Here is a 57,671-nt window from a genome sequence, read left to right on the forward strand (position 1 = left end):
CTCAATTACCTCCTGCTCCCATCACAACTCTCATTGTTTAGGACTGCAAAAGTAGAAAAACTTCTATAACACACCAAACTTTATTGCTCCTTTTTTAACATAATATACCTAACTAACTGAATACACGCGAGAAAAATTTAATATTATGTTCACATTGAAAAGATTCACCTTCTTTATATATACGCTACATATCATTGTATACGCTTTAAAAACCGGGGTTTTGTTGTAAACTTTAGTCTAAAACTGTTCTTTCTAATAACTCAGATGCCATTTTTTAGCTCTAACACATCCTTTATATATAGAAGAAAAAGAAAAATCCGGCTTTACGCCGGATCTTATATACTATATAGATGTATTAGTAGTGGTGAACGATATATTCATTCTCGAATGTACCATCATCATAAAACTTTAAGATTGCATACCCAGGAGGTGTTTCCTGATAATAAAAAGGTTTAGCAGATCGCTTATCTCCTTCCCCCCACCAGAATCCGGACATCGCACCATTACAGAAATAGTACACATCATTGTACCAAGCTCTATCCAAAAGATGCTGATGCCCACTAAGGCATCCTTTTACTTTATCTTTATGTTTATAGAAAAGGTCTTTTAATGCTACATGATCTTTGTGCTGTCCTCCTTCAAAGGTTCCGGTAACCGTAAGTATTGGATAGTGTGACATAATAAGTGCATATTCTCCCTGAGGAATATTCTCCAATTCCTGTTTCAACCAGTTCATTTGTTCTGGATCCAATGTCACACCAGAATTATTACCATCTAACATAATAAAATGCCATTTCCCTTTTCTAGCGCTATAATAGCGATTAGGCATTTTAAGTCTTTTAGCTGCATAAGGCACGCCATACATTTCATCTGATTTGCCGCCGGCCCACCAGATATCATGATTTCCTACACAACTGTACATATCATAATCTGCAATTTCTTTGATACAGGTATCCCAGGCATTCCACTGATCATAGACCTCCTGACGAGTAGAATTATCTCTGTCAACAGCCATAATAGAATCTCCGGTATTAAGGAAGAAATCCACTTTCTTTGTTTTCACTTCTTTCAGGCATTTCACAAAGCGTTCCATAACCTTAGGATCAGCCGGCAAGTGTACATCTGTTATATGAGCTACTGTCAGCAAAAGTTTCTTTTTCAGATTTACATCTTTGTCTTTCTGAGTTGCCGCTAAAAGATTGGTAGCTGTTCCACCTAACATAAGAGCTGAAGCTGCTAGCGGAACTTTTGCCAAAAACTTTCTTCTTTTCATGGTTTATTGTTATGTTTCTGTAAAATTAATATTTGTATTTCAGATTTTATATTATCTACCACCCCGGAGATTGTTTAAGCTTAGGATTAAGAATCAATTGACTTGCCGGTATCGGAAGATAGTAATATTTAGGGTCAATAAATGTTCTTGGCAGTCGTCTGTCTTTTTCAAACATAATATTACCTGAAGTACCTCCTGAAAGATAGAAAACACCATCGGAAATATAAAATTTGGTCAGTTTAGCTCTGATATCCGCAGGAATATTACTCAATGGATCTTCTTTCCCAGGAGCTTCAAGAATCGCAATATCCGGTTTACCATCACCCGTTACATCCATTGCTCCAAGTGCCGGAGTATAAATACCTTTAGAAGCTTGTCCCAATAATGCTCCGGACTTCCAACGGAATAAATCATCCAATCGTTTGTCTTCACAAGCCAATTCTACACGACGCTCGCGTCTGATTTCTAAAAGAACGCCTCTGTTTCCTCCATTAATATTAGGATATTGTTTTACAAGATAGTTATCAGGTGTTGCATTGGCTGCCAGCATAGAAAGATCTGGCATCTTCACTCTTCTACGCAAAAGATTCACAGTATTGTCGAGATCTCCCTGCGTTAAAATTCCTAATTCTGCTTTTGCTTCTGCATTAACTAATAATACCTCAGCAAACCTATATATAGGAAGGTCTGTATAATTCAGTTCCCATCCTCCTCTTAATGAGGGATCTCTCGGATAGAATTTAATTTGAAGATATCCACCAAAAGCAGGCTGGAGCATATAAGGATCACCATTCGGAATTGTTGCATACCCCGGAGGCATAATCGTTTCTGCCATACGTGGATCACGGTTGGCAAATACTTCAGTAAATGTTTTCTTATCATAATCTGTAACTGAAGTAAAAGGCGTTCCGTCATTCATCAGGAATTCATCTGCAAGGCTTCCACTCAGCGCCCATTGCCATCCCAATACTGTATGAGTATTATTACTTACTCCCTGATCTTTATTATTTTTTTGCAAGAAAATAACTTCCTTGTTACCAGCAAGACTATTACTGGCAAACAATGCCCGGAAATCTTCAGCTCCTTTTCCTGTATTATAGATACTGAATCCACCATTACTGATAATATCCTGAGAGGCAGTTACAGCACGGTTAAGAAATTTAGCAGCCGTATTCTGCAAACCTAACTCATCATGATATTTTCTAAATGTACCTTCATACAATGCAACTCTGGACAACAATGTAAGCGCAGCCCATTTCGTAATCATGGTATTATTTGTTTTTGCCGGCAATACATTAGCAGATGCATATTCCAGGTCACCCATCACAGAATCCATCACCAAGACTCTCGGATCTTTAGGCTTATATAATGCATCATCTGTATCCCCTAGTACATTAGAATACCATGGAACATCTCCATACTTTTTCACCATATTGAAATAGAAATTGGCTCTGAAAAATTTAGCAACTCCTTTGTAATGTCTTATCAATGATTGATCGCCTTTCGCTTTTACAGAATTTTCAATCATATAGTTAATAGACCGAAGCTGTTTCCACTCCCATCCGTCTATATTCGCCGGTGTAATAGACCCTCTTAAAAGATTATCTGTATTACTGGCGCCGGTATAAACTGATATATTGTCTGAAAACACATCGGTATACGGTGCTGAAATATAACTGTAAAAACCATTGGTATAGGTCTCTAAATCCTGAGGATTATTAAAAAAGTTTTCTTTTGTAATGTCTGTTATCGGATCTTTTTGCAGAAAATCGCTTTCACAGGACATTAAGGATAAGCTCGCTAGTATAGCTAAAACTCCTGTAGATATATAGGTGTTTAGTTTCATTTTTATATGCTTAAGAAATTATAGATATTAAAAGTTTAAGTTCATACCAAATGAGTATGTTCTCTGAAAAGGATAAGCTGCTGTTTGCCCAAGAGTCTCAGGATCAAGTTTTACTTTTAGTCGTGACCATTCGAATATATTTTCTGCACTGAAATAGAAGCGAATCTTATTGAAATGCATTTTAGAAGTATCTTTCAGCGGCAGGGAGTAACCTAAAGTCACATTCTTTACACGAACATAGGAAGCGTCCTGCATATAACGTTTATTTGGAATGCCCAGCTGCTGCATGTTATCTTCTGCCGTATAAGCTCTTACTGCAGGGAAGTATCCGTTAGGATTATCCGGTGTCCAATGATCAAGATTTTGCTGTGTTACGTTAGTCCACGGCTGTGCATAAACACCCCAAAAGTAAATTGTTCCTGCGCCAGGATACCAGTCTCTTTTCCCAACCCCTTGTAAGAAGATTCGCAAATCTATTCCTTTCCATTCTCCGGATAAATCTAAACTAAATGGAAAACGAGCGGATGTATTCCCAACTACATATAAATCTCCAGGATTATTTACTGTCTTATCGCCCATGTCTACTTTACCATCACCATTACGATCTCTGAATTTTGGATCTCCCGGATAGAATCTGTAAGATTGATCATCAGTACCCATTGCAGTCTGATTAGGATGATTTTTAATATCTGCCTCATCTTTAAAGAAGCCCTCTATCTCAGCTCCCCAAATTTCACCGATTTCCTGACCTTCATAATAACGGGCGAAGAATTTTGAAGGATTATCAAATCTTGTAATATAGGATCGACTGTCTGCTAATGTAAATGCCACATTATAACGGAAAGGAGAACCTGCCAATTTAAACTGATCATTCCAGCCTAATCTAAGTTCCCAGCCTTTAGTCTTAAGGTCTCCAGCATTTACATTAGGCTCAAGTGTTCCAAAAACATTGGGCAGAATTTTCCCCCCAACTAACATGTCTTTGGTATAACGCGTATATTTATCAAAATTAAGTTGTAACCTGTTATTGAAGAATGCCAGATCAGCACCGAAGTTTACCGTTGAGATTCTTTCCCATGTAAAATTATCGGAAACTGCACCCGGAGCATATACAGCAGTTGGACGGCCATCTCCCAGAATTTGTCCCACAGTGCCTTTTCCTAAAGTTGGGATATATGGATAAGCATTCGTATCCTGCAACTTATCTCTTACATCTTGGTTCCCCAAAGCTCCATAAGATCCTCTGAATTTTAGCAAGTTAAGACCAATTGTATTTTTCACTCCTGCAAAGAAGTTCTCATCCGACACTACCCAGCCTGCGGATGCCGATGGAAAAAAGCCCCAACGGTGACCTTTCGGGAATCTGGAAGAACCATCATAACGACCATTTAATTCCAACAGGTATTTATTCTTAAAGTTATAAGCTGCTCTATAATAAAATCCTTGTAATGCCCATTCTATAATCCTTTCGGTTTCTTCCATCATTCCTGTACTCAATCCAATAGAAGGCAATGAAGGAGATATTATATTATTCCTCTTTGCCATAAAGTAAGAATACTTGTTATATTCCTGATTAAACCCACCTAATAGTTGAATGTAATGATCTCCAAAATTCTTATGGAAATCGGTATATACATTATATACATAGTATTTACCTGACACATTTTCATTTTTAGCCCACGATGCTGTAGAGCCTGTGTAAGATATCGGCTGTATTGGTCCGGTTTTATAGGCTACAGGAATATCATAAGAACGGGTTAAAGATGATGTATTTTTAAAAGATGCTTCCGCTTTTAAGTCCCATATCTTCTTAATAAGAGATGCATTAGCTGTAAAAGAGATTAAGGATTGCCTGAATTCATTCTTAGAGCGTCCGCCATCCTGCAATCTTCCCAAGATACTGGCTCCGTCCTTTGTCCAGGTACCATCTGGGTTTTTAGGTACACTTAGAGATGGTGTACGGTTTACATTCCAAAAGAAAAGGTCATCTATAAATACCGGAGAATCATAATCCGAAAAAGTCAAAGCTGTATTTGTAGATAAATCTAACCATGGATTGATATTAAGATCTACCTTACCTCTCATGTTATATCTGTTATAGATATCATTACCATATCGAAGCATTCCATCCTGGCGGTAGTATTCCCCTGAAAGTAAATAACCAACTTTATCCAACTTTCTGGATATACTGATGTTATTGGTAAAAGTAGGTGCTGTATCGTTATATGCTTCTTTCAGCCAGTTAGTCGATCCGTAGTAGGCCCATGAATTAGGGTCTGAAGGACTCAGAATTACACGGGGAAGATTTGGATTATTGGCAATCTGCCTGGCATATTCTCTTTCATTTTCCGGAAAGAGGTTATATAAGGGAGTTGCTGCGTCATGCTTATACTGCATAACAGTCAGAGGATCCGTTACAAGTTCAGGCAACCTGCCTACCGTTCTGTATGCCGTATTGGTATTTACAGATACATTCAGCTGACTTCCTTTAGCACTTTTAGTAGTAATCAATACTACACCAAAAGAGCCTCTCGCTCCATATATTGCAGCTGATGCTGCATCCTTGAGTACGGAAACACTTTCTATATCCGCTGGATTTAGTCTCGCAAGATCCTGGCCGCTGTAAGGAACATTATCTACCAAAATTAAGGGGTCTCCTCCATTTACACTGGTGAACCCCCTTACATTAAAGCCAGCAGCAGTAGTTGCTCTACCATTGTCTATGGTAATATTGAGGTTAGGAATAAGTCCTTGCAAACCTGCACCGATATTGGTGATAGGCCTGTTTTCCAGCTTCTTTGCTGAAACCATATCTACGGCACCGGTAAGGTTAACTTTTTTCTGTTTTCCAAAACCGACAACAACTACCTCATCTATATCTTTAGATCTGGATAATGTGTCCGTTTTTTTGGAATTTTCTTTCTTTAAAGGTATTTGCTGGGCTATAGCAGTGTAGGAAGTACACAGGAAAAACGCAATAGCGACCTTCAAAGAGCCTTGGGCAATAATCGAGCTTCTTCTCATGGTTTAAGTTTAATTATTAGAATTATTGTTTATTAAATTTTTATATAAATAAGCACTACTAACAGCAATATACCTTCGGCAAATGAAGACGCAATTAAGTCACTTTCCAAGCAATTTTGTAATACAATATTGACATACTTTAGTATTAAATTGCCCTCCTCACAGCTCCCTGAAAAACCCTCTTTTTCCGTTTACTTTTTCTGGTTTTATTTGTACAGTAATTCACAGAAAACAATCAAAATTTATATCTTTAAAGCCCCAATATTTTTTGGAGAGCTGAAATATGGAAGATTACATTATTACTGTTGGAAAGAGAATCAAACAAATACGAAAGGATAAAAAGCTTACAATTAATGACATTGCACAAAGAGCTGATGTAAGCAACGGTCTTATTTCCCGCGTGGAAAATGGACGTACGATTCCCTCCCTGCCCGTATTATTTTCTCTGATTTCCGCTCTGGAAACAGATATTGCCCTATTCTTCAAAGATCTTCCTGTGCAATCCAAAAACCCTTTCCTTGTCTTTAGGAAAGAAGAAATGACGCTGATTGAAAAGGAAGAGAATGCTGAAGGTTTTATATATCAGCATATATTCAGTAAGCAATTCCCTTTTGTAGGCTTCGAATGTGTACTATTAGAAGTACATCCAAATTCAAAAAGAGAACAGGTGGTTACCGATGCATTTGAATTTAAGTTTATAATCTCGGGAGAGTGTACTTATATCATTGGTGAAGAAGAAGTTCTGCTGAAACAGGGCGATTCTATATTTTTTGACGGAAGAATTCCGCATGTCCCTGTAAACAGAGGAAACCTCTCCTCCACTATGCTCGTTGTTTATTTCTATATTAACCCGGAATAATATGATCCAGATCCGCCAGCGAATCCAGAATATAATCCGGATTGGCAGCCTGTAACTGCTCTCGGGTCTGTGCTCCGCTTAATACACCTATTGTAATTCCGCAACCGGCATTTTTCCCTTCTTCTATATCAATTTCGGAGTCCCCTGCCTTTAACACAGACTGACTATCATCTATGGTTAAATTTTTCATCGCTTTATAGATCATATCCGGATGCGGACGACCATTCAGTACATCGTCTGCAGTAATCACAGTGTCTATATCACGTCCATTTTCCCAGCCTACCTGCTGAAGAAGTTTATTAGCTGTTTTTGAATCGTAGCCAGTATTAAGTGCTACTTTGATTCCTTTGGATCTTAATCTCGCAAACAATTCAGGTACTCCTTTTACAGGTTTTACCTGCACTTCATCATATGCCTGTTCCAGAGCCTTCTGGAAGTGTGTAAATATGATCCCTGCCTGCTGTTCCGTATTTTGTTCCCCCGTACAGTTTTCCAGTACATCTTTTATGGCTTGTTGTTTTTCTTTTCCTGCTCCATATTGTAATACTTCTTCCAGGCTTACATTATATCCATATTCATTTATTGCCTTCTGTACTGTTTTATAGACCAGATTATCTTCGTCTATTGTTGTTCCTGCCATATCAAAAACAACCAGTTTTATTTTCTTCTCCATTCTCTATCGCTTATATTACATTAAAAGTTTATTGATATTTTCTTTGGAATAACCTGCACTTCCAGTCATTCCTTTACCACCGATACCTGTGACAATATGAATTTGTCCGCCAATTGAATGCTCGAACACATCGTGGTTTTTACATTGTGAATAAATTCCGAACCATTGTCTCTGAATTTCATAGGTAGGAAGATCTACTATTTTTCTGGCTTCTGCCAGCATAAAAGCATTGATGTCTTCTTTAATATCATATCCAAGGTCATCCATGTCCTTTACATCTGCATACTCATGAGAATCTCCTATTATGACCGATCCGTCTGCAGCTTGCTTGAAAAGGATATGCACCCCCCATTTCTTCTCAGGTGTATCTTTCTCTTCTCTTGATTTGATCTCATTAAAAGACGGACACTCGTGGAAGCTTTCATATCTGCGGATACTAAGTCCCGTTAATACTGATCCAGGCAAAATATAATCAGATGGCTGCGGTACTGTCTGCAACATTTGCAGTTTGGTAACCTCCAGATCACTTTGTGCAAATAGTTCCGGATATAGTGTTTTGAACTCACTACCATTACAAATGATAACATTGTGTGCTAAAAGCTTATTCCCTAAAGAAGTCAGAACTTCAGCTTTTCCATTTTGTACCGAACAATTAATTACCTGTTGATATGTTAACAGCTTTAATCCTTTCTCTTGTACCAGATAAGCCTGTAACCTATGAATCATAGTGCGAGGCTCTACTGTAATTTCCTCCGGAAAGAACAGTCCGGCTTTTACATAGTCCGTACGAAGTCCCGGATATTTGGACAAACACTCTTCTTTTGTAAGAAGTACCGACGAATAGTCATTGTTTTTATTGATCTGATACAACTCTTCTATCAGAGCCACTTCTTCATCATTGGAGGCAAAATAAGCCGACCCATTCTGACGAATTGTAATATCAAATTTACTTTGTAGCTCTTTGTAAATCTGCAAACTTTCTCTTCCATAGTTTTGCCATTTAGTATCCATTCCGGAAGGAACTACCTGTCCAAAATTACGGGTTGTAGCACTTTGAGGAGCTTTATCTTTCTCCAGAACTGCTACTTTAAGTCCTTTTTCCAAAGCATGATATGCATGGAAGGTTCCCAGAACTCCGCCCCCGATTACTATAAGGTCAAATTCGTTTTCCATTTTTTTTCTTTATGTATATTTTCAGAGTTATTAAATTTACGATTGAGGTAGAAATATGAATACAGTACAGCTAATAAGGCTATTGCTGACAATATATAGGTACCCGAGCAGAAGAAATCTAACCAGGAGATTCCCCCGACGCTAAAGTTTTTGTACAACAGAACCAGCATACTTCCTAAATAACCGAAAGAATCGGCCAGGTAGATAAGGAATCCTGCATTCCCTTTAATTTTAAAAGCGGCTATAAACCGATCAAAAAACAATGCATTGAAAGGTACATAGCATATATATAATCCAAAACCTGTTGCTACCATCCAGATAAAAGCTCCGATATGATGATACTGAAACAGCAAAGTAGAAGCGGCTAATGTTACTATTCCCAGCAATAGCAAATAATGGTAGATATATAATGCTTTAATATTATTCTTGATAAAATAGAGTGCTCCGAAAATAAGAAGTACAATAAGCGAAACAACGATTTCGGATTTACTGTATACACTTACATCCCCTGTATAACCGATACTGTCCCAAAGCTCTCTTGCGAAATTATCCCGGAAGTCTCTAAAAGCTGTAAGCAATGTATAAAACAAAATAAGAAAACTAAAAGGCAGTGCAAACTGGCGAAACACTTTCTTCCTCTCCGTACGGTTCATTGGTACACGTTCAGATTTTTCAGCAATATCCTCTGCTGTAGGAGCCGGAATTTTTTCCAGTAAAAAAATAAAAACCAGCAAGGGTAAAAGGAATAATGCACCTGTTACTACAGGCATCCAAAACTCTGAAACACCCCAGTACTGCATTACCCACATTCCGACAGACTTCACAACACCACTGGAAACTATAAAGCTTGTACAAAGAATAATGCCTAATATTTCGGTTGTTTTTCGACCTTCCAGATAGGAAAATACAATTCCCCAGATCATTCCCAACGGCAAACCATTCAGGAACATAAATACTACATTATACGGAGCCGGAACGATTGCAAAAAGGAACAGTGCCAGCTCTGCCATCAGAATCAATCCCAGAAAATAGAATTTGCGCTTGTTAGGTGTGAGTTCCGATATTACTTTAATTCCGATAAACTTAGAAGTTGCATATCCCAGTACCTGCAGTAGAATAAGGGCGATTTTATAATCTACACCCCAAACCTGCAAATGATCGTAACGGGCAACTGTAAATGGCTTTCGGAAAGCATACATGCAAAAGTATGCTCCGAAAGCGGCTATTGAACTATATAAAAGAAAAGTAAATTGTTTTGTTTTATTCTCCTGTGATGATTTCATGGCTATGATATGTTAGTACATTTCATAAAAATGAAGTCCTCGGTATTATTGCATTTGTGATCCAAAACAATAGCTCTAAAGAAATGGTTATTAGTTTTCATTTTTACTATTTGTAAATTTTACGTACCAAAATTGATTAAATATTTACAAATAATAACTTTTTAAGTATTATAAAATTGTTAATCCAATATTAAATTTTCTTATTTCAGGGAACAGACAATTGCGGAATCACGACACAAAAGAAGTAGCCGGACTTTACTCAGAAATTCATCTTTATTCTTTAAATTTGTCACTCAAGCTGCCTTTTTTAGCCAAAGTACTTTAGCCCTATAAATTTTGAAACACTGTTTATTTTTCTTAATTACAGCTTTTTTTATTGCATCGTGTACTAAAACAACTAGTACCAAGGGCATAACGGCACCACACTCTATCCCAAACGCAGATTATGATAAAGCCTGGAAGTTTATTGACAAAGGCGACGACAAAAACGGTTTTATCTATCTGGACAAAGCAAAAGATACCTATATAAAAGCCGGGGATAGTTTTTCTGCAGGAAAAAGCTTTGTAAACATGGCTATTATTCAGGAGCGGGTAAGCGATAATATGGGAAGTATAGAAACCAGCATTACTGCATTAAAGTTTCTAAGCGAAAAGAACCCAAATCATCACGGCTTCCTTTCCAGTAATTATAATAACATGGGCGTTGCCTCCAATAGTTTAAAAAACTATGCTGATGCTGAGAAATATTACAAGAAGGCTTATCAGTTTTCTCAGGATAAGATCGAAAAGATTATGATTATGAATAATCTGGCAAACTGCTATCATAATCAGAAAAAATATAGAGAAGCTGCTTCGGTATTCAAAAAAATAAAAGACAGCCTTCAAACAAAAGACGATATCTATTATAAAATATCCTCTAACCTAGCTAAAACCTTATGGTATGAAAATACCAAGTACAATCCAACTCCTGTCTATCTGGAAGCTAAAAAATATTATACAAAGGAAAAAGATGACTGGGGGCTGGATGCTTCCTATGCTTATTTATCAGAATATTATCTTCACACCAACAAGGACTCTGCAATGTTTTACTCTAACAAGATGTATGATATTGCAAACAAACTAAAATCCCCTGTTGACAGACTGGAAGCCCTACAGAATATGATTGTACTGGAAAAGGGAGATCAGTCGAAGAAGCATTTTACAGAATATTATAAACTTTCGGACAGTATACAGGAAAGTAATAGTACCTACAAAAATCAGTTTGCGGCCATACGATTTGAAAGTGATAAAAACCGCATAGCGAAGCTAAATCTGGAAAAAGATCTGGTACATAACCAATATAAAATAATTCGTCAGCAGGTTTTCATCTATTCTGTATCGGGTGTACTTATACTTCTGCTGATTACCGGAATACTATGGTACAAACGGAGAAAAGCTAAACTGGAACTCCTGGCTCAGGATAAAATAAAAGAAGAACGGCTTATCCTTTCTAAAAAAGTGCATGATGTGGTTGCCAACGGGCTTTATCAGGTAATGTCCAGAATAGAATACAATGATGATTTTAGTAAGGATGAAATCCTAGATAAACTGGAAATGATGTATCAAAAATCCAGAGATATCTCCCATAATCCTTTATCTTCTTCTGAAAAGAAGTTTAAAGATCGTATCTCTGAATTATGTTTATCTTTCCAAAACAGCTCGCGAAGAATATTTGTGGTAGGAAACGAAGATGCTATATGGAATACTCTGAACACAGATATTAAGGAAGAAGTATTTCTTATACTGCAGGAATTTTTAGTAAATACAAAGAAACACAGCCAAGCCGACAGAGTTGTCATAAAATTCAGTTCTGAAGAAGGAAAATTTCATCTCAGATATTCTGATAACGGAACCGGACTGGATGAAAAAGTTTCTCACAACAATGGATTACAAAGTATACAACAACGCACAACCCATATAAAAGGAATATTACATATATTACCCAATGAAGGAAAAGGATTTCTGGCAGAGATCTCCATACCTTAATGACAACAGATTATGTTTAGAAAAATACTTATTGCCGAAGACCATGAAAGTGCAAACCTTTCTGTACAGAAAACTCTGGAGGACTACCCCGCTTCGGCTACAGATTTTGTATATTATTGTGATGATGCTCTGGACAGAATTGAAAAATCGGTTCAGTTGAAAAATCCCTATGAATTACTCATCACAGATTTGTCTTTTGAAGAAGATCAGAATATACAAAGGATAAAATCGGGGTTTGAACTTATCACCCTGGCTAAAAGTGTTGCACCAGATTTAGCTGTTATTGTATTTTCTGCAGAAAAGAGAGCCGGAATTATAGACTCTCTGTTCAAAGATTATGGCGTAGATGCCTATATTCACAAAGGCAGAACAGATGTAAAAGAACTCAGGCTGGCCATAGATGCCATATACAACGGAAAGAAATACCTCTCAGCGGATTCTCAGCAATCTTTGAAAGAGATTAATGCTTTCGAATTTTCTTCATTCGATGTAAAAGTTATTTCTCTTCTTGCAGAAGGCGTTCTGCAAAAGAATATCCCTATATATCTGCAGCAGGAAAACATCTCTCCAAGCAGCCTTAGCAGTGTAGAAAAACGTCTAAATATATTGAAAGATCAGCTTCAGGTAAACAACAACGAACAGCTTGTTGCTTTCTGTAAAGATCTGGGAATTATATAAAAAACTGCTCCATTACGGTTTCCCGTAAGGCTATACAAAATTTCATTCTTAATTTTGCGGCTGAATACAAATGCAGAAAAGTATAATTCTAAATTCATTTCCTATAGAGCCCGTCATTATTTTTTAATGACGGGCTTTTTTATTATCAGAAATATTCTTTTTTCTGAAAAACAATCTCTTTAAAAAACATAAACAATTTATTATCAGTAACCAACTTATAAAATATTAAATCTGTTTATTCATAAGTATTACAGAGGTTTCCATCTCTATTTTTCCAATTTTAGTTTAATGTAAATTCAATCTAAAAAAACAGATTTAAAAAGTGAAATAATATTAATTTAACCCGATAAACATTACTATTTTCTAAATAAACACCTATTTAAAACAAAAATAAACTATAAAGCATTGCATAATTGTATTTTTTATTTAACTTTAAGAGAATTAAACAATTCAGCACAAAAACACAATTCTGATGAAGTTTTATTTAAAAACAGACAAAAACGATGAAAGAACGATATTCATCACCGGGAATTTTAACAACTGGAATCCACGGGACAAAAACTATAGCCTCCAAAAGACTAAAGACGGATACTTTATAGAAATCAGCGATGATAAATTGCCTTCCGAAGTAGAATATAAATTTACCAAAGGAGGCTGGGAAAATGTAGAGATGGATAACGATGGGCATTTCACTTCCAACAGAAAAGTAAAAAAACAAGCGAAAAAGGCTGAAGATATTGTTGAAGACTGGCGTCTGAATTGGGCTCCGTTTAAAGAACAGTATTTTCCAAAGATAGAACTGATCTCCGAAAACTTCTATATACCACAACTGAATAAAACCCGAAAAGTATGGGCTCTTCTTCCTTATGACTATGAAACCTCTCAAAAAAGCTATCCAGTACTCTATCTGCAGGATGCACAAAATTTATTTAATGAGGGAAGTGCTTATGGTAACTGGGAAATAGATAAGAAACTTTCTCTTCTGGCGGAATACGGAATTGGTGATATTATAATTATAGCTGTAGAGCATGGAAGCCAGGACCGTATTCAGGAATATGTATTCGAAGATGAAAACAAATTTGCCGTAAAAGCCGAGGGCAAAAAGTATATCCGTTTTATTACTGACACACTGAAACCATATGTAGACCAAAACTTCCGGACCATGCCAGATAGAGAACATACCGGAATTGGGGGAAGCTCATTAGGTGCACTTATCAGTATCTATGGCGGTTTTTTATATCCTGAAGTCTATTCCAAACTGATGCTGTTCTCACCATCATTATGGTTAAATCCTAATAATAATTTCCCGATGCTTAGTTTCCACCAGCCTTACCACACCAAAGTATATATCTATGGCGGCGAACTGGAAGGATCTGATATGGTAAAACGAATTAATCTGTTTAAAATAGCCATGAAGCGCTGGGAAGAAAGTAAGTCTATAGAATTTGATATCAGAACCAGCATACACCCGGAAGGGAAACATCAGGAATTCTACTGGTCTCAGGAATTTCCAAGAGCATTAGAATGGTTATTCTTCGATAAGCTGGAAAACCCTAAAGAAAGAAAGAGAAAATACAATAAAGCGAAACAAAATGTCTGACACTACCCAACATATTTATATTTACTCAGAATCTTCATGGAAAGACAATCTACATCTTTTTCCTGGTTCTTTACATTCATTTTTTTCAGGGAAAAAGAATGAGAGTTTCGTGGTGGCCTCAGATAATGAAACCTCCTTGTTAATAGGTATTGGAGATTCATATACAGGAAACAATCTTACAGATGTTGGTCAGAAGTTTTCTTATGATTACAGGGAAAAGTTATCCGCAAAAACTACATTCTTACATGCTGATATTTTAAGTTCTCAGGAAATCGAAGATCTCTTATTAGGATTTTATCTGGGAACCTATCAGTATCCTTTTCAGGCAACACATCCGCTATGGAATCCTGAATTCCGATGGGCAAATATTGAACAATTTAATGAAAAATATGCCCGAATAAAGGCTATTTGCAAAGGTCAGTTTATTTGTATGGATTGGCTGAACAAACCTGCTAATTTTAAAAAAGCACCACAGCTAAGTAATTTTATACAGGATAAAGCTCAGGAGTACAACTTCAATCTTACTACATATAACCGCAAACAATGCGAAAAGCTTGGACTTGGAGCTTTTCTGGCAGTTAACCAGGGCAGCCATCAAGAAGCAGCTTTCACTATTATAGAATATAAATCTGAAAAAGAAAATGCTCCAACAATAGGTCTGGTAGGCAAATGTGTATTATTTGATACAGGTGGAATCTCTATAAAACCAGCTGCCAATCTGCACTATATGAAAAGCGATATGGGTGGAGCTACTGCCGTTCTGGGCACATTGATAGCCGCTGCAGAAATGCATTTACCCGTCAATATTACAGCTATACTTCCGATTACCGACAACGCTGTTTCCAACAATGCTTACCTCCCGAGTGATGTGATTACTGCCTACAACGGCAAAACAATAGAAGTGATAGATACTGATGCCGAGGGTCGGATGACTCTTGCAGACGGGCTTAGCTATCTTTCAAAAAATTATAAAACCGATTATCTGATCGATCTGGCGACTCTTACAGGAAGTGCTGTACGAATGTTCGGAACAACTTGCGGAGCTCTTTTTTCAAACGATAGAAGTTTGCAGGTACAGCTAGAGGAATCCGGACAGAAAACAGGACAGCGTCTCTGGAGTCTTCCATTATGGGAAGATTGGGAAGACGAGATTAAATCGGATGTAGCCAATTTAAAAAATATTTCACTGAAACCTGTAGGCGATTGTATAGTTGCCGCTACTTTCTTAAAGCATTTTATCAACGACCATCCTAAATGGGCACACCTGGATATCGCTGCCATGTGTTTCGGGAATGTAATCTATGCAAAAGAGAAAGCAGCCACTGGTTATGGTGTAAGACTCCTAATAGACTTTATAGAAAAATTGTAAAAAACTAAAAACACAAGATGAAAACATTCGTTTGCCTTTCCAGCTATTACAAAGGCTATGATTTTATGGATGAATGCAAAAAGCTGGGCAATAAAGTCATCCTGATTACTTCCGAAAGCCTGAAAGAAAAAAACTGGCCCTGGCATGCCATAGACGAGGTATACTACATGCCGGAAACCCAACCTTCAGTCTGGAACTCCGACCATATGATACAGGGATTTGCCTATCTTATGAAAATCCACAATATAGATACCGTTATCGCTTTAGACGATTTCGATGTGGAAAAGGCTGCGCTAATTCGGGAAACCTTCCGTATACAGGGAATGGGACAAACCACTTACCGTTACTTCAGAGATAAACTGGCCATGCGCCAGATGGCAAAGGACAGCGGAATTAATATCCCTCCTTTTGCTCCGGTTTTTAACGATAGTGTTATTGCAAAGTTTATTGAAGAAAACCCTGCACCATGGGTTCTTAAACCGCGCTCCGAAGCGTCTGCAAGTGGTATAAAAAAAATACGTTCAGCAGAAGAACTCTGGAAGGTAATGGAAACACTTGGTGAAGACCGCATTCATTTTTTGTTGGAAGTTTTTAAACCGGGAGATGTTTTCCACGTCGATTGTTTAGTTTATAACAAAGAAATTAAATTTATTTCCTGCTCCAAGTACCTTTCTCCACCTATGGCGGTATCGCATGACGGCGGCATCTTCCGAACCAAGACACTTGCAGAAAATTCAGAAGACTTTAAAGGTCTGGCAGAAATAAATCAACAGGTTCTTTCCAAATTTGGGATTGTACATGGTGCTACTCATTCGGAATTTATTAAAAGTAATGAAGACGGGAAGTTCTACTTTCTGGAAACATCTTCCCGTGTAGGTGGCGCTCATATTCCGGATATGGTGGAAGCTTCAACCAAAGTCAACCTTTGGCGGGAATGGGTGAAAATTGAAACAGATGTCCTCAATAAGAACAAATATGATCTTAGTTACGATAGAAACTATTTTTCAGGGCTCATCATAGCACTGGCAAAAGATAAGCATCCGGACATTACCGATTTCCAAAGAGAAGAATTGATAAAGTCTCTAAATCTGGAACATCACGTCAGCCTTCTGTACAGGTCAGATTCTGCAGAAAAGATAACTGAAGCTCTGGATGATGCTGCGGAAAAAATATATACACATCACCTTAATATCCTTCCGCCACAGGCAAAACCAACATCCTAAACACTAAAAACACAAATATGCCACAGGTAGAATACACAGACTACTATTCCCATATTTTAGGGAGAAAAATAAATATCCAGATAACGGGGCATTTCGGACATCCTATTATTATGTTCCCAACATCACAAGGAAGTCTTACCCAGAATTCAGATTTTCATCTTAACGGATCTATAGATCACTTCACCGACAGTGGAAAAGTAAAGTTATTTAATCTGGAAACATTGGACAAAGAGAACTTCTACAACGATAATATTTCTCCTCAGGAAAGAATATGGCGTTATGAGAACTACGTTCAGTTTCTTATCCGGGAATATATCCCATTTATCCAGAAAACTCATCAGGTACATCGTGTAGCTATTGCAGGTTGTAGCTTTGGTGCCTATCATGCTGCTAATTTTGCATTCCGCTATCCGGATGTAATCTCCCACCTTATAGCGATGTCCGGAGCTTTCTCTATCCGGAACTTCATGGATGGTTTCAGCAATGATACCGTTTATTTCAATTGTCCTGAAGAATTTATGCGGGATGATGCTTCCTGGAAATTCGGGCATATGCATATTGTTCTCAGCACTTCCGATCAGGATGTTTGTCTGGACAAAAATATTCGAATGTCCAACATTCTACGCTCTAAGGGGATTAATCACTGGTACGATGAAGCTAAATGGATTAATCATGACTGGCCGCTGTGGAGGATGGTTTTCCCAAAATTTATAAGTGCTTATTTCTCATAAAAACACGATTAACTAAAATATTAACTACTCAAAAAAATACAATTATGGCAAAAAAAGTTGGAATATTATTTGGAATGGAAGATACCTTCCCTTGGGCATTTATAGATAAGGTAAACGAGCTGGGAAAAGGCGAGATTATTGCTGAACCGGTAAAAATTGATGTTCTGGAGCAGGGAGCTGATTATGGTTATGCTGTAATAATAGACAGAATTTCTCAGGATGTTCCTTTCTACCGTGCCTATCTGAAAAATGCCGCTCTTAATGGCACTTATGTTATCAACAACCCTTTTTGGTGGAGTGCCGACGAGAAATTCTTCAACAATGCACTAATGTCTAAACTGGGAATTCCTTTACCGAAGACCGTTTTGTTACCATCCAATGACAGACCTGCAAACACAAGTGAAACATCGTTCAGGAATCTTACTTTTCCACATAACTGGGAATACATTTTTAATTATGTTGGTTTCCCTGCTTATATGAAACCTCATGATGGCGGTGGCTGGAGAAATGTTTATCGTGTAGAAAGTCCGGAGGACTTGTGGAATAAACTTTCGGAAACGGAACAACTGGTCATGATGGTACAGGAGGAAATTATTTTTGAAGACTACTATCGTGTATACTGTCTGGGGAAAAAATATGTTCATATCATGCCTTATGAGCCAAGAAACCCTCATCATTTAAGGTATGCAGCAAAATCTCAGTATTCCGGAAAACAACTGGAAGATTTGCTGAAGACTATTCATAACTATACCATTAAAATGAATGAAGCTTTAGGATACGACTTCAATACAGTAGAATTTGCTGTAAGAGATGGTATTCCTTATGCTATCGACTTCTGCAACCCTGCACCAGATGCGGATAAAAATTCTGTAGGAGAAGAAAACTTTGCATGGATTGTTGAACACGCAGCTAAGCTGGCTATAGAAAAAGCGAATGAATATGTTCCTGGAAAACCTAATATTTCTTGGGGAACATTTGTAAAAGACTCTGTTAAATAAATCCGCAGCATGCGGGCTTCTCAAACTAAAAATTAAAAACACACAAAATGCACAAATTCACAATAGGTATAGAAGAGGAGTACCAGATTATCGATGCGGAAAGCCGGGATTTGGTTTCACACGTTTCTAAAATTATAGAAAGTGGAAAGGCAATATTGAGTGAAAACCTCAAGCATGAAATGCATGAATCCATGGTAGAAATGGAAACAGGCATTTGCCAGAATGTAGCACAGGCACGTGATGAACTCACGAGTCTGCGACGCCAGCTGGTAAAAATAGCACACGATCAAGGTCTTCGTGTTTCAGGTGGAGGAACTCACCCTTTCTCTCACTGGAAGGACAACATTATTACCAAAGCCGAGCGTTACAACAAAATTGTAAATGATATGGGTGATGTTGCCCGTTCTAACCTGATCTTTGGACTGCACGTCCATATTGGTATTCCGGACAGAGAAGAAGGAATCCGCATTCAGAATGTAATGCGATATTTTTTGCCCCATGTCTATGCGCTTTCTACCAATTCTCCTTTTTGGGTAGGTCGCCTTACAGGTTTTAAATCTTACCGTCAGGAAGTTTTTGCTAAATTCCCAAGAACAGGTATTCCGAGTTATTTCAGCAGTGTTGCAGAGTTTGATGCTTATGTTAACCTGATGATAAAAACCGGTACTATAGACAATGCTAAAAAGATATGGTGGGACCTTCGCGTCCATCCTTTTTATCCGACTATAGAATTCAGGATTTGCGATATGCCTTTTACAATAGATGAGACAACATGTCTGGCCGCGATCATGCAGTCTCTTGTTGCTAAAATCTATAAAATGCACAGACAGAATATCAGTTTCCGTTCTTACCGCAGATTATTGCTGAGTGAAAATAAATGGCGGGCTTCTAAAGATGGTATACATGCAGACCTTATAGACTTTGGTAAAGAAGCCAGCGTTCCTTATGCAATTTTATTGGAAGAATTACTGGAATTTATAGATGATGTTGTTGATGAACTGGGATGTCGCAAAGAAGTGGAATATGCCCGTGAGATTATAAAGATGGGAACCGGTGCCGATAGACAACTAAAGGTTTTTCACGAGACAGGTGACATCAAGAAGGTCGTAGACTATATGATTCGTGAAACCGAAAAATCCGTACTCTAATATCCCAGAACACTGAAAAACAACTTTTTACTTTATTACATTTGTAGAAAATATACAGATTATGAACCACGAAATAAGAATCGCAATACTCGACATGAACAACAATCATCCTAACCAAGGGATGCGAAATATAAAGGATATATCGGAAACTTTCAAAGCCAGTTCCGGATATCAGGTTAGTATTGAGATTTTTGATATTCGTCATCAATACGAAATGCCTAAAATTGAAGACTTTGATATTTTCATTTCCTCCGGTGGTCCAGGAAATCCTCATAAAGAAGGTTTTGTATGGGAAGAGAATTACAATCGTTTCTTAAATACTATATGGAAACACAACAAAGAACATGAATCCAAAAAATACCTGTTCCTTATTTGCCATTCATTCCAGCTAGCCTGCATTTATTGGGATTTGGCAGAAGTTACCCAAAGAAAATCTTATTCTTTCGGAGTTATGCCTATCCATAAGACAGAAGCCGGTGAAAAAGATTTTTTACTGAAAAACCTTCCCGAACCTTTTTATGCAGTAGATTCCAGAGCTTATCAGGTTATCCAGCCTAAAACGGATCATCTGGAGAAGCATGGTATGCAGATTCTGGCATTGGAAAAAGAGCGCCCGTATGTTGATCTGGAAAGAGCTGTAATGGCAATCAGATTTTCAGAAGAGATATTCGGCACCCAATTCCACCCGGAAGCAGATCCGGAAGGATTTTTGGAATCTTTGAAAGTCGAAAAATACAAGAATAGTATTATAGAGGATTACGGATTGGATAAATATCAGGAAACAATAGACCGTATTGACGACGAAGATAAAGTAGTACTCACAAGAAAAGAAATCCTGCCAGTATTTTTGGAGTTTGCTGCACAGCAGATTTCCAAAACTGTTTCTCTGGCCTAAAAACATAAATATGATATGATTCCTAATCTCAGAAAGCAGTTTAATGATGCTTTCTCACCAGAGAAATATCAAAAACTAAAAGATACCTGTCAACAACATTCATCCACAGAAATTGGATTCAGACTTTCAGAAAGTCCAATTTTTGTTGATAAGGTTTTTCAGGAAAAACTATTTAATGCAGCCGAGTCTATTATTCAGCAAATAGATTCTTTTTCTGCTGAGGAACTAAACAAAGCGATTCCTTCTCAATCTTTAGTTCCCGGTGATGATTCCCATTATCATTTTCTGGCAATTGATTTCGGAATTTGCAGAAATGAATCCGGAGAACTGGAACCTCAGCTAATCGAATTACAGGCTTTTCCTTCGCTTTTTGGTTTTCAACGCCAATACGAGGAAGACTTAAGATCCGTATATCCTTTTCTGGATACGTTCAAAAGACGTATCCCGTTGGATGATTACATCGAAAAGTTGAAGAATATTATTATCGGAAATGAGAACCCGGAGAATGTTATTCTATTGGAAATTTTCCCTGAGCAGCAAAAAACAGCTGTAGACTTCGGTGTAACCGAAAGCTTCCTGGGTATAAAAACCATTTGCCTGACCAAGCTTATAAAAGAAGATCGCCAGATTTTCTACGAAGACAACGGCAGAAAGATAAAAATAAACCGTATTTACAATCGGGTAATTTTTGATGAACTTGATAATATTCCGGATCTGAAAACTGATTTTCATTTTACAGATGATGTAGATGTAACCTGGGTAACACATCCTAACTGGTTTTTCAAGGTTTCTAAATTTATCCTTCCAAAGCTGAGCCATGCTTATGTTCCGAAAAGTTATTTTCTGAATGAAGCTCCCGATGACTTAGATTATAGCCAGTATGTATTAAAACCTCTTTTCTCTTTCGCAGGAAGTGGTGTAAACATACATCCCAAGCAGGAAGATATTGACAGTATAAGTGACAAAGAAAATTATATACTACAGAGAAAAGTGAACTATGCTCCAATATTTGAAGATATCAACGGTGAATTTTCTAAAGCAGAAATCCGTCTATTGTTTGGTAAAGCAGAAGGAAGTAACAAATTAGAATTCCTTGTAAATCTTGTAAGAATGACCAAAGCGGAAATGGTGAATGTAAATTTCAATAAGAAAGATGCTATTTGGATTGGCAGTACCATGGCCTTTTTCGAAAGTGATCTTCAAAAATAATTAAATTAAGTGCCTGTTTAAATTTTGATTAAAAAAATATTAGACTTCGACAGGCTCAGCCTGACACTCCTAAAAGGAAGATATATTGGACGAGCAATGTCACTCTGAGTTAAGTCTATAGTGAGCTTGACGAACTATCGAAGAGTATTAACTATAAAATTTAAACAGGCTCTTATATTCATTTAAATAGCTATAAAACCTTATAGGTCTTGAAGACCTATAAGGTTTTTATTTTACAATCAGTGAAAAATAAAAGAGCGCTATCCGAAGACAACGCTCTTTTTTTGAAAAGTTAAAATAATAATATTTGTGATGAAGTTTTTATAAAGCTCTGTCGAGATGCACATAACCACCATCGACATGAATCAATTGCCCTGTTGTATGGCTCGATTTTTCTGATAGCAGAAATACAACCATATTGGCAATCTCCTCAGGTGTAGTCATTCTTTTTTCAAACGGAATTTTATCTGTTATAGATTTCAATTTAGCCTCCGGGTCATCAAAAGTTTTGATCCACTTTTCATATAACGGTGTATAGGCTTCAGCAACAATTACGGCATTTACACGAATGCTATAGGGCAATAACTCCACAGCCCATTCTCTGGTCAATCCACTTCTTCCGCCATTGGATGCTGCATAAGCAGAAGTTCCGCCTTGTCCGGTTTCAGAAGTTTTGCTTCCTATATTTACAATAGATCCTTTGCTTTCTTTCAGTGCAGGAAGTGCATAGTGTGCCAGAAGATAATAATGAACAAGGTTCTTATGTAATGACTGCATAAAAGCCTCGTAACTTCCATTCTCCAACCCTACTCCATCATTAACTCCTGCATTGTTTACCAGTCCATCAATTCTTCCGAACTTTGTAATAATTTCATCTATAGCTTTTCTGCATTCCTCAGGCTGAGTCAATTCTGCAACCACAGCATGAGCTGTCAGGCTTTTCTCGGCCAAATCATCAATAAGTTTCTGATTGTCCTCAGCACTTCTTCCGATGATAACAGGAATTGCTTTTTCCTGAGCCAATACCCGTACAATACCTTCACCAATACCTTTGGCTCCGCCACTTACAATGATAATTTTATTTTCAAGTTGTAAATCCATGTTCTATAAATTATAAAAATCAACAGCATTTCCTCTTAGGATTTGTTGCTGTTCTTCTTTACTAAATCTTTGTATATAGTTTTTTACCAGCTGTATCCATTCTGTATAATTCGTGTTCAGAAGCATTACCGGCCAGTCACTACCAAACATGATTCTGGATGTTCCGAAATGTTCGAAAATTACATCTAAATAAGGCTCCAGCATTTCTTTTGTCCACTTTCCTTTTTCAGCTTCTGTAACCAGTCCTGATAATTTGCAGTATACATTTTCAGATTTTGACAATGCTGCAATATTCTTTTTCCAAAGAGCTATCTCTGGTATTTTTAAATCCGGTTTCCCCATATGATCCAAAACCAGTTTTTGCTCAGGAAGTTTTTCAGCAAAACTAATGGCCTCTCCCATTTGCGAATAATAAACCAGAATATCGTAGGTATGATTATACGCTTTCAGCTTTCTTACATTATCCACAAACTGTGGATAAGTTAAAAAGCCTTCCGGTTCTGCCTGTACAATGTGTCGCCAGCCTTTTAGTTTAGAATATTTTCTATAGGCATGCAACTGCTCTTCGAAATTATCACTAAGGAAATCTATCCAGCCTACAACTCCTAATATTTTAGGATTATTTTCTGCAAGATCCAGCAAAAAACTGGTTTCTGTAAGACTCTGATCTGCCTGTACAGCAACGATTCCCTCAACGCTGTTACTTACCAGCAATTCTTCGATATCGGAGGGCAGAAAGTCTTTGCGGATAACTTCCATACTCTCATCGATCCAGCCATCGCGGACCTCATCATATTGCCAAAAATGAACGTGAGTGTCTATCATTTTCTACAGACTAAATATTTTGTCCATTAACACCCATTTTTCGCCAGGCTTAGATTTGGGTAGTGCCTGCTGATAATCCCACATCAGATTTTCCCATTCCTGAACTTTCGGGTTTCCTGCATCTGCTTCAGTCTTTGCGTCGAAGGAAAAATCGTCTCCAACCTCCATTATCATAAAAAGTCGGTTATCCGTACGGTAGATTTCCATATTCTGTATTCCGGAATTTTTGATGCTTTCCAGAATTTCAGGCCATACCTGCTTGTGGTATTCTTCATATTGACGAATTAACTCGTCGTCGTCTTTAAGATCTAAAGCTAGTGCATATTTTCTCATTAGGAATAAGCTTTTACATTTTGTTTACTTGTTCCCAGTCCTTCTATTCCTAATTCAACTACATCTCCCGGATTCAGATACCATGCTTCAGGTTTCTGTCCCATTCCCACTCCTGCAGGTGTTCCGGTAGAGATTACATCTCCCGGAAGTAAGGTCATAAACTGACTGATATAACTTACGATATAAGCTACATCAAAGATAAAGTTTGAAGTATTACCATCCTGAACCTTTTTGTCATTTACTTTCAGCCAGAGTCTCAGGTTATTAACATCTTTTATTTCATCTTTTGTGGCGATAAAAGGGCCTATTGGTGCAAATGTATCTGCACTTTTTCCTTTTACCCATTGCCCGTTTCTTTCGATCTGGAAAGCTCTTTCGCTGTAATCATTGTGCAAAGCGTAGCCTGCAATATGATCAAATGCATCTTCCATTTCTACATAGCTGGCTTTTTTTCCTATTACAATAGCCAGTTCAACCTCCCAGTCTGTTTTAGTGCTGTTTTTGGGAATTATCAGATCGTCGTTAGGACCAACTAAGGCTGAAGTAGATTTAAAAAACAAAATAGGTTCAGATGGTATAGGCATATTAGTTTCTTCGGCGTGGTCCTTATAGTTAAGTCCTACGCAAACAATTTTTGAAGGTCTTGCCAGTGGTGCACCCAATCTTACATTCTGATCTACTTCGGTAAGTCCGCCGGTAGCAATTTTTTCCTTTAACTCTTCAATAGCATTCCCGGAGAAAAACTTTTCATCATAATCATTCACCAGGTGAGAAACATCGTAGTATTTCTCATCAATAATAACACCTGGTTTTTCCTGTCCTTCTGCTCCGTATCTTATTAGTTTCATTGTCTTTGTTTAAAATTAGTTATTTAATGTTGTAAAACCTCCATCAATAGGGTAATCGCATCCTGTAATAAAAGAAGCTTCGTCACTGCATAAATACAATGCCAGTGCTGCAATTTCTTTTGGATTCGCCATTCTTCCTATTGGTTGAGTTTTGGAAAGGTTCTGAAACATTTCCTCTATTCTGTCAGGATAATTTTTCTGTAAAAATCCGTCTACAAAAGGTGTATGTACTCTTGCCGGAGAAATAGAATTACAACGGATATTATCGTGAATGTAGTCTTTAGCGACACTCATCGTCATCGCTTTTACAGCTCCTTTTGCAGTACTGTAAGCAAATCTGTCCGGAATACCTACCAATGCAGCAATAGATGCAAGATTAAGAATAACCGCATTTCCGGATTCTTTTAATTGTGGAATTGCTGCATGCAAACAGTTGTATACTCCCTTAATATTTACATTTACTATTTTATCGAAATCTTCTTCTGAGGTATTATCTGCTTTACCAACATGGGCAATACCGGCATTATTCACCAATATATTAATGGCTCCTATGTTTGTAAACAAGTCTTTTATCTGCTGATGATTGGATACATCACAAACATGAACATAGGCTTTCCCGCCTTTTGCTTCTATTTCGGATAATGCCTCTGCTCCGTTGGCTTCACTAATCTCCAGGATATGAACTTCTGCTCCCTGCTCGGCAAATAATTCAGAAATAGCTTTTCCTATACCACTTCCTCCTCCTGTAATTACTGCTTTTTTATTTTTTAATGAAAACATTTTATATTTTTTTAAACGCAAAACGCGCAACGTTTTTCTAACTTCTAATTTCGTACTTATAAGCTCACTCCTCTTTTCCAGGGGATAAAATCATCCTGATTGAGTAAAACAGCTTTTGGTGTAATTCTTCCGCTTGCTACTTCTATACAATAATCGAGAATGTCTTCTCCCATTTCTGCAATAGTCTTGCTTCCTTCTATAATTGGTCCTGTATCAATATCTATAATATCAGACATTCTAATTGCCAATGATGTATTGGTTGCTACTTTTATAGTAGGACAAACCGGATTCCCTGTTGGTGTTCCCAGTCCTGTTGTAAATAATATTAAAGTAGCTCCTGAAGCTGCTTTTCCTGTAGTTGCTTCTACATCATTTCCGGGAGTACAAACTAAACTCAGTCCGGGCTTCGTTGCTTTCTCAGTATAATCCAAGACATCAGCTACCGGGGAGAGACCTCCTTTTCTGGCTGCTCCGACAGATTTTATAGCATCAGTAATAAGACCGTCTTTTATATTTCCTGGTGAAGGGTTCATATAAAAACCTGAACCAACTTTATGTGCTAATGTATCATATTCTGTCATCAGTTTGATAAATTTCTCTGCTGTTTCTTTATCCACAGAGCGGTCTATCATTTCCTGTTCGGCTCCGCACAATTCCGGAAACTCTGCCAGTAATACTTTTCCGCCTAATCCTACTAACAAATCGGCAGTATATCCTACAGACGGATTTGCAGAGATTCCGCTGAATCCATCACTTCCGCCACATTTAACACCCAATACCAATTTATCCAGGCCTGCCGGCTTTCTTTCTATTTTATTAATTTCTGTAAGCCCGATAAAGGTATCATGAATCGCTTGTCTAATTAAAGCCTCTTCACTTTGTGTCTTCTGCTGTTCAAATACCAGAAGGGGTTTATCGAAATTATGATTTCTCTCTTTTAAATCCTTCTTAAAGTTATCTACCTGAAGATGCTGACAACCGAGACTAAGCAAAGTAATTCCGGCAACATTCGGATGGTCTGCATAGGATGCTAATAGCTTACTAAGCGTTGCAGAATCCTGTCTGGTTCCGCCACAGCCACCACTATGATTCAGGAATTTTATACCATCTACATTTTTGAAAACACGATTCTTTACTTCCACAACCGGATTTAAAGATATGTTTTCTAAATCTTCACCTTTCTGATAGGCTTCCAGTAAATGATGGGCATAGTCTTTATATTTATCTCCCACAGCATATCCGAGTTCGTTGTGCAAGGCTTCTTTAATAATGTCCAGGTTCCTGTTTTCACAAAAGACCGTAGGAATAAACAACCAATAGTTAGCTGTTCCTACTTCGCCATTGCTGCGGTGATAGCCATCAAACGTTTTATTTTCAAACTTTGATGTATCAGGCGCCTGCCATACATATTCCACATCGCGGTATGCATAAGGCTCTGCAGCATGCTTGGTATTTTCTACATTCATCCTTGTTCCTTTCTTCACATCGAACTGCGTTTTTCCAACCAGAACGCCGTACATCATTACTTCACTTCCCTGCGGAAGATCATGCATGAAGAATTTATGCTTTGCGGGAATTTTCTCTAAAGTCTCATATTCCAGTCCTTCAAAAAGGACTTTCTCACCCTGTTCAATGTCCTGTAGTGCCACTAAGACATTGTCCTTTGGGTTAATTCTCAATATTTTATTTTTCATGATTATGTTCTCTGATTATTAACGAAGTTTTATCAGCAGCAAAGCTACCTGACTATGCTTCGGTTGGTTTCCAGCCATATTTACCAAAGGCAAATACAACAATGAAACATATAAATGGTACGATGTAGCCATACTGTATACTATGGGTAACATCTGAAATATAACCTAATCCTAATGGCAATATTGCCCCTCCTACAATAGACATTACAATAAGAGAAGATGCTATCTTGGTATCTTTACCCAAATCTGCTATTCCCAGTGAAAAAATTGTAGGGAACATTATCGACATAAAGAAAGCTACTCCAATCAGCGCATAAATGGTAATATCACCTTTTCCGAATACTGCTACCAAAGTGAGAAGCATACTCAGAACTGCATAGATCATTAAAAGTTTATTAGGCTTTACATATTTCATAAAGAAGGTTCCGACAAATCTCCCAACCATAAAGGCCAGGCCTGCCAATCCTGAATAAAATGCAGCATTTTTTTCCGTAATTCCTGCTGAAACAACAACAAAACGTATAAAAAAGCTTAGTACACATACCTGCGCTCCCACATAAAAGAATTGTGCAACAACTGCCCAGCGAAGATGTTTGTGTCTCCACGCATGAGAAATTTTAGATTTATCACCATCGTCTTCATGCTTAATATCCGGCAACTTTGTAAAGACAAACAAAAGCATTACAATGACAATAATAACTCCCAGAACCAGATATGGCCCTTTTACACTGGCTGCTTCCTGAGCAATGTAAGCACTAAGCTCATGTGGAGGTAATGCTTTTAGTTGTGCATCAGTCAGAGATTGTTCACTCAGAATATATTTACCTCCAACGATTGGCGCTATAAAAGCTGCGAGTCCGTTGAAAGATTGTGAAAAGTTTAATCTGCGTGTTGCTGTTTCTTCAGGGCCTAAAATAGTTACATAGGGATTAGCTGCTGTTTCCAGAAAGGCCAATCCACAGGCTATTACAAATAATGCTCCTAAAAAGAAAATGTACATCTGGGTATTGGCTGCCGGAATAAAAAGGAAAGCTCCTAATGCAAACAGGCAGAGCCCAAATATGATTCCACTTTTATAGCCATACTTACGCATAACATTTCCGGCAGGTATTGCCATAAGAAAATAGGCAATAAATATAGAAAAATCCACAAGGGAAGATTCTAAATCTGTCAGCTGAAAAGCCTTTCTCAGGTGCGGAATCAGCACCGGATCCAGGTTGTGAACAAAGCCCCAGAAGAAGAAGAGACTCGTAACGAGAATCAGTGGGAAAAGGTAGCCTCTCCTCCTTTCTGATGAAGCTTTTGTTGATTGCTCTGTTGTTATGTTTTGCATGGTCTATAAAGTAAAGGTCTTCGTGGTTATTAGTTTTTCGTTTTTCACTTAAATTTTCATGGTTATTAGTTTGTTAGTTTTTATTTAAGCTTTCATGGTTATTGGTTATTCATTATAAATATGTGGTGGCTGCGTGCACCATGTGCACCAATCACCAGTGATTGTTCTATATCCGCCGTTTTAGACGGTCCTGAAATAAAAGATGAAAATCCACCTTCTATCTCTATTATTTTATATGCATCATGCATCAGAGCTACTATTTTATCGGCCGCTAATATCACAAATAAATGCTGAGTGATAAAAGGTAATGCCCTATATTTCATTTGATTTTCTGTGATCCAGATTGCAGCATTCTCTGCTACTCCTATGCTCCCTTCAATAAGAGCAACTTCTACATTTTCCAGTTCATGCGGATCTGTTATTTCATCGCTGTCACTGTACAAATTTTCTTTTAATGCATTGATATTAGAGATTATTCTTTTATCAGATGCTATATTCTCTTTGAGGTATGTTAAAACCTCGTCTGTATTCTCTACAAATGTAACCTGCGAACCATTATTCCGGGCTGTTTGCACAAAAGACTCCAGAAGGTTTCCGGTTCCCGGTATAAATGATAAGTCTTCAGGCAATTCATTTCCGGCAGGCTTTACTTTTGCAATTCTGGATAAAATTTCTTCTCTACTTCCCATTCTCAACATTCTTTTTATACCATTCTTTAAAGCTTTCCTCTGGCATTTCAGGCATCTCCCGATGCTTATACCATGGATTCATACCACTTTTAAGAAGGAATGGTGTGTAGCGATATCCAAATTTCACTTTCTTTCTAAGCTTCTCATACTTTTTTGCATTGGAAAGTGATCTTGCCATCAGCTTCATAGAAAAGTTTTTCACCGGCTCTCCCAATCCTGAAGCAATAACCTCTTGTCTTAATTCATACAGCTGATTATGCAAATCAATCTGTACCGGACATACATTGGTACATGAACCACATAATGTAGATGCAAAAGGCAAATCCTTGTACTCTTCAATATTTCGTGCCGGGCTTAATACTGAGCCTATCGGCCCTGCAACTGCCGTATGATAGCTATGTCCGCCACTCCGTCTGTATACAGGACATGTATTAAAACAGGCACCGCAACGTATACACTTCAGTGAATTTCGGAATTTCTCTCTGCCTAACTGCTCAGATCGACCGTTATCCACGATTACCAGATGCATTTCCTGTCCTTCTCTTGGCTTTCTGAAATGACTGGAATATGTAGTAATCGGCTGCCCCGTAGCACTTCTTGTAAGAAGACGAAGAAAAACACCCAGATGTTCACGCTTCGGAATTATTTTTTCCAATCCCATACAGCCAATATGCACATTTGCCAGATGCGCCCCCATATCTGCATTTCCTTCATTGGTACATACCACAAACTCTCCGGTTTCTGCAACAGCAAAGTTAACTCCCGTTAAAGCTGCCTGACTTTGCAAAAATTTCTTTCTAAGATCCTGGCGCGCTATTTCCGTTAGCTGCTGCGGATTGGAAAGGCCTTTTGGGGTATTCAGATACTCATGGAAAATCTCACCGATTTCCTCTTTCTTCTTATGAATACACGGCAGCACAATGTGACTTGGTGGTTCTTTAACCAACTGAACAATACGCTCTCCCAGATCGGTATCGGTTACTTCTATTCCGTTTTTCTCCAGATAATCATTCAGGTGACATTCTTCTGTAAGCATAGACTTACTTTTCACCATCTTTTTTACCTGATTTTTCTCCAGAACAGAAAGTACAATAGCATTATGTTCTGCAGCATCTTTAGCCCAGTGTACCTTTATACCGTTTTCTAAAGCATTCTTCTCGAACTCTATTAAATAGGTATCAAGATTGGAAAGCACATTTAATTTTATTTTAGATGCAGTTTCTCTTAGCTTCTCCCAGTCAGGAATAGGTTTACTCTGTCGGTCGCGCTTCTCGCGGACAAACCACAACGTTTTGTTGTGCCAGTCTACACGGTCTTCATCCCGGTTAAATTGTTCTGCTAAAGCGGCGTGATTCTTCATTAATTTACTTGTTAATTATTCAAAATCTCTGCTATGTGCATCACTTTTACAGTACTTTTCTCTCTTTTCAGAATTCCTTCCAGGTGCATAAGGCAAGACATATCACAAGCTGCAATATATTCTGCACCATGTTTTATATGATCGTCTACTCTGTCTTTACCCATTTTGGATGATACTGCCTCTTCAGCAACACAAAATGTTCCGCCAAAACCACAGCACTCATCCTGTTTATCTAATTCTATAAGTTCTATTCCTTTCACCTGATTTAATAATTGTTCAGGTTTTGAAAAATAAGGAGCTGTTAATTCGCTCATACCGGAAAGCTTTAAACCTCTTTGCCCATGACAACTTTGGTGAAAGCCTACTTTATGAGGAAAAGAAACTTCAAGATTTTCAACTTTCAATACATCTGTCAAAAATTCTGTCAGCTCATAAATATTCTCACGAATACGTATTGCTGTATCTTCATTCTCCTTTCCTTCGCCCTTCAGATGTTCTTTAATATGTAAAACACAACTTCCTGAAGGAGCTACAATAGCATCATAATCTTTGAATTGCTGAATAAAATTCCTGTCAGTATCGCATGTAAGATGCTGATAACCTGAATTGGCCATTGGCTGACCACAGCAGGTCTGACCAGTCGGATAACTAACATCTACACCAAGCTTTTTTAATAAAGAATAAGTTGCTATCCCAACTTTAGGATACAATATATCTATATAACATGGCACGAATAATCCAACTTTCATAATAATTCAATAAAGAATCAAATATTTTTTTAAACTTTATTAACACAAATTAAGGTTTTATTTAGAAAATAAAATTTCAGTATTTTATCCAATTATTAAGCTATATTATCCAAAAAGGTTTAATTTTATGTTTTAGATACTGATATAACTAAATAATGAAGCCACAGTTCCTGAAAATCTCCTCGGATACGCTCCATTCCTTCAATGCCAGAAAGGATATAATGCCCGATGTAAATAACAAATGGCACTACCATATGGTATTGGAACTTATCTATTTCCGAAAGGGTTCCGGGACTCAGTATGTAGGCAATAGTATTGAGCGTTTTAAAGAAGGAGATGTTGCTCTTATTGGCAAAAACCTTCCACATTATTGGCTATTTGATGCAAAATACTTTGAAAACCCTAAAAGAAATAAGGTTGAAATTTTTGTAATACATTTTGGAGAACATTTCTGGGGTGAAGATTTTTTAAAGCTACCCGAGAATCAGACATTGAAAAAGACCCTGGCACTTAGTTCCAGAGGGTTCCAAATTAAGGGAGATGCTAAAGAGAAACTTACACAACTCATTCCGGAAATTGTAGAAAGCGACGGAACTCTGAAAATCATACGCCTATTGGAGGCCTTACACAGCATTAGTGAATCTGCTGAATACGAATTTTTAACTTCAGCCAATTTTAAATATCATTTTGATGAAGATGAAAGACATCGGATTCTTGACATTTATAATTACACCTTATCTAACTATACCCAAAAAATAACGTTGGAGGATGTATCTGAAATAGCGAACCTTAGTCCTAACTCATTTTGTAAATTTTTTAAATCCCGTACAGGGAAAACTTATACACAATTTGTTAATGAAATCCGGATTGGTGATGCTTGTCAGAAGCTTATCGAAAACCAAATGTCTGTAAAGGAGGTTTGTTTTGCGAGTGGGTTCAATAATTTCACCAGCTTTCATGAGTGTTTCAAGAACATTACAGGCAAAAGTCCTTTAAAATATCAACAGCTTTACAGAAAATAATATTTTTCGTAACTTCTCTGGCAAAACACAAGTGTTATGCTGAGGATGACTGAGGTTACTGATAGAATAACGCGAAAAGAGTTTCTTGAATTTCCTGTAAGGCTCTATCGGCTAGATAAAAATTTCATCCGAAACATGGACAAAGATGTTGACGACATCTTTAACCCTGTTAAGAATAAGTTTTTTAGCTCCGGAGAAGCTTCCAGATGGCTATGCATTAATGAAAAGCGGGAAACGATTGGTCGTGTAGCTATATTCTATACTAATAAATATAAACAAGATCAGCCAACTGGTGGAATTGGCTTTTTTGATTGTATTAATGATCAAATAACAGCTAATTTCATTTTCGATTTTTGTAGAGAATGGCTACAACAGAAAGGTATGGAGGCTATGGACGGGCCTATTAATTTTGGTGAAAGAGATCAGTTTTGGGGATTACTGACAGAAGGTTTTACAAAACCTCTTTACAGGATGAATTACAATTTCCCTTATTATCAGACACTTTTTGAGAGTTATGGTTTTCAGCCATATTTCCAACAGTTATGTTTTTCCCGAAAAACAACCAGTGAAGTAGACTCCAGCTTTATAAATGCACATACACGTCTTAGTCAAAACCCGGATATTCATGCGGAAAGAATGCAGATAAAACATCTTGATCGTTATGCCGAGGATTTTACACATATTTATAATGCTGCATGGGCGAACCACGGTGAAGGAAAACAACTGGATGTAAAACAGGTAAAAAAAATGTTTCATATTATAAAACCTGTAATCAATGAACATATCTCCTGGTTTGTATATGAAAAAGGGAATCCGGTTGGCATGTGGATAAATCTTCCGGATCTGAATGAATGGTTCCGATACCTGAACGGAAAATTTGGAATATGGGAGAAAATAAAGTTTTTGTTTATCCGGCAATTTGTACCGAATAAAAAAATGATTGGGCTGGTTTTTGGTGTTGTACCCGAATGGCAAAAAAAGGGTATAGATGGTTATATGATATGGGAAGGAACACAGCATCTAAGAAAATATACTCATTTTGAGGAAATAGAAATGCAGTGGATAGGGGATTTTAACCCCAAAATGATTAAAATTGCAGAAAACTTAGATACAAAAATCACAAGAAAACTCACAACTTATCGTTATTTATTCGACAGAAATAAAATATTTAAGAAACATCCAACGTTATAACGAAAATATATTACAATGAACTCAATTTTTATACTTTTGATCGTCTTTATTATTGCCTTTTTAGGCTTTATCGGACTTATTTTCCTTATTGCATTTCTGGCTTCTCAAAGTAGAAAGAAAAAACAGGAAGCTGTACTTGCTACATTACCAGAAGGTGCCAAGCTTAAAGCTATTGTACGTTACAATAAGGGCAAGCAACAAACTAAAATATTAAAAATGAAAGCCTTCCAGGGAAGTGGCGTTCTTTATATTCTGGATAACAAGATTATTTTTCAGGATACCCTGAATCAGAATCCATATAGCTTTGATCTAAAAACAGCAGCAGTTAACTGGGTTGGGATCAATGCAGCTAACGGAGCCCTTAACTGGTTTAAAGTTTCGGACGAGCAGACAGAATACTACTTTAATGTAGAAAGCGGAATGTTTATCTGGCACACATCTTCAGGAAAACCTACAACAGAACAAATTTGCAACAACCTAAAGTCTTTGCAATTAGAGGCTGTTTAGCCATTTCGTATAGAATTACAAAAGCCTTATCAAGATTTCAAAATTTGATAAGGCTTTTTAAAAGGTATAGATACTCAAAAGGCGGACTGTTGTCCGCCTTTTATTTTTATAAAGTATTCTTAGAAAAATTCACTTACAATTTTCTGGATATTATCACTTTTACCCATTGTATAGAAATGTAGTGCAGGAACACCAAAATCTAATAACTCTTTGCATTGCTGAACACACCATTCAATTCCCACCTGCTTTACAGCTTCATTATTCTTGCATTGTGACACAGCATTTACCAAATCTTCAGGAATATCTATTTTGAATACCTGAGGAAGCAGCTGCAAGTGTTTTTTTACAGCAAGAGGTTTTATACCCGGGATAATAGGAACATCTATACCAGCTTCACGGGCTAGTTTTACAAATTCAAAGTATTTCTGATTATCTAAAAACATTTGAGTTACCACATAATCTGCACCCAAGTCTACTTTCTGTTTCAACATTTTCAGATCATATTGCATAGAAGGTGCCTCCAGATGCTTTTCAGGGTAACCTGCTACACCAATGCAGAAACTATTGTTGAGATCGTTACCTGAAATTTCGCCATGCAGAAACTTCCCTTTTCCAAGATCATTAATCTGAGTAACAAGATCTGATGCATAACGGTTTCCGCCTTTAGTTGGCTCAAAATACTTTTCACCTTTCATCGCATCGCCACGTAGTGCCATTATATTATCAATTCCCAGATAAAGACAGTCTACCAGCAGGTATTCTGTTTCTTCTTTAGTAAAGCCACCACATAGTACATGGGGAACAGTATCTACATTATATTTATACTGAATTGAAGCACAAATCCCTAGTGTTCCTGGTCTCATTCTGGAAATTTTACGCTCCATAAGCCCATTGCCTTTTTCAAGGTAAATATATTCTTCCCGGGAGGTAGTTACATCTATAAAAGAGGGTTTAAACTCCATTAACGGGTCTATATTTTTGTACAAATCTCCAATTCCGTGTCCTTTCTGAGGTGGAATAATTTCGTAGGAGAGAAGTGTTTTTCCTTTACTTTGAGCAATATGTTCGGTTACTTTCATAGTTTTTTAATGTAATAATCTAAGGATGTAATTGTTTTAACAATATGTGATTTGGTGAAATTTCTAGGCGAGATTAGGACTCAACCATTTCTTAGCAAGATCATAATCGATGCCTTTACGTTCGGTATAATCCCGAAGCTGGTCTTCTTTTATTTTACCCAGTCCAAAATATTTACTCATAGGGTGGGCAAAATAATAACCACTAACGCTGGCTGCCGGCCACATTGCCAGACTCTCTGTTAGTTTTACACCGATATTTTCTTCAACTTTCAGAACATCCCAGATCATATTTTTTTCCAGGTGATCCGGACAAGCCGGATATCCCGGTGCGGGACGGGTTCCTTTATATTCTTCCTTAATCATCTGTTCGTTGTTCAGATTTTCATCGGAAGCATACCCCCAGTATTCTTTACGTATTTTATAGTGTAAAAATTCAGCATAAGCTTCGGCAAAACGATCGGCTAAGGCTTTTACCATAATGGAATTATAATCGTCGTTTTCTTCGTTATATTTTGCTGCTACTTCGTCTGCTCCAAAACCAGCAGTTACACAGAAGCACCCTACATAATCCTGAATTCCGGTTTCTTTTGGTGCTATAAAATCGGCCAAAGCCAAATATTCCTTTCCTTCGGATTTTTTAGCCTGTTGACGCAGCGTAATAAATTTGCCTATATCTTCACCTTGCTCATTTTGCAGAAAAATATCGTCTTTCACAGCATTAGCCGGGAATAATCCAAAAATAGCTTTAGCAGTTAAGCTTTTATCTTCAATCAGCTTTTTCAGAATTTTCTGAGCATCATGAAAAAGTTCCGTTGCCTGTACCCCCACTACTTCATCTTTCAAAATATCCGGATATCTTCCGTGAAGATCCCAGCTTCTGAAAAATGGTGACCAGTCGATATAATCTAATAAATCTTCCAATGGCTGATCTTCGATAATGGTAATTCCCGGTTTAGCAGGTTTTATGATATCTTCAGACTTAAAATCTATTTTATATTTATTTTCTCTTGCGAATTCTAATGCTACATATTCTTTGTGCTCGCCTCTGTTTAAGAATTTTTCTCTGAAATCTTCATATTCAGTTTTCAGGTCCAGTGTATAAACATTAGATTTTTCTTTGTTCAGCAAACTGGAAACCACATTTACAGCACGGGAAGCATCGTTTACATGTACTACAGCATTAGAATATGACGGATCAATTTTCACTGCGGTATGCGCTTTAGATGTTGTAGCACCACCTATAAGAAGTGGAAAATCCAGATTCTTTCGTTCCAATTCACTGGCAACATGAACCATTTCATCCAAACTCGGTGTAATAAGACCACTAAGACCAATAATGTCTACCTTTTCATCTATAGCTGTCTGAATAATCTTTTCAGCCGGAACCATTACGCCAAGATCTATAATCTCGTAGTTGTTACAACCTAATACCACACTTACAATATTTTTCCCGATATCGTGTACATCTCCTTTTACAGTTGCCATCAATACTTTTCCGGCGGCCGGACGGCCTGTATCTTTTTCAGCTTCAATATAGGGTTGTAAATACGCCACTGCTCTCTTCATTACACGGGCAGATTTCACTACCTGTGGCAGGAACATTTTCCCGCTTCCAAACAAGTCTCCAACAACTCCCATTCCGGTCATCAGATTAATCTCAATAACATCTAACGGGCGCTTGGCCTGTTGACGGGCTTCTTCTATATCTTCTTCAATAAATCGGTCTATACCTTTTACCAAGGCATGAGTAATACGATCCTGAAGCGGTTGCTCTCTCCAGGCCAGGTCTTCAGTTTTTTCTTTTCTGACAGATTTTACTCTTTCGGAAAAATCCAGAAGTCTTTCTGTTGCATCATCCCTGCGATCCAGCATTACATCTTCTATCAGCTCCAGTAGATCTTTTGGAATTTCATCATAAACTTCCAACATTGTTGGATTCACAATTCCCATATTCATTCCTGCTTTAATAGCATGGTAAAGGAATACAGAGTGCATTGCTTCTCTCACTGCATCGTTTCCTCTGAAAGAGAAAGACACATTGGAAACACCCCCACTTACTGATACATAAGGAAGATTGGTTCTTACCCAACGGGTAGCTTCTATAAAATCGATAGCATTCCGTCTGTGCTCATCCATACCAGTAGCTACCGGGAATATATTAAGGTCGAAAATAATGTCCTCCGGCGGAAAGTCTATTTGATTAACAAGAATATCGTATGACCTCTTAGCAATCTCTATACGGCGCTCATAATTATCTGCCTGTCCTACCTCATCAAATGCCATTACAATAACAGCAGCACCGTAACGCTTTATTTTCTTTGCCTGATCGATGAAATTGGCTTCACCTTCCTTCAAGCTTATTGAGTTCACTACAGGTTTTCCCTGAACAACCTGCAAGCCAGCTTCCAGGATTTCCCATTTAGAGCTGTCTACCATAATAGGAATCCTCGCAATATCCGGTTCGGAGGCAATAAGATTCAGGAACTTCACCATAGCATATTTACCATCCAGAAGACCATCGTCCATATTAACATCCAGAACCTGAGCACCCCCTTCTACCTGATGGCGGGCAATATCTAAAGCCTCAGCATATTTTTCTTCTTTGATTAATCTCAGAAATTTTTTAGATCCGGCAACGTTCGTCCTTTCCCCTACGTTTATAAAGTTACTTTCCGGTGTAATCACCAATGGCTCAAGCCCCGATAGCTTTAGATATTTCATTCGTCTACTTTTAATTTACCGCTTTGCGGTATTTTTATTGAACGGAATGCTTTTTACAGACATCTCTCATTCTTAATTAGGAATCCAGTTCCTCGAAGACATGCCTCAGAGGAACGTTATTCGCATTATATTTTAATAATTGATAATGTTTGCCCAATGCTGTGAGTAACGGAAATCTTTTGTAAACAAAACCATTCTCGTGAGCAAAATTTTCTATTTCTTCAGTAATCTCATTATAGTATACATAGCTGTAGTTGGGAAATAAATGATGTGCCACATGGAAATTAAAATTCCCTAATACATGACGGATAAACCAATTGTTATTGCTTAAATCATTTGTTACTTCCAACTGATGTCTCAGCCAGCTAAATGGCAGATTATTATGTTCATCCGGAACCGGGAACTCATTATCCGGCAGCGGATGCAGTGGCAACAATACAAATAATGCAAATACACTTGCTACCAATATTTCCAGAGCCCACGCCCCAAAAGCCAATCCAAAAGATACTTTCAGAAATAAAACCGGAACTGCTATCTGATAGAAAAGGTAAAGTAATTTGTAAAGGATCAGTTTCACTTTTTCTGCTTTAGGAGCTTCTCCATGCGTTTTATAAATAACTCTTTCTCTATCAAAAAAATCCCTGAAGTCTCTAACCAACATCCAGTTGAACAGATAGAACGGATAAGCAAAAATGAAGTATCTGTCCTGATATTTCTGAATTCCCTTTGCTTCCACGTGTGGGAAAATTTTTATTGGTCCGCTCTGTTCCACATCGGTATCCCAACCATCTACATTAGGAAAAGCATGATGGCTTACAATATGCCTTTTCTGCCATATATAGCTATTCGCACCAATAAAGTCGAATAACCTCAGAATCCATTTATTATATTTTTTGGTTTTATATATATTGTTGTGAGCTGCTTCATGAATCAGATTCAGATAGATTAAAACCAGTGTAAAGCCCATTACAACATAACAGGTTATATAAAGCCATGGTTTATTTCCATTAAAAATCGCAAGGAAATAACTGCCAAAATATACAATTGGCAGAAGAATGGCTTTAATCTGGATATACCTATCCCGATTTTCCGGTATTTCCTCTATTCTCTGGTTCACTCGTTTTCTCAGTTCGTTGAATAAATGTATCTCATCAGTATTCTTAGGATAAGCCGGATGTTTCATATGTAATTATTTGTGATGTTCTAACAAATTTACAAAAAATGAAAACTCGGATCTACCCTCTAACTATCTATGTTACTATACTTTAAATTAATAATTATTATTTATAAAATCTACTTTACGACTTTACAGATATCTCTCTAGGCTTATAGTTTTTAGCCAAATCTGCAATAGCTTTAATATGTTCCGGTGTTGTTCCGCAACATCCACCGATAATATTGATTAGCCCTTTGTCAACAAACTCTTTAATCTGTTCTGCCATGTCTTCCGGCGTTTCGTCATATTGCCCGAATGCATTTGGTAAACCTGCATTTGGATAAGCAGAAACTGCAAAATCCGTATTATGTGACAATACTTCCAGATAAGGTGTTAGCTGCTGAGCTCCTAAAGCACAGTTGAAACCAACACTTAGTAAATTAAGATGCGAAACAGAAATAAGGAAAGCTTCAGCAGTTTGCCCTGAAAGGGTTCTTCCCGAGGCATCTGTAATTGTCCCACTCACCATAATTGGTACACGGATATTTCTTTCATCCTGAATCTCATCAATAGCAAAAAGTGCCGCTTTAGCATTCAGGGTATCGAATATAGTTTCTACCAATAAAATATCAGAACCTCCATCCAATAAAGCTTTAGCCTGTTGTTTATAAGCCTCTTTAAGTTCGTCAAAGGTAATAGCACGATATCCTGGATCATTCACATCCGGAGAAAGACTTGCTGTTTTATTAGTAGGACCTATAGCTCCTGCAACAAATCGGGGTTTATCCGGTGTTTTTGCCGTATATTCATCTGCAACTTTTCTGGCAATTCTTGCTGATTCATAGTTAAGCTCTGTTACCAGCTCTTCCATCCCATAATCTGCCATTGCAATTGTAGTTCCGGAGAATGTATTGGTCTCGATGATATCTGCACCAGCTTCAAAATATTGTCTGTGTACATCTTCAATAGCTTGTGGCTGTGTTAAAGAAAGCAAATCATTATTCCCTTTTAAAGGACTTGGCCAGTCTTTGAAGCGATCTCCTCTGAAGTCTTCTTCTTCAAATTTGTGCCGCTGTAGCATTGTCCCCATAGCGCCATCCAGAATAAGGATTCGCGCGTTCAATGCTTTATATAATGCTTCTATGTTACTCATGTTCGTTTATTTTTGCTCTTCGGTTCGTCAGGCTCACTACAAGCTAAGCTTAGAGTGACACTTCTAATACTTAAAATTGTCAGGCTGAGCTGGGTCGAAGCCTTATAAAATTTAAGCAGACTAAGCTTCTAAAGCTTGTTTTAGGTCTGCAATAATATCATTTACATTTTCCAATCCAACAGAACATCTTACTAATCCCGGAGTAATAGCTACTTCCAATCGTTCTTCTTCTGTAAGCTTGCTATGTGTTGTAGATGCCGGATGCACAATAATAGTTCTGGTATCTCCTAAATTTGGTGATAGTGAGCATAGCTTTATGTTATCCATAAATGCTCTTCCTTTTTCCAGTCCTCCTTTTACTTCAAAAGCAATAATATTTCCGCCTAATTTCATTTGCTTTTTAGCAATTTCATGACTAGGATGTGATTTAAGGAAAGGATATTTCACTGTTACTACATTCGGGTGTGATTCTAAAAACTCCGCAACTTTCAGTGCATTTTCACAATGTCTTTCTACGCGGATCGCCAATGTCTCCAAACTTTTGGATAACACCCATGCATTGAATGGAGAAAGTGATGGTCCTGTATTTCTTGCAAAAAGATAAATCTCGCGAACAAGATCTGCTTTTCCGACAACTACCCCTCCTAATACACGTCCTTGTCCGTCGATTAGTTTGGTTGCAGAATGCACGACTAAGTCGGCACCGTATTTTATAGGCTGCTGCAAATAAGGTGTTGCAAAACAGTTATCCACTATAAAGATCAGATTATGTTTTTTAGCAATTTGCCCTAATACTTCCAGATCAAGAATTTCTATAGCCGGGTTTGTTGGCGTTTCTGCATAAAGAATCTTAGTTTCCGGTGTTATATATTTCTCGATATCATTTACCTCATCAGCTTTGAAGTAAGTAGTATTGATATTCCACTTCGGAAAATACTTTGTAAAAAGTGTGTGAGTAGATCCAAATATAGACTGACAGCTCAATACATGGTCACCACTATTTAAAAGAGGAGCCAAAGTACTGTAAACAGCTGCCATCCCTGATGAAAAGGCATAACCAGCCTCACCTCCTTCCAGCTTCACCATTTTATCGGTAAATTCATTCACCGTAGGATTGCTGTAACGGCTATAAATATTCTTTTCTTTTTCTTCAGCGAAAGAAGCTCTCATATCTTCTGCATCCTGAAATATAAAACTGGATGTTAGAAATAACGGAGTTGAATGTTCGTCGTACTGCGTTCTTTCTGTTTGAGTTCTTATCGCCTGAGTTTCAAAATTTTCCATTTTCAAAAAGTTTACCAATATAACAATGTAACAGTCTAACAATCCATATTGTAGTTGAATTTTGGTACATTGCTAAATTGTTATATTGTTACATTATATATAATATTTATTTATTCTCACTTACTCTTAAAATATCACCAAAGACACCTCGTGCAGTTACTTCTGCTCCGGCCCCGGCTCCCATAATTACAATAGGATTCTCACCATAAGATTCTGTATAGATTTCGAAAATAGAATCCGATCCTTTTACCTGACCTAAACTTGCAGATTTTGGTACCGAAACTAATTTCACCTCCAGTTGTCCTTTTTCTTTCTGTAAATCTCCTTTCAGTTCTCCTACATAACGCAATACATGATCTTCCGGAAGAGATTTTTTCAGCTGTTCATATTCAGTATTGAGTTCTTCCAAACGGGAAAGGAACTCATCTTTAGCAATACTCTGAAGATTTTCAGGAATCAGATTCTGAATATTGATATCTGAGAATTCATTTACCAAATCCAGCTCACGAGCCAAGATCAATAATTTTCTTGCAACATCATTTCCGGAAAGGTCTTCACGTGGATCCGGCTCGGTATAACCTTTATCCATTGCTTCTTTTATAATCGTACTAAAGGCATCTTCTCTTACAGAGAAATTATTGAAAATATAACTAAGAGATCCTGAGAATACCCCTTTTACACGGGTAATATTTTCGCCAGAAAGATGCAGAAGTTTAATCGTATCTATCAATGGTAAACCTGCTCCCACATTCGTCTCATACAGGTATTTCTTATTTTTATCTTCCAGTACCTTACGCAGATTTTTATAGCGGTCAATCGGCAGGGTATTGAAAATCTTGTTGGAAGAAACTAAGTCGAATCCATTTTCAGCCAGTAGCTCGTAGTTTTCTACAAACACACTGCTGGCAGTATTGTCTACTGCAATTAAGTTCTCTAAATGATTTTCTTTAGCGTACTTTAATAATGTTTCGATATTTGCAGGAACTGCACTCGTCTGCAATTGTGTTTCCCAGTCTTTTCCAATTCCTTTTTTATCAAGGATCAAATTTTTGGAATTACTGATGGCAAATATTTTAATGTGTGTATTCTTACGGTTTACAATATCATGAGTAGAATTCAGAATCTGATTAATCAACGCGCGCCCTACTGTTCCGTGTCCGATAATAGCCAGATGGATTTGTTTCGGATTTTCGAACAACTCTCCATGAATAATATTCAGAGCTTTGCTTGTATCTTCTTTGCTTATTACGATACTAACATTAGCACCAGAAACCGTATTACTTATTAATAAAGGTTCTACATGGTTTTTGATCAGAGCATTGTACGACTGATTAAAATGAGACATTTTCTGTCCGATAATAGAAATCACACTTAATCCATCAATACTGTGGATACTTTGTACATCTTTGGTATCATAGTCTCTTGCAAACTCCTTACGCAAAGCTTCCAATGCTCTTGGTGCATCTTTCTCATCTACCACTACTCCCATTCCTCTTTCAGAAGATCCCTGAGAGATAATTCCGGCACTAACTCCTGCACGGTGTAATGCACTGAAAAATCTTGCGTCAATTCCTACTTTTCCCAATAATCCTCGTCCTTCGAAAACTACAAGTGATTTGTTTTCCTGCAGCATCAGAGATTTTACAGAAGTATTGTTCTTATCATTGGAAATAAGAGTACCTGTCTGATCTATTCCTTTGAAGGTGTTCAATATCTTAAGCGGAATGTTTTTATCTATAAGAGGCAAGATCGTTTTATCATGAAGAACATTCATTCCGAAGTTTACCATCTCATTTGCTTCCTGGAATGACAGATTTTCTATATGGCGGGCATCTTCTACCAGCTCAGGATTTACAGAGAAAACACCATCTACATGTGTATAGTTTTCTAAGATCTCTGCATTGATAAATTTAGCCACTAAAGCCGCTGAATAGTTACTTCCGTTTCTTCCTAATGTTGTGGTCTCTCCTTCTTCGGTTACACCAATAAATCCTGTTACAACCGGAATAGCTCCGTTGTTATAGAACTCCTCGAACGCAGCTTGTGCGTTTTTTTCAGAGATTTCGTCTTTAGGGATAGCATTACCAAAACGATCATCAGTAATCAAGAAACTACGGGCATCTACAAACTTGGCAGAAAGTCCTTCATTGATAAGAACCTGCACCAACGTTTTAGCCGAAATAACTTCACCAAAGCTTAGTACTTCATCTTTGGTTTTCAAAGAATAATCCTTTAACAACTTAACGCCTGCAAAGAAGTTTTTCAAATTATGAAAATCAGTATCCAAAATATCCTGCTGTTGCGGAATTGCTTTTAACTGATTTTCCTTAAAGTTAATCCAGTCTTCTTCTTCCCACTGTCCGTTTCTGGCATTTTCCAATAGCGCAATCAGCTCATCTGTCGCATTTCCTCTTGCAGAAACTACTACGCAAATATCTTCTTCATTCGCTTTTTTATGCTTGATAATTTCTAATGTCTTTTCCAGACCTAATCCGTTTGCCAGAGATTTTCCTCCAAATTTTAAAACCTTCATGTTACTTCTTAAATATATTGTGTAAGATGTTATTCAATTGTTCGTATTCCATCAGGAAAGCATCGTGCCCATGAACAGAGTTTATGATGAAATGCTTTATGTTATTTTTTATTTTACTCAGTTCAGTATATGTCTGGTGATCTTCCGATGCCGGAAAGAACAGATCACTGTCTACTGAGACGATAAATATATTTGCTTTTATGGCCGCTAATTGTTCGAAAGATGTGCTGTTTACCTCAACGGTTTCAATAGTCGAAAGAAGTTGATTCATCATATTATAGGCAGACAACGTAAATCTTTCATTCAGCCTCTCTCCATGAAAGTTAAGCCAGTCTTCAGACTTTCTAAGTTCCTTATCTTCATGGATTTTATTACCAAATCTTTCGTTTAAAGATTGCGGTGTTCTATAGCAAAGCATCGCGTGAATACGTGCTTTTTGTAAAGGCTTATCAGATTGTGTAAGTAAAAAATCCTGAACCAGACATTGTGCATATAACCAATCTGAGGTTTTCCAATCTGTTGCTACAGGGATAAAATTCTGAGCCAGAGTATTATTCAATCCCAACATTTCCCAACCTATTCCGCCTCCTAATGATCCGCCGATAATAGCATAGAGTTCGTTAATATTCAACACTTCTAATCCTTGCAGGAATAATCGTGCAATATCTTTAGTTACAAAATCTTTAGGATTGTCTATTAGAAAACCATCATATCCGTTACCCGGAATATTAAATGCCAGAATTGTATAAGTGTTGGTATCTACGGGCTTCCCTTCACCAATAGCTTCTTTCCACCAACCCAATTCTCCGGTTACTGCAGAATTTCCGGTTAGTGCATGATTAACTAACACTACAGGAGCCGTATACAAATCTTGTCCGAAAACTTCATAGGTTAACGGAATATCATATACTTTCCCTGATTGGGTAGTAAAGTTTTTAATATTAATGGTTTTAAGATAATCTTTCAATTTTATATTTTTTGATCCTATAAAATTGAAAATGCCCAGAAAAGGCTGAAAGAAATTCAGTAACGTTATCTATCCCATAGTGGTAGAATGTAGCACCTTCTTCGGCAAGCGAAGGGTTGCTAAGGCGTCATAGGGTCTATTCCCTCGGCCTTTCCTGATAACATTTTCAATCGTGTTAAAGAACTAATCTTGGCTGCAAAGATACAAACAATATAGATTTTTGCAAAAAAAAGATAAAAATACTTGTTAATTGCCCATAATAAGTAATGGGCAATAAGTAATTCTAAAAGTATTAATCACCTATTGCCCATTATTATTTCAATACAAAATGTATTTCTATTTTGTTGAAGTTCCGTTTACCAAAACTTCCCATGTAACTTTAATTTGCGGATCAAGCGATTTAGAAACCGAGCAATATTTTTCAAATGAAAGTTCAGCAGCTCTGTTTGCTTTTTTACCATCAATCTCTCCTTCCAGTTTGAATATTACATGAATGTTACGGAAAGGCTTAGCATCCTCTACCTGTACACGTACTCCCTCTACATCAGCTGAAAAAGAGGTAATCTCCTGTCTTTGTTTCTTCAGAATAGAAACCATATCTATACTACTGCATCCTGCCAATGCCATTAGCACCGACTCCATTGGGCTAACTCCCTGTGGATCGTCTTCAGACGTATTATCTAAAATAATTTTATGCCCTCTCTGATTGGTTAATTCAAACAGATAATTATCATCAATTCTGTTCAGTTCTATTTTCATTATTTAAGATTTTTTAAAATTCTTTTTGATGAACAAATTTATACATTTGTTATGGTATTTGGTATCCAAATTTTACATACGATCTGTAAAATTGTATCTCAGGCCTCACCAACAAACACAAATTATAAAAATATGGAACAGAAGCTCCAAAATCAAATTGCTATTATTACAGGTGCCAGCAGTGGTATCGGTAGTGGCATCGCCAAATGTATTGCAGCATCGGGTGCTACAGTTATTATCAATCATTCTTCCCAATCATCTAAGCCCTCTGCTGAAGCAATTTTAAAAGAAATTACTGATGATGGTGGCTCCGGAATAACTTATCAGTGTGATGTAAGTAAGGAAGAAGAAGTTATAAAAATGTTTCAGGATGTTACCACACAATATGGTACCGTGGATATCCTGATCAACAATGCCGGTGTACAGAAAGATGCAAAGTTTACGGAAATGACTCTGCAGCAATGGCAACAGGTTATAGACATCAATCTTACCGGACAGTTTCTTTGTGCCCGTGAAGCCATCAGAGAGTTTTTAAGAAGAGATATAGATCCTGCAAAATCTGTAGCAAGAGGAAAAATAATCCATATCAGTAGTGTTCACGAAATTATTCCCTGGGCCGGGCACGCTAATTATGCAGCCAGCAAAGGTGCTATAAGAATGTTGATGCAAACTCTGGCTCAGGAATATGGAGCTGATAAAATACGGGTAAACAGCATATGTCCCGGAGCGATTCAGACTCCCATTAACACCAATGCATGGAATACTCCGGAAGCATACAATTCACTGATGAACCTGATACCATACAACAGAATCGGGAAACCTGAAGATATTGGAAAACTAGCTGTTTTTCTGGCCAGTGATGACTCCGATTATATCACAGGTGCCAGTATTTTTATAGACGGTGGCATGACCACTTTTGAAAGCTTTTCAACCGGAGGATAACTTTAAGTACAAGTAGGTATTATGAAGTTAGAAAAAGTATTAATAACTTTATAATTAATGACTTGAGACTAACTACTATGATGAACTATAAATAAAAACATGACACAAGAATATAACCGATTAAAAAATCCTGACTGGAAAATATGGGGCCCTTATGTAAGTAACAGGCAATGGGGAACAGTAAGGGAAGATTATAGTGCAAATGGTGATGCATGGAACTATACGGGACATGACTCGGCTGAAGCATTAACATTCCGCTGGGGAGAAGAAGGTATTGCAGGAATAAGTGATCAGGATCAAACTTTATGTTTTGCCTTAGGCTTCTGGAATCACCGGGATAAAATGATAAAAGAACGCTTCTTTGGACTAAGTAACAGCCAGGGAAACCATGGTGAAGATATAAAAGAACTTTTCTATTATCTGGAAAGCAGCCCCACGCACAGCTACATGAAAATGCTTTACAAGTATCCGCAGAATGCCTTCCCTTACGAGGATCTTATAATAACCAACAGGAATAGAGGAAAGGCCGAACGGGAATATGAAATTATAGATACAGGTATTTTTGATAACAATGAATATTTTGACATTACAATAGAATATGCTAAAGCCGATATTCATGATATTCTGATTCAAATCACTGTTGAGAACAAAGGACCTAAGGAATCTCCACTGAGTATTTTTCCGACATTATGGTTTCGGAACACCTGGTGTTGGGGATACGACAATTACAAACCTGAGCTTTCGGTGGATTTTAACGGAATTAAAGTTGATCACCAGGAAATACTGATTAAAAAGTTATTTACAGAAATACCTTGCGAGAGCATGTTTTGTAATAATGAAAGTAATACAGAAAAGCTTTATAAGTGGAATGATTCTGAACCTTTTGCCAAAGACGGAATAAACCAGTATATCCTGACAAACAATGCTGCGACTATTAACCCTGAGAAGAAAGGAACAAAGGCAGCTTTAAAGATTGAAACGTCTTTGCTTCCGGGTGAAAAGAAATCCTGGCGTTTCCGGTTAGGTACCGAACAGGAAAATCCTTTCGCAGATTTTGATCAGATATTCGGAGACAGAGTAACAGAAAATGAAGACTATTATAACCAGCTTCAGAAAGATGTAACGGATGAGGATAAACGCAGAGTTCAGCGGCAAGCCTTTGCCGGATTAATGTGGAACAAGCAGTTCTATCATTACAATGTCTCCAAATGGCTAAAGGGCGATCCTAATGAAATCCATCCACCGGAATCCCGCTACTATATACGGAATGAAGACTGGCAAACTCTAAATAATAAAGATATTATTTCCATGCCTGATAAATGGGAATATCCCTGGTATGCAACCTGGGATTTAGCTTTTCATTGTGTGGGACTAAGTCTTGTAGATTCTTATTTTGCTAAAGAACAGCTTTTACTGCTTACCCGCGAATGGTACATGCACCCCAACGGACAGCTGCCGGCGTATGAATGGAATTTCAGTGATGTAAATCCGCCAGTACATGCATGGGCAACTTTCAGGGTATTTAAAATTGATGAAAAGAAACACGGCAAGCCAGATCTGTACTTTCTGGAATCTGTATTCCAGAAATTGTTATTGAACTTCACCTGGTGGGTTAACCGTAAGGATATGAACGGAAATAACATTTTCGGAGGAGGGTTCCTTGGTCTGGATAATATTGGTGCTTTCGACCGTAACACGGTATTTCCTAATGGAGAACACCTGGAGCAAGCTGATGGTACGAGCTGGATGGCTATGTTTTCTCTGAATATGCTGCGTATTTCACTGGAATTAGCACTATACAATCCTGTATATGAGGATATGGCCACAAAATTCTTTGAGCACTTCCTGTATATCGCGGAAGCAATGAACAGCCTTGGGGATGACAAACAGGGATTGTGGAATGAAGAGGATGGTTTCTTCTATGATGTCTTACAGCTTTCCGACGGAACAAGTTTCGATCTTCGTTTGCGTAGCATTGTAGGACTTATCCCCATGTTTGCAGTAGAAGTAATTGAACACCACTATCTGGAAAAGCTTCCTAATTTTGCCAAAAGAATGGATTGGGTTTTATCTCATAAACCTGAACTGGCAGCATTGGTTTCACACTTCGATGTTGAAGGACAGGGACGCAAACATTTGCTGAGTATTTTACGTGGCCATCGTTTGAAAAAGATCCTGGAAAGAATGGTTGACCCTGAAGAATTTCTGAGTGACTACGGAATCAGGGCACTGTCTAAAGTTTATGAAAAAGAGCCTTTTCAGTTGAATGCGGGCGGAAATGATTACACTGTAAAATATCTGCCTGCAGAAAGCGACAGTGATATGTTTGGTGGTAACAGCAACTGGCGCGGCCCAATCTGGTTTCCGATAAACTTTCTGATTATAGAAAGTCTGCAGCGCTTTCATTTCTACTTTGGGGATGATTATAAAATCGAATACCCTAAAGGAAGCAATGAAATGCATCATCTGAATGAAATTGCGGAGGATGTGAGTAAAAGACTTTGCAAAATTTTTCTTCGTGATGAGAACGGAAGAAGAGCTTTTAATGGTGACTATGAAAAATTACAAAGTGATCCTGAATTCAGGGATTATATTCTTTTTTATGAATATTTCCATGGTGATACCGGGCGTGGCGTAGGTGCATCGCACCAGACTGGCTGGACTGCATTAGTTGCTAAATTACTACAGCCAAGAACCTAACAAATCAACTTATTATAATTATAACTGCAGGTTTTGTATAAAAGCCTGCAGATCTTCTTCTTTTCCCAAACCTATTTTCTGTTTTAGTCTGTATTTAGTCATTCTAACTGTTTTAGGATCTGCTTTCAGAGCACTCGCAATCTGCAGGTTATCCATGTTCAGATAAATATAAGCTGCATATCTAAGATCCTGATTTGTCAGTTTACTTTTAGACACTTCATTCAAACGCTTGAAGAAATTAGGATGAACTTCCTGCACAATGTTTTGTATTGCACTAAAGTTGGTATCAGAAGATTGCTCTTCCTTCAGAATACGATCCAGATTAAAATCTTTTATGTCTTTGGCCTTTTCCTTCAACTCATTGATGAAAGTATTTTTCTGGTTCAGTTGAAGAGACGTTGCCAATGCCTGCTTCTGCAGCTGCTCCTGTTGTATCGCCCACAACTCCTGCTCTGCTTTCATACGGGCTTTTTCTTCCTGCTCAAGCTGTAAAAGAAGTTCTGATTCATTTCTTTCGGCTACCAGCAGGTTTTGTTTATATCTAAGGGTATAAATCAGAAATATTATAGTAGCTATAGAAAGGAGAATAATTCCCAGATAAAGAAATTTCCGTTTATTAAATATTTTATTCTTTTCCTCCAGTTGCTTTATCTGTTGATTCTTCTGTTGTGCCTGATAAAATACGTCCAGTGTTTTGGCCGTATTATGAGACTGTTCCTCACTGTAATGTTTAATCAGATTTTTGGCATCCCGTTCATAAACAAGGGCTTTTTCCGGCTGACCTATCTTTTCATGCAGTCGTGAAAGATTTTCAAGGATCTCCATTTTATCACTCAGAAATATTTCCTTGTCATTCTTTGACAAAGAATAAGCTTTTAAATAATACTCTTTTGCCAGTTCATTTTTTCCCATTGCCTCATATACATAGCCAATATTATTGTAGGCAAATGTTGTAAACTGCTCAAAATTGTCATCGTCTTTATTCAGTGATAGTACCTTATTGTACAATTCCAGGCATTTATTATAATCTACAGGTTTCACAGTATTAACCATTACACCATAATTCAGATAATAAGCAATCAACGACCTTTTCTGGGCAGCTGGTTCTTTTATCAGCAAAGCATATTGGTAAGATTTCTGATAACTTTCCTGTGCAGAAGCAAGAAATTTCTTTTCGTTCGATAACTCATATCTCTTCCGGTAATAATATCCAAGGTTATTATAAGTAGAGTTGATTAATAAATTATTTTTAGATTTTAATGCATATTGATTCGCTTTGGTATAGTCTTCTTCACCATACTTATTGAGCATTTTTTTGGTGGAGTAATTATATTTAAGAAAATACAATGTGGCAAGAATGAAATTCTCATTGGGATATTTGCTAAAAGTAATGATGCTTTCATTAACTGATTTTACAAATAACTCGTCCTTATCTAGCTTCTGATAATATTTAGCATAGCCCTGATCGACATAAGCTTTGTCTATAGGATCCTTCGTTTTTGAAGCTATATCTTGAGCTTTTTCCAAAGCCTCTGTTCTTTTCACCACATCTTTTAGTAAAGCATAGTAGTCTGCCAAATAAACATAACCAATAACTTTTCTGGAGTCATTATCCGATTTTAAGAACTCTGATTCTATAACTTCTTTTGCCTTGGCTTTCTCATTACCATATAAAAGGGTATAAACAAGTTGTTGATTAACATCCTTATCACTTTGGGCAAAATATAAGCAGGACATTAATAATAAAATAACAGATAATACAACTTTATTCATTTTTTGCAAACTCATAAAACCTTTATATACAAAAATACATATATATAAACATATAATAATTAGGTTTTTACAAAAAAATGTAGACATTTTGTATACGTGAAAAAAAAATTATGTAGGCGCATTGTAATGCAGAGAAACGCAACCATTAAAAAAAATAACAGGAAATTTGTAGTCAGAAACATACATGATAAAAAGAAACAAAAACACACTAGTTGAAAGAGAATGGACATTGTTGCCCATTCTTTTTCTTTTTACATACAAGTATTAAGAGAGCAATGTATTTATAAGAATATATAAATAATTAATTCGCATTTAAAGCAACATCTTTTCCATATAAATAAGCCACATATAATATAACAATTAATAGAATTGCAAATTCAATAAGGTTTTTATTGGTGTAACAAAGTGTTCTTTTTTTTGTTTTTCTAATAATCATTTTTCTTAATTTTATGACTATCTTTTTTCTCTTTCAGCTGCAGCTTTATCAGGTTATTTTCCTTTTTCAAAATTAGAATGCAAATACACAAAATAACTAATAAAAAAGCCAGATAAATTTCATATTTATGTTTTTTTAGTATGTGAAGTATTTTTGACTTTAAAACAAATCTACTCTAGTAACTGGAACAGATTTTAATTTTATTAAAGTTATAGAAAGATTTATAAACCGTAAAATCTCCCTACCTTCCATCCGATTCTAAAAAGAATGAATGCAATCAAAGTAATTGCTAAAACAGACATTGCTAAATTATCATTAAAGCTCTTGTCTATTTTATTCAAAAAGGATTGAATGCTAATATTAGGTAACTTAGGATGCAGATTCTTTTTCATATTTTTCTATAATATACGAAATTAAGTATAATTGAAAGCCTAGTTAACCAAATAATAGATAGCTTTACCAATAACTTTACCACTGAAATACACAAAAATTATTAACGTAACCGAAGCAACTATAATTTCCGACTTGATATTCATTTTCATATTTTTAATTTTATTTTTTGTCATTTCTCTTTCCATTTCTTTATATCCCATACAAAGACTTAGCATAAAGCAAAAGATCTCCGCCATTAGTATTTTCCTGCTCTTCGTAAGATAATTCTTTTAATTTTATAATCTTCAATTAATGAGTTAATAAATAAGCAGCTTTACCGACTTCTTTACTTCCATAATAAGTTGCGCTTGTTATCGCAATTATACTTAAAACTACAAGTAATATTCCCCCTTTATGTTTTTTTTCATTTCCTGAGTATTAAACCCAACTAGATTTAAATTTTGTAAATTCATCTTTTCAATTTTTAAAATTTGTATTAATCTTTGTCATATTATAATCCCTGACATTGGTTTTACAGATCTGTTATAAAAACAAATATGACCCTGATTAATATTATGAGCAAATGAAGCTTGTCCTTATTCTTTAAATTTTGACAGATTACATTATAAAAGCACTAAAATGAAAGTAAATGAAATAAGAATCGTAATAAAAAGGATACAGTATTGTCTATGAATATTTAAGACTTAATATAAAATTATAGCATTATCTCTTTCCTGAAAGTTTAAAAACCTGAGGAGATAAAAAAATTAAAAAACAATCATTTTAAATTGAAGAAACGAAATGACGATTATCTCAATCTATAATGTTATAGGCCTTCATTAACCTTAGCGCATTCATGGTTTGGGTGACACCGGATTTTAATTTGTAGTCGGATATAAGCTCACCATTTTTTTCATCCAATTCAAAACAAAGATTGGAAACATTTTCAGGGTAAGTTATATCCATATCTGTGAGTGGCAAATCATGGGTAGCAATAATACAAGTAAAGTCTGTATTAATATCCATTATTTTCTTCAGGAACAAACGAGAACCCTCCAACTTATCTGTAGAATTTGTTCCCTTCAGAATTTCATCGAGAATAATGTAAAGTGGAATCTTTTCTTCCAATGTCTCCACTAAACTTTTTAATCTTTTTATTTCTGCATTAAAATAAGAACTTCCATCCGATAAGGAATCGCTTGTTCTCATACTTGTAAATATATGCATCGGTCTAAAAGAAAACTCTTCGGCTCCGACCGGGCAACCATTCATTGCCAGCACAAGATTTACACCTATAGTTCGGAGAAAAGTACTTTTACCTGTCATGTTAGCCCCTGTAACGATACAGATATTCTTAGTATTTCCAATAATAAAATCATTACCGATTGCTTTTCCGGAGTCCAATAATGGGTGAACTATATCTTTACATTGTAATGAATCTATATCTTCCCTACAAACCGGATAATTGTATTGAGGATTTTTATAAGCAAAAATGCCAAAAGATATTAATGCTTCATACTCAGCAAATGCCTCAAACCAGTTATCAATATGCTCGTTAAGCATATTCATTAATTTCGCCAGCTCTACTGTATATCTAAGATTCCATAGAAACAAAAGATTGGCAATTGATCCAAACAATGGTGTATGTCCGTTATCCAGATTTCTTTTTATACCGGATAATTTGTTAATACATGAAGAAGCCAACGGATGAGTAAGCTTTGCCTGAAGGTTTTTATTTAATGCTGTATCGAAAGCTTCTTTCTCTATTAACTGAAAAATTTCTGAAAACCTGCTATATTGTCCTGATCTTAGATTGACAACACTATAAGCTTTTTTAAGTTGTTTACTGTATTTACTATTAACAACAAGCAAGCTAATAATAGAAAAGGCTAAAAATACCCCCAGAAAAACAGGTGAAAAATCCTTCAAAATAGCCAATATCAGTAATAAAATATTAATTACCGGAATCACTATCAGTATTGTACTAACAAGCTTCCATGGAAAATCTACAGATAGTTTGTTTGTCAACAGACTTTTATCTTGTAATTCAAGCGACTTTGCATTTGCCAGAAAGCGTATGTTCCATTCCGGCTTCTGAGATAACTCTTTAATAGCATCCTGCCTTTCTTCAATTTCTTTGCATTGTGTAAGTGGATTAGACAGGTAATCTCTCAGTGTATCTGCTCCCAGACAGGTTGATGTCTTATCTATTTTAGTAAACAGGGAACGTTCACCGAAAATATCCAAATCTTTATTATAGGAGTGATAATTGTTTATATCAGATCCTTCAATTTGGGCATTCTTTGAAAACTCTTCAGTAATCTGATTACAAACTTCAATAACTCTTTTACTATAATTTATTTTTTGCTGATAGTGAGATGATATAAATAGTAGTACTAAAAAAAGTATAAATGACAGGCCAGTTAAAAACAGATACAAAGCTTCCTTATCCTGAAAATACTTAATTACCGAAAAAACAGAGGCAAGAAATGTCAGAACCCTAAATACACTAATTAAATTTTTGATCTTTTCAGAGGATTTTATATTAGCCTGCTCTTGCTCGATTGAGTACTCTATTTCTTTCATAAATCTATTTCATCATTAATAAATAAAACATGCTTCCATGGAAAGGAAACAAATAATGGATATCTAAATTAATATAGCTAGAGTATTCCCCTGGCTTTAATTTCCAGATATTTGTTGATAACTTCTATACTTAGGTTTTCAGGAAGTGTATAGACAGAATAAATACCATATTTCTGAAGCTCCTGACGAATCAGCTTTTTCTCGTACTCGAATTTTTCTGCTATAATCTGGTCATAAACATCCTGAGTTTTCTGTGCATTTTTATGATCCATCATTTTCATTACCTCAGCATTCTTAAAGAATACAACCACCAATAAATGGCTTTTAGCAATTCCCCTGAGATATGGAAGCTGGCGTTTCAGCGCATCCAGTGTCTCAAAATTGGTAAAGAGAAGTATCAAGCTTCGTTGCGTTACTTTTCTTTTCAGATCAGTATAAAGCCGGCTGAAATCAGATTCGTAAAAATTGGTATTAATATTATACAGAGCTTCGGCAATTTTCTTTATCTGCCCTGCTTTCAGTTCAGCAGCAACAGTATTCTCCATTTTTTTGGAGAAAGTCATTACACCAGCACGGTCTTGTTTTTTAAGGATAATATGAGCTAAAGCCATAGATGCATTAATAGAATAATCCAGCAATGACAACCCATTAAACGGCATTTTCATCGTCCGCCCTTTATCTATAAGCATATATACCCTTTGTGCTCTTTCTTCCTGGTACTGATTGATCATCAGTCTATTTTGCTTTCCAGTTGCTTTCCAGTTAATACTACGGATATCGTCACCGGTTACATACTCACGGATTTGTTCAAATTCCATAGTATGCCCAATTTTACGGATCTTTTTTATTCCTCCTAACAAAAACTCATTCTGCATAGCCATGAGCTCATATTTTCTGAGGTGAATAAATGATGGATAACTTGGTACCATTTGTCCATCCTGAGTTTTATACCTTTTTGCAACGAGTCCTAATGGAGAACGGACATATATATTAAGATTTCCGAATAGGTATTCTCCCCTCTCTTTTGGTACAAGAGGATATTCAAACAGAGTATTCCCGTAAGGTTTTATATCCTTATGAATCTCGAAATTACGAAGCTGAAACTGAAATGGTATTTCATCGATAACCTTTACTTTTATAGTAAACGGATAGTTGTTCCGAAGGTCAATTTTAGTAAGGTTTTCATCTCCATTCGATAATTTTTCAGGGAGAATTCTGTTACTTTTCACTCCATTTTTCTCTCTGAATAGAATAAAAGTATCAATACAGGTCATTAACACCAATAACAATAATCCTGCATGTGCTACCCACATTACAAATGGGAAGAAAAATGCAAAAACATATACCACTGCTATAATACCAAGCAGCAGAAAAAAAAGATTATTGATATATAATTTTTTCATAAAATTTATTGAGAGTTTACAGTACACAGATAATAGCTATTTACTCAAAGATTTGATTATTTCTTTTAAAATTCTGGAAATCTCCAGAATACTATTAACTGTAAACTGACAACCGCACACTACATAATTTATCTCGGAATTTCTATGGATTCCAGTATTTGTTTAATTACCTCTTCTACACCCAGTCCCTCCATTTCACGCTCCGGAGTAACAATTACTCTGTGTCTCAGTACTGCTACTGCAGCTTCTTTTATATCATCCGGAGTTACAAAATCACGACCATTAATCGCTGCGAAACCTTTAGATGCCGTTAGCAATGCTAAAGAAGCACGAGGCGAAGCACCTAAATATAGGAAAGGGTTCTCTCTTGTGTTCACTACAATTCTGGCAATATATTCCAGAAGATTTTCTTCAACAATGATATCTTTTATCAGCGTCTGATACGTTTTTAATTCTTCAGCTGTTAGTACAGGCTGAACTTGTTCGGTTTTATCATCTACTTTTAGCTGATGCTGATTCTTAATAATCTGAACTTCCTGCTCTGGTGTTGGATATCCAACATTTACTTTGAATAAGAATCGATCTAACTGTGCCTCCGGTAATCTGTAAGTACCTTCCTGCTCTATTGGGTTTTGAGTGGCAATAACTAAGAAAGGTTCTTCCATTATATATTTCCGTCCGTCCATAGTAATCTGCCTTTCTTCCATTACTTCGAAAAGTGCCGCCTGAGTTTTCGCAGGAGAACGGTTGATCTCATCAATTAAAATAAAATTGGAAAATATAGGTCCTTTCTTAAATTCAAATTCTGTTGTTTTAGCGTTGAATACTGCCGTTCCCAAAATATCAGAAGGCATAAGATCTGGTGTAAATTGTATTCTGCTAAAATCTACTGCAATTGTTTTCGCCAATAATTTAGCCGTAATTGTTTTAGCAACTCCCGGCACTCCTTCAATCAGTACATGTCCGTTAGATAATAGTGCAACCAACAAATGTTCTATCATGGAATCCTGACCAACAATTACTTTATTGATTTCCGCTTTTACTCTATCCAGACTATTCTTTAGTGCAGTCATATCAATTCTGGATTGAAATTCAGGATTTTGTGATTCTGCTGAAGTACTCTCAGGTATTGGGTTATATTGATTTTCTTCCATATTCTTATTTGTATATTTTGTCTAATATTTCGTTTAGTTTAATCAGATCCTGTTCTGTTATCTTCGAAGAAGGATTATTACTTCTTTGCATTAGTACAACAGCTTGCTCTATTAATTCTTTGGGTTTCCCTGTTTTCAGTTGTAATCTGTTGACAAAGACATCGTCTATGACAGAAGTATCTATCAGAAGATCTGTACGCACTTTATTTAGAAA

General features: G+C 36.8%; 45 protein-coding genes and 1 riboswitch (1 of these 46 running past the window's edge). Of the genes, 16 read left to right on the plus strand and 29 right to left on the minus strand.

The features are described from left to right. Positions 1-355 precede the first annotated feature (355 nt). Genes ATE49_RS14595 through ATE49_RS14605 form a run of 3 tightly spaced genes read right to left on the minus strand, consistent with a single transcriptional unit; the run spans position 356 to position 6,143 of the window. Positions 356-1,273 (minus strand): metallophosphoesterase family protein, encoded by a 918-nt coding sequence (locus ATE49_RS14595; protein ID WP_065082763.1) that lies wholly within the window; start codon positions 1,271-1,273, stop codon positions 356-358. Positions 1,274-1,328: 55 nt separating this feature from the next. Continuing rightward, entirely contained in the window at positions 1,329-3,119 is a 1,791-nt protein-coding gene (locus ATE49_RS14600) for a RagB/SusD family nutrient uptake outer membrane protein (protein WP_065082764.1), read from the minus strand. A 27-nt stretch (positions 3,120-3,146) separates the two neighbouring features. Beyond that, complete coding sequence (locus ATE49_RS14605) at positions 3,147-6,143, minus strand: SusC/RagA family TonB-linked outer membrane protein (protein ID WP_065082765.1); 2,997 nt, start codon at positions 6,141-6,143, stop codon at positions 3,147-3,149. A gap of 283 nt (positions 6,144-6,426) precedes the next feature. On the opposite strand from ATE49_RS14605, the gene ATE49_RS14610 reads away from it, so the two are divergent. Next, on the plus strand, positions 6,427-7,002 hold the full coding sequence (locus ATE49_RS14610; RefSeq protein WP_059346054.1) for a helix-turn-helix domain-containing protein: 576 nt from the start codon (positions 6,427-6,429) through the stop codon (positions 7,000-7,002). On the opposite strand, the gene ATE49_RS14615 is transcribed toward ATE49_RS14610, so the two are convergent. From ATE49_RS14615 to ATE49_RS14625, 3 genes are read right to left on the minus strand one after another with little or no spacing between them, the layout of a single operon-like run. Then, positions 6,989-7,675, minus strand: coding sequence for a phosphonatase-like hydrolase (locus ATE49_RS14615; protein ID WP_065082766.1), 687 nt, complete (start codon positions 7,673-7,675; stop codon positions 6,989-6,991). The genes ATE49_RS14610 and ATE49_RS14615 overlap by 14 nt on opposite strands. Positions 7,676-7,690: 15 nt before the next feature. Then, entirely contained in the window at positions 7,691-8,848 is a 1,158-nt protein-coding gene (locus ATE49_RS14620; protein WP_065082767.1) for a TIGR03364 family FAD-dependent oxidoreductase, read from the minus strand. Beyond that, a complete protein-coding gene (locus ATE49_RS14625) occupies positions 8,824-10,131 on the minus strand; it encodes a DUF5690 family protein (protein ID WP_065082768.1) in 1,308 nt (435 codons plus the stop codon). Before ATE49_RS14625 ends, ATE49_RS14620 begins: the two co-directional genes overlap by 25 nt. 336 nt (positions 10,132-10,467) lie before the next feature. Here ATE49_RS14625 and ATE49_RS14630 point away from each other — a divergent pair, with 336 nt between their 5' ends. From ATE49_RS14630 to ATE49_RS14675, 10 genes are all read left to right on the plus strand, one after another. Further along, entirely contained in the window at positions 10,468-12,156 is a 1,689-nt protein-coding gene (locus tag ATE49_RS14630; RefSeq protein WP_065082769.1) for an ATP-binding protein, read from the plus strand. Between the two features lie 12 nt (positions 12,157-12,168). Continuing rightward, positions 12,169-12,834 carry a response regulator gene (locus ATE49_RS14635; RefSeq protein WP_065082770.1) on the plus strand — a complete coding sequence of 222 codons (666 nt, stop codon included), beginning with the start codon at positions 12,169-12,171 and terminating at the stop codon, positions 12,832-12,834. 472 nt (positions 12,835-13,306) lie between these two features. Continuing rightward, positions 13,307-14,434 (plus strand): alpha/beta hydrolase-fold protein, encoded by a 1,128-nt coding sequence (locus ATE49_RS14640; RefSeq protein WP_065082771.1) that lies wholly within the window; start codon positions 13,307-13,309, stop codon positions 14,432-14,434. Then, a complete protein-coding gene (locus ATE49_RS14645; protein ID WP_065082772.1) occupies positions 14,427-15,803 on the plus strand; it encodes a leucyl aminopeptidase family protein in 1,377 nt (458 codons plus the stop codon). The genes ATE49_RS14640 and ATE49_RS14645 overlap by 8 nt, the downstream gene beginning before the upstream one ends. A 17-nt stretch (positions 15,804-15,820) precedes the next feature. Beyond that, a complete protein-coding gene (locus ATE49_RS14650) occupies positions 15,821-17,026 on the plus strand; it encodes an ATP-grasp domain-containing protein (RefSeq protein ID WP_065082773.1) in 1,206 nt (401 codons plus the stop codon). A 17-nt stretch (positions 17,027-17,043) separates the two neighbouring features. Next, complete coding sequence (locus ATE49_RS14655; protein WP_065082774.1) at positions 17,044-17,757, plus strand: alpha/beta fold hydrolase; 714 nt, start codon at positions 17,044-17,046, stop codon at positions 17,755-17,757. Between the two features lie 44 nt (positions 17,758-17,801). After that, positions 17,802-18,755, plus strand: a complete 954-nt coding sequence (locus ATE49_RS14660; protein WP_065082775.1) for an ATP-grasp domain-containing protein — start codon at positions 17,802-17,804, stop codon at positions 18,753-18,755. Between the two features lie 47 nt (positions 18,756-18,802). After that, complete coding sequence (locus tag ATE49_RS14665; protein WP_059155857.1) at positions 18,803-19,903, plus strand: carboxylate-amine ligase; 1,101 nt, start codon at positions 18,803-18,805, stop codon at positions 19,901-19,903. A 61-nt stretch (positions 19,904-19,964) separates the two neighbouring features. Then, positions 19,965-20,798 carry a type 1 glutamine amidotransferase gene (locus ATE49_RS14670; RefSeq protein WP_059155858.1) on the plus strand — a complete coding sequence of 278 codons (834 nt, stop codon included), beginning with the start codon at positions 19,965-19,967 and terminating at the stop codon, positions 20,796-20,798. A 15-nt stretch (positions 20,799-20,813) separates the two neighbouring features. Then, positions 20,814-22,007 carry an ATP-grasp domain-containing protein gene (locus ATE49_RS14675; protein WP_065082776.1) on the plus strand — a complete coding sequence of 398 codons (1,194 nt, stop codon included), beginning with the start codon at positions 20,814-20,816 and terminating at the stop codon, positions 22,005-22,007. Between the two features lie 321 nt (positions 22,008-22,328). On the opposite strand, the gene ATE49_RS14680 is transcribed toward ATE49_RS14675, so the two are convergent. From ATE49_RS14680 to ATE49_RS14725, 10 genes are all read right to left on the minus strand, one after another. Next, on the minus strand, positions 22,329-23,108 hold the full coding sequence (locus tag ATE49_RS14680; RefSeq protein WP_065082777.1) for an L-fucose dehydrogenase: 780 nt from the start codon (positions 23,106-23,108) through the stop codon (positions 22,329-22,331). Positions 23,109-23,111: 3 nt separating this feature from the next. Continuing rightward, complete coding sequence (locus tag ATE49_RS14685) at positions 23,112-23,933, minus strand: amidohydrolase family protein (RefSeq protein WP_065082778.1); 822 nt, start codon at positions 23,931-23,933, stop codon at positions 23,112-23,114. Between the two features lie 3 nt (positions 23,934-23,936). Next, positions 23,937-24,266: an L-rhamnose mutarotase gene (locus ATE49_RS14690; RefSeq protein WP_065082779.1), complete on the minus strand. Its 330-nt coding sequence runs from the start codon at positions 24,264-24,266 to the stop codon at positions 23,937-23,939. After that, a complete protein-coding gene (locus ATE49_RS14695; RefSeq protein ID WP_065082780.1) occupies positions 24,266-25,114 on the minus strand; it encodes a fumarylacetoacetate hydrolase family protein in 849 nt (282 codons plus the stop codon). The genes ATE49_RS14690 and ATE49_RS14695 overlap by 1 nt, the downstream gene beginning before the upstream one ends. 15 nt (positions 25,115-25,129) lie before the next feature. Continuing rightward, the gene (locus tag ATE49_RS14700; protein ID WP_065082781.1) at positions 25,130-25,894 is read right to left on the minus strand and encodes an SDR family NAD(P)-dependent oxidoreductase; all 765 of its coding nucleotides are present in this window, start codon (positions 25,892-25,894) and stop codon (positions 25,130-25,132) included. Between the two features lie 56 nt (positions 25,895-25,950). Further along, entirely contained in the window at positions 25,951-27,588 is a 1,638-nt protein-coding gene (locus ATE49_RS14705) for a UxaA family hydrolase (protein ID WP_065082782.1), read from the minus strand. Positions 27,589-27,640: 52 nt separating this feature from the next. Then, complete coding sequence (gene fucP / locus ATE49_RS14710) at positions 27,641-28,921, minus strand: L-fucose:H+ symporter permease (protein WP_065082783.1); 1,281 nt, start codon at positions 28,919-28,921, stop codon at positions 27,641-27,643. A 98-nt stretch (positions 28,922-29,019) separates the two neighbouring features. After that, entirely contained in the window at positions 29,020-29,610 is a 591-nt protein-coding gene (locus ATE49_RS14715; protein ID WP_065082784.1) for a LutC/YkgG family protein, read from the minus strand. Next, on the minus strand, positions 29,600-30,970 hold the full coding sequence (locus ATE49_RS14720; protein ID WP_065082785.1) for a lactate utilization protein B: 1,371 nt from the start codon (positions 30,968-30,970) through the stop codon (positions 29,600-29,602). Before ATE49_RS14720 ends, ATE49_RS14715 begins: the two co-directional genes overlap by 11 nt. A gap of 11 nt (positions 30,971-30,981) precedes the next feature. Further along, on the minus strand, positions 30,982-31,719 hold the full coding sequence (locus ATE49_RS14725) for a (Fe-S)-binding protein (protein ID WP_065082786.1): 738 nt from the start codon (positions 31,717-31,719) through the stop codon (positions 30,982-30,984). A gap of 155 nt (positions 31,720-31,874) precedes the next feature. Here ATE49_RS14725 and ATE49_RS14730 point away from each other — a divergent pair, with 155 nt between their 5' ends. Genes ATE49_RS14730 through ATE49_RS14740 form a run of 3 tightly spaced genes read left to right on the plus strand, consistent with a single transcriptional unit; the run spans position 31,875 to position 34,439 of the window. Continuing rightward, a complete protein-coding gene (locus ATE49_RS14730) occupies positions 31,875-32,741 on the plus strand; it encodes an AraC family transcriptional regulator (RefSeq protein WP_059155869.1) in 867 nt (288 codons plus the stop codon). A 36-nt stretch (positions 32,742-32,777) separates the two neighbouring features. Then, the gene (locus tag ATE49_RS14735; protein WP_306465224.1) at positions 32,778-33,932 is read left to right on the plus strand and encodes a hypothetical protein; all 1,155 of its coding nucleotides are present in this window, start codon (positions 32,778-32,780) and stop codon (positions 33,930-33,932) included. Positions 33,933-33,947: 15 nt separating this feature from the next. Next, entirely contained in the window at positions 33,948-34,439 is a 492-nt protein-coding gene (locus tag ATE49_RS14740) for a hypothetical protein (protein WP_065082787.1), read from the plus strand. Between the two features lie 119 nt (positions 34,440-34,558). Here the strand turns inward: ATE49_RS14740 and metF are convergent, their stop codons facing one another. From metF to ATE49_RS14780, 8 genes are all read right to left on the minus strand, one after another. After that, positions 34,559-35,518, minus strand: coding sequence for a methylenetetrahydrofolate reductase [NAD(P)H] (gene metF / locus ATE49_RS14745; RefSeq protein WP_065082788.1), 960 nt, complete (start codon positions 35,516-35,518; stop codon positions 34,559-34,561). Between the two features lie 63 nt (positions 35,519-35,581). Then, on the minus strand, positions 35,582-38,239 hold the full coding sequence (gene metH, locus ATE49_RS14750) for a methionine synthase (RefSeq protein WP_081278491.1): 2,658 nt from the start codon (positions 38,237-38,239) through the stop codon (positions 35,582-35,584). Positions 38,240-38,315: 76 nt separating this feature from the next. Beyond that, positions 38,316-39,422, minus strand: coding sequence for a fatty acid desaturase family protein (locus ATE49_RS14755; protein WP_065082789.1), 1,107 nt, complete (start codon positions 39,420-39,422; stop codon positions 38,316-38,318). 115 nt (positions 39,423-39,537) lie between these two features. After that, positions 39,538-40,548 (minus strand): homocysteine S-methyltransferase family protein, encoded by a 1,011-nt coding sequence (locus ATE49_RS14760; protein WP_065082790.1) that lies wholly within the window; start codon positions 40,546-40,548, stop codon positions 39,538-39,540. Positions 40,549-40,668: 120 nt separating this feature from the next. Next, complete coding sequence (locus ATE49_RS14765) at positions 40,669-41,832, minus strand: trans-sulfuration enzyme family protein (RefSeq protein WP_065082791.1); 1,164 nt, start codon at positions 41,830-41,832, stop codon at positions 40,669-40,671. 106 nt (positions 41,833-41,938) lie between these two features. Next, positions 41,939-44,365 (minus strand): bifunctional aspartate kinase/homoserine dehydrogenase I, encoded by a 2,427-nt coding sequence (gene thrA / locus ATE49_RS14770; protein WP_065082792.1) that lies wholly within the window; start codon positions 44,363-44,365, stop codon positions 41,939-41,941. A gap of 1 nt (position 44,366) precedes the next feature. After that, a complete protein-coding gene (locus ATE49_RS14775) occupies positions 44,367-45,332 on the minus strand; it encodes an alpha/beta fold hydrolase (RefSeq protein WP_065082793.1) in 966 nt (321 codons plus the stop codon). Between the two features lie 62 nt (positions 45,333-45,394). Then, a riboswitch (SAM riboswitch) is annotated at positions 45,395-45,496 on the minus strand. A gap of 172 nt (positions 45,497-45,668) precedes the next feature. Beyond that, positions 45,669-46,091: an OsmC family protein gene (locus ATE49_RS14780; RefSeq protein ID WP_065082794.1), complete on the minus strand. Its 423-nt coding sequence runs from the start codon at positions 46,089-46,091 to the stop codon at positions 45,669-45,671. Between the two features lie 132 nt (positions 46,092-46,223). Between ATE49_RS14780 and ATE49_RS14785 the strand changes: the two genes are divergently transcribed. Continuing rightward, on the plus strand, positions 46,224-47,033 hold the full coding sequence (locus ATE49_RS14785) for a glucose 1-dehydrogenase (protein WP_065083175.1): 810 nt from the start codon (positions 46,224-46,226) through the stop codon (positions 47,031-47,033). Positions 47,034-47,132: 99 nt separating this feature from the next. Then, positions 47,133-49,733: an MGH1-like glycoside hydrolase domain-containing protein gene (locus ATE49_RS14790; RefSeq protein ID WP_065082795.1), complete on the plus strand. Its 2,601-nt coding sequence runs from the start codon at positions 47,133-47,135 to the stop codon at positions 49,731-49,733. Positions 49,734-49,751: 18 nt separating this feature from the next. Here ATE49_RS14790 and ATE49_RS14795 read toward each other — a convergent pair whose 3' ends face one another. The 5 genes from ATE49_RS14795 to ATE49_RS14815 form a co-directional block, all read right to left on the minus strand. Next, positions 49,752-51,506: a tetratricopeptide repeat protein gene (locus ATE49_RS14795; RefSeq protein WP_065082796.1), complete on the minus strand. Its 1,755-nt coding sequence runs from the start codon at positions 51,504-51,506 to the stop codon at positions 49,752-49,754. A 1,621-nt stretch (positions 51,507-53,127) separates the two neighbouring features. Further along, positions 53,128-54,900 (minus strand): MutS-related protein, encoded by a 1,773-nt coding sequence (locus tag ATE49_RS14800; protein ID WP_065082797.1) that lies wholly within the window; start codon positions 54,898-54,900, stop codon positions 53,128-53,130. Between the two features lie 77 nt (positions 54,901-54,977). After that, positions 54,978-56,303, minus strand: coding sequence for a DUF58 domain-containing protein (locus ATE49_RS14805; RefSeq protein WP_065082798.1), 1,326 nt, complete (start codon positions 56,301-56,303; stop codon positions 54,978-54,980). Between the two features lie 128 nt (positions 56,304-56,431). Continuing rightward, entirely contained in the window at positions 56,432-57,457 is a 1,026-nt protein-coding gene (locus ATE49_RS14810; RefSeq protein WP_065082799.1) for an AAA family ATPase, read from the minus strand. Between the two features lie 4 nt (positions 57,458-57,461). Further along, positions 57,462-57,671, minus strand: partial view of a DUF4350 domain-containing protein gene (locus tag ATE49_RS14815; protein ID WP_065082800.1) — the end only. It continues 957 nt past the right edge of the window; 210 of the gene's 1,167 nt are visible here — the last part of the coding sequence; the start codon falls outside the window, past its right edge — the gene reads right to left on this strand; the stop codon is at positions 57,462-57,464.

This window comes from Elizabethkingia miricola (assembly GCF_001675285.1).
Classification (GTDB): Bacteria; Bacteroidota; Bacteroidia; order Flavobacteriales; family Weeksellaceae; genus Elizabethkingia; species Elizabethkingia miricola.

What these genes read in the sequence shown, in the direction of transcription:
- ATE49_RS14735 (WP_306465224.1), top strand. Translation starts at nt 32,778, where the DNA reads ATGCTGAGGATGACTGAGGTTACTGATAGAATAACGCGAAAAGAGTTT.
- ATE49_RS14780 (WP_065082794.1), bottom strand. Translation starts at nt 46,091, where the DNA reads ATGAAAATAGAACTGAACAGAATTGATGATAATTATCTGTTTGAATTA.
- ATE49_RS14600 (WP_065082764.1), bottom strand. Translation starts at nt 3,119, where the DNA reads ATGAAACTAAACACCTATATATCTACAGGAGTTTTAGCTATACTAGCG.
- ATE49_RS14700 (WP_065082781.1), bottom strand. Translation starts at nt 25,894, where the DNA reads ATGTTTTCATTAAAAAATAAAAAAGCAGTAATTACAGGAGGAGGAAGT.
- ATE49_RS14670 (WP_059155858.1), top strand. Translation starts at nt 19,965, where the DNA reads ATGAACCACGAAATAAGAATCGCAATACTCGACATGAACAACAATCAT.
- ATE49_RS14595 (WP_065082763.1), bottom strand. Translation starts at nt 1,273, where the DNA reads ATGAAAAGAAGAAAGTTTTTGGCAAAAGTTCCGCTAGCAGCTTCAGCT.
- ATE49_RS14805 (WP_065082798.1), bottom strand. Translation starts at nt 56,303, where the DNA reads ATGAAAAAATTATATATCAATAATCTTTTTTTTCTGCTGCTTGGTATT.
- ATE49_RS14665 (WP_059155857.1), top strand. Translation starts at nt 18,803, where the DNA reads ATGCACAAATTCACAATAGGTATAGAAGAGGAGTACCAGATTATCGAT.
- ATE49_RS14685 (WP_065082778.1), bottom strand. Translation starts at nt 23,933, where the DNA reads ATGATAGACACTCACGTTCATTTTTGGCAATATGATGAGGTCCGCGAT.
- ATE49_RS14720 (WP_065082785.1), bottom strand. Translation starts at nt 30,970, where the DNA reads ATGAAGAATCACGCCGCTTTAGCAGAACAATTTAACCGGGATGAAGAC.
- ATE49_RS14605 (WP_065082765.1), bottom strand. Translation starts at nt 6,143, where the DNA reads ATGAGAAGAAGCTCGATTATTGCCCAAGGCTCTTTGAAGGTCGCTATT.
- ATE49_RS14765 (WP_065082791.1), bottom strand. Translation starts at nt 41,832, where the DNA reads ATGGAAAATTTTGAAACTCAGGCGATAAGAACTCAAACAGAAAGAACG.
- metF (WP_065082788.1), bottom strand. Translation starts at nt 35,518, where the DNA reads ATGAAAGTAACCGAACATATTGCTCAAAGTAAAGGAAAAACACTTCTC.
- ATE49_RS14705 (WP_065082782.1), bottom strand. Translation starts at nt 27,588, where the DNA reads ATGAAAAATAAAATATTGAGAATTAACCCAAAGGACAATGTCTTAGTG.
- ATE49_RS14730 (WP_059155869.1), top strand. Translation starts at nt 31,875, where the DNA reads ATGAAGCCACAGTTCCTGAAAATCTCCTCGGATACGCTCCATTCCTTC.
- metH (WP_081278491.1), bottom strand. Translation starts at nt 38,239, where the DNA reads ATGAAATATCTAAAGCTATCGGGGCTTGAGCCATTGGTGATTACACCG.
- ATE49_RS14650 (WP_065082773.1), top strand. Translation starts at nt 15,821, where the DNA reads ATGAAAACATTCGTTTGCCTTTCCAGCTATTACAAAGGCTATGATTTT.
- ATE49_RS14635 (WP_065082770.1), top strand. Translation starts at nt 12,169, where the DNA reads ATGTTTAGAAAAATACTTATTGCCGAAGACCATGAAAGTGCAAACCTT.
- ATE49_RS14760 (WP_065082790.1), bottom strand. Translation starts at nt 40,548, where the DNA reads ATGAGTAACATAGAAGCATTATATAAAGCATTGAACGCGCGAATCCTT.
- ATE49_RS14690 (WP_065082779.1), bottom strand. Translation starts at nt 24,266, where the DNA reads ATGAGAAAATATGCACTAGCTTTAGATCTTAAAGACGACGACGAGTTA.
- ATE49_RS14640 (WP_065082771.1), top strand. Translation starts at nt 13,307, where the DNA reads ATGAAGTTTTATTTAAAAACAGACAAAAACGATGAAAGAACGATATTC.
- ATE49_RS14675 (WP_065082776.1), top strand. Translation starts at nt 20,814, where the DNA reads ATGATTCCTAATCTCAGAAAGCAGTTTAATGATGCTTTCTCACCAGAG.
- ATE49_RS14785 (WP_065083175.1), top strand. Translation starts at nt 46,224, where the DNA reads ATGGAACAGAAGCTCCAAAATCAAATTGCTATTATTACAGGTGCCAGC.
- ATE49_RS14810 (WP_065082799.1), bottom strand. Translation starts at nt 57,457, where the DNA reads ATGGAAGAAAATCAATATAACCCAATACCTGAGAGTACTTCAGCAGAA.
- ATE49_RS14740 (WP_065082787.1), top strand. Translation starts at nt 33,948, where the DNA reads ATGAACTCAATTTTTATACTTTTGATCGTCTTTATTATTGCCTTTTTA.
- ATE49_RS14800 (WP_065082797.1), bottom strand. Translation starts at nt 54,900, where the DNA reads ATGAAAGAAATAGAGTACTCAATCGAGCAAGAGCAGGCTAATATAAAA.
- ATE49_RS14655 (WP_065082774.1), top strand. Translation starts at nt 17,044, where the DNA reads ATGCCACAGGTAGAATACACAGACTACTATTCCCATATTTTAGGGAGA.
- fucP (WP_065082783.1), bottom strand. Translation starts at nt 28,921, where the DNA reads ATGCAAAACATAACAACAGAGCAATCAACAAAAGCTTCATCAGAAAGG.
- thrA (WP_065082792.1), bottom strand. Translation starts at nt 44,365, where the DNA reads ATGAAGGTTTTAAAATTTGGAGGAAAATCTCTGGCAAACGGATTAGGT.
- ATE49_RS14645 (WP_065082772.1), top strand. Translation starts at nt 14,427, where the DNA reads ATGTCTGACACTACCCAACATATTTATATTTACTCAGAATCTTCATGG.
- ATE49_RS14695 (WP_065082780.1), bottom strand. Translation starts at nt 25,114, where the DNA reads ATGAAACTAATAAGATACGGAGCAGAAGGACAGGAAAAACCAGGTGTT.
- ATE49_RS14620 (WP_065082767.1), bottom strand. Translation starts at nt 8,848, where the DNA reads ATGGAAAACGAATTTGACCTTATAGTAATCGGGGGCGGAGTTCTGGGA.
- ATE49_RS14680 (WP_065082777.1), bottom strand. Translation starts at nt 23,108, where the DNA reads ATGGATTTACAACTTGAAAATAAAATTATCATTGTAAGTGGCGGAGCC.
- ATE49_RS14625 (WP_065082768.1), bottom strand. Translation starts at nt 10,131, where the DNA reads ATGAAATCATCACAGGAGAATAAAACAAAACAATTTACTTTTCTTTTA.
- ATE49_RS14660 (WP_065082775.1), top strand. Translation starts at nt 17,802, where the DNA reads ATGGCAAAAAAAGTTGGAATATTATTTGGAATGGAAGATACCTTCCCT.
- ATE49_RS14795 (WP_065082796.1), bottom strand. Translation starts at nt 51,506, where the DNA reads ATGAATAAAGTTGTATTATCTGTTATTTTATTATTAATGTCCTGCTTA.
- ATE49_RS14615 (WP_065082766.1), bottom strand. Translation starts at nt 7,675, where the DNA reads ATGGAGAAGAAAATAAAACTGGTTGTTTTTGATATGGCAGGAACAACA.
- ATE49_RS14790 (WP_065082795.1), top strand. Translation starts at nt 47,133, where the DNA reads ATGACACAAGAATATAACCGATTAAAAAATCCTGACTGGAAAATATGG.
- ATE49_RS14755 (WP_065082789.1), bottom strand. Translation starts at nt 39,422, where the DNA reads ATGAAACATCCGGCTTATCCTAAGAATACTGATGAGATACATTTATTC.
- ATE49_RS14610 (WP_059346054.1), top strand. Translation starts at nt 6,427, where the DNA reads ATGGAAGATTACATTATTACTGTTGGAAAGAGAATCAAACAAATACGA.
- ATE49_RS14725 (WP_065082786.1), bottom strand. Translation starts at nt 31,719, where the DNA reads ATGAAAGTTGGATTATTCGTGCCATGTTATATAGATATATTGTATCCT.
- ATE49_RS14715 (WP_065082784.1), bottom strand. Translation starts at nt 29,610, where the DNA reads ATGGGAAGTAGAGAAGAAATTTTATCCAGAATTGCAAAAGTAAAGCCT.